Raw genomic sequence first — 57,671 nt, 5'->3', positions numbered from 1 at the left:
ACCGTTTTTGGCCTGGTTTCGCGGGAATCGAAGGTCGCGCGGATCTATAATGGGCTTCGAGGCTTTTGTAAAGAGGTTTATGTGGTAAGAATGCTAACATGAAATTAACGTTTTCCTTGTGGAAACCCGTATAAAAATGTTATATTACCTATATAACATTCGGGTTTAGCGGGGGGAGACATCGTGAAAAAGTTGAAACGGAGCGCGAGGCTGGTTGAGATGACGCAGTATTTGTTGTCCCGCCCCCATACGCTCATATCGCTTACTGCATTTGCCGACCGCTATCAGTCTGCCAAATCATCGATAAGCGAAGATCTAGCCATTATCAAGGAAGTGTTCGAAGAAGACGGTCTCGGTCAGCTGAGTACGCTTGCGGGCGCAGCGGGCGGGGTCAAATATATGCCGAAGATGAATAAGAGCGTCTCCCTGTCGATTATCAAAAACATCTGCCGAGAGCTGGAACAGCCGGAGCGTGTATTGCCAGGAGGCTATCTGTATATGACAGATATGCTGGGCCAGCCCAATCTGATGAACGAAGTCGGACGGATGTTCGCCACTGCCTTTGCACACCGGGAGTTGGATGTCATCATGACCGTTGAGACCAAAGGCATCCCGCTTGCTTACGCTACCGCTACCTTTCTCAACCTGCCGGTCGTTATTGTCCGCCGGGACAATAAGGTAACGGAAGGCTCCGCCGTCAGCATCAACTATGTCTCGGGATCCAACAAGCGCATCCAGACGATGTCGCTGGCCCGGCGGGCGCTTAAGGAACAATCCCGTGTGCTGATCATCGATGACTTCATGAAGGCTGGCGGGACGATCCAGGGAATGATGGATCTGCTCTACGAATTCAACGCTACCGTAGCCGGCGTAGGCGTCCTCGTCGAATCCGGCGAGATCGACCGCGATGAACGGCTGCTTGAAGATTATGTGTCCCTCGCCAAGCTTACTGCAGTCGATCTGAAGTCCAAGCAGACAAGCGTGGTGCCGGGCAATTACTTTACCAAATCCGAGGAGGCTTCATCATGACGAATAAAGCTGTGCCGACACCGATATCCACCAACCAGGCGCCGGCAGCGATCGGCCCGTACGCTCAGGCAGTGAAAGTGGGGAACCTGCTGTTTACCTCCGGCCAGATCCCGCTAGGACTGGACGGCGAGGTGGTAGCCGGCGGTGCAGAGGAGCAGACCCACCAGGTGTTCGCGAATCTCAAAGCGGTGCTGGCCGAAGCCGGCGCAGACTTCCAGGATGTCGTCAAGGCGACGGTGTTCATTAAGGACATGGGACAGTTTGCAGCGATCAATACGATCTATGCCAGCTATTTTGGCGATCACAAGCCTGCCCGCTCGACCGTAGAAGTCGCGCGTCTTCCTAAGGATGTGCTTGTCGAAATTGAGTTGATCGTATCGATTGGTGTCGAATAAGATCGAAAGTTCCTCAAATGGAAAAAACATTGTGATTTTGGCCATGTTTTTTCCAGATAAAAGAAGGATTTTGCACAGCTGTGTGGAATAATACACCAAGTCTTCTAACAGGCAAAGGTGGTGAACACAAGTGCAGATTACCGATGTCAGACTCCGCCGCGTTAATTCCGAAGGGAGAATGAAGGCCATCGCCTCGATTACCATTGACAATGAATTTGTTGTTCATGACATTCGCGTCATTGACGGCAACAATGGCATGTTCGTAGCGATGCCTAGCAAACGGACACCGGATGGTGAGTTCCGCGATATTGCCCATCCGATCTCTTCGACCACCCGGGAGAAGATCCAGGCAGCCGTCCTCGCTGAGTATGAGAGAGCGGCTACAGAAGAAGAAGTTGCGATTGAAGAAGGTGCATAATGGAACAGGGGTTGCGAACGGAGAGCCTGATATGGGCTCTCTTTTCTTTTGTTCCGGAATACGATATATTGATAGCAAGTGTGAGCCTGACATAATTTTTTCTGTATGGTAGATGTCCAAGACTTCATATATTCATGTGCATAATGGGAGGATAATCTGTTGAAAAAAATGGCGATCGTGCTTGCTGCAGGCCAGGGCAAGCGAATGAAATCGAAACTGTATAAAGTGCTTCATCCGGTATGCGGCAAGCCGATGGTAGGCCATGTGATGGACGTCGTAGAGGCGTCTGCGTGCGAGCGGACGGTAGTTATCGTGGGGCATGGCGCTGAAGCCGTGCAGAATTATCTGGGCGAGCGAGCGGAGTATGCGCTTCAGGAGCAGCAGCTAGGTACGGGCCATGCCGTGCTGCAAGCCGAGCCGCTGCTCGGCTCGGAGGAAGGGACGACGATCATCATCTGCGGAGACACGCCGCTCGTGACAGCTGCGACTGTGCAGGCCATGCTGACCGTACACGAGACGAGCGGAGCCGCGGCCACGGTACTAACGGCTGAGCTGGCAGATCCGACAGGCTACGGCAGGGTGATCCGGGGCAGCGACGAGAGGGTGCAGCGGATCGTTGAGCAGAAGGACTGCAGCCCCGAAGAGGGAGCGGTGAGGGAGATCAATACAGGCACCTACTGCTTCGATAATCAGAAGCTGTTCCATGCGCTTTCACAAGTGACCAACCAAAATGCCCAAGGCGAATATTATCTGACTGATGTCATTGGTATCCTGCAGCGCAGCGGCGAGCGTGTCCTGGCGCACTGCACAGGCGATGAAGCGGAAGCGATCGGCGTCAATGACCGGATCGCCCTCTCAGAGGCGGAACGGTACATGAAGGATCGGATCATCCGCAGCCACCTGATCGGCGGTGTCACGGTTATCGATCCGGCTGCGACCTATATCGAGGCCGGGGTAACGATCGGAGCCGATACGGTGATCTATCCGGGGACGATACTGCGAGGCAGTACGATCATCGGCGAGGATAATGTGATTGGACCACAGGCTGACTTGACGGATACCGTCACGGGACAGGGTGTCTGCATCAAGCATTCGGTCACCGACCGATCGGAGATCGGCGATGAGACAACGGTCGGTCCTTACGCCAACTTGCGGCCAGGGACCAAGCTGGGCCGCAAATGCAAGATCGGCGATTTCGTCGAGCTGAAGAATGCAGTGCTGGACGATGGCAGCAAAGTCTCGCATCTGAGCTATGTCGGCGATGCCCAGGTCGGCAAGGACGTCAATATCGGGTGCGGTGCGATCACAGTCAACTATGACGGTTATAACAAAGCTGTTACCGAGATCGGCGACGGCGCGTTCGTGGGCAGTAATGTCAATCTGATCGCGCCCGTAAGGATCGGCGACGGAGCTTACGTGGTAGCAGGCTCGACGATCACCCAGGACGTGCCGGAGAACGATCTGGCTATCGCTCGCGAGCGGCAGGTCAACAAGCCGGGCTACGCCGCCAAGATCCGCAGCCGCGCCAAGCTCAAAAAAGAAAAGAAGGATTCGTCAACCTAAAAGTTTAAAGCTTGCCCTTGGTGGGTAATCATAGTAGGAGATCAGGTGTGAACCAAGGAGGTTTCCTAGATGAGTGTATCCCTGAAAGTAGAGAAGAGAGAAGCGCAATCCAAGGGCAAACTGAATCAGCTGCGCCAGCAGGGCAAGGTCCCGGGCGTCGTATACGGCCAGAAGATCAAGCAGGCCTCGCCGATCGCCGTGGATGAAAAAGAGCTGCAGGCACTACTGAGATCCAATCCCAATGCAGTTGTGGAAATTGATGTACCAGCGGCTGGCAAACAGCCGGTTATGATAACGGATATCCAGCGGGACTCGCTGTCGAAGAAGCTGCTTCATATCGATATGTTCCAGATCGATATGAATAGTGAAGTCAAGACCTCCGTTCGCATCGAGGTTGTCGGGGAGGCACCGGGCGTCAAGGAAGGCGGCGTCTTGCAGGTGGTGCTGCACGAGCTGGAGATTACTTGTCTGCCCAACAGCATCCCGGAGTCGGTCATGATCGATGTATCGGAGCTGCAGATCGGTGAGAGTCTTGCGGCCAGCGAGCTCAAGCTTCCTGAAGGCGTGAACGCCTCTATCGATGAGGAGATGGTCATCGTCTCGGTTCTGGCGCCGCAGAAGGAAGAGCTGGACGAGGAAGCGGAAGAAACCGCCGAGCCGAGCAACGAAGAAGAACAGGCTGAGGAAGAGTCTGCTGCCGAGGAAGAACAAGGCTAAGCGGGTCCGCACAGCCAAAGAGGATTATCTCGATTGTAGATTCGTCTACCTTCGAGGTAATCCTCTTTTGTGTTGGATAGCGGACAAGGCGGCAATCTTTAATACCCGGGCCTGGATATGAAAGTAAACTGGGAGCGTCTGTAGAATACATTGTTAACCTTGACATAATCGGGGCAGTAGTGTTCAATGAAGCCAATGTCGCTGTGCTCGCGGTCCAGGTAGATTTGGACGGGTACGGCATGATGGATGTGGTCTTCAAAGTGTTGGTTGTCGTACAATTGTTGTCCATTGATGTAGACATTGTCTACAATCTTGTCGATCAGCGCATTACTCATAAAAGATCACCTCATACATGTAGACAATTAACGCGGTCAATTCGTTGCATCCTACAAAAATATTACTTAGTCGGGAGCACATATTCAGGAAACAACCAAATTTCTATCGTATTTACTTGAGGGGGAGCAAGCATGAAATGGATCGTCGGCCTGGGAAATCCTGGATCGAAATACGAATCCACCAGACATAATGTCGGTTTTATGGTGATTGACGAGCTGTCCCGCCGCTGGAGCATCCCTGTCAGCCAGAGCAAATGCCGGGCGTTGCTGGGCGACGGCCATGTCGCCGGTCAGAAGGTAGCTCTGCTCAAACCGATGACCTATATGAATCTGTCGGGCGAATCGGTGCGGGCATTCCTGGATTATTACAAAGCGGATCTGAGCGAAGCCATTATCGTCTACGACGATCTTGATACGCAGATCGGGCGCATCCGGCTGAGGTACCAAGGGAGCGCCGGGGGGCATAACGGCATTAAGTCCATCATCGCGCACACCGGGACACAGATCTTCAACCGGGTGCGGATGGGCATCTCCAGACCGGAGCCGGGGGGGGATATCGCCGATTACGTATTGTCGGGCTTTGCCAAGAGCGAACGGGAGCCGTTGTCGGAGATGATCGGATACGCCTGCGAGGCGATTGAGCATGCGCTGGGGCATCCCTGGGAGTCCACGATGGGCAAGTTCAACCGGTAGGTAGTTCAAAGCGTCCACTGTTGATCACGAAGCAACGTCAACCTTTTGAGCTTTGATGTTTCTTACGATAGGTTTTCTGTTAATTGGGCATACTGAAGACATAACGAATCTTCAGGAGGCATACAATGGCGGTACATTACATTTGTCGACACTGCAAGACATCGATTGGTTCTTTGGCAGGAGAGATGATCTCGGAAGCCCGACTTGGCTTTCATTTCTTGACCCCTGAGGAGCGCAACGATATAATAGCGTATAACCCTAATGGAGATGTCACAGTGAAGGTCGTCTGTGATTATTGCAGTGAAGCGATCGATGCGAATCCCGAACTGCTCCTGGTGACCAGTCCTTTGCAGTAGCGGGGGGTGCCGGAGGAATCGGGTGCGTAGCCTTAGCGCATAGCCGAGGCTTCTTTTTTGTTGTGTATACGTTTTTTTCATACCCAGACCGGCGACGGAGCCAGTTTGCTGCAACATCTGCGCTTAGAGTTTGGCAAAGCTAAACTGACTTCATAAGCATTCGCTTAATAGGCGTTAGCCGTTCCCTCTGTTTGTCTGCTAAGAAATGAGGTGTTGATTCAATGAGATCAATTATTGAGGCCTTTTCCAAGGATGAGGATTTTCAGACGGTGCTCTCAGGCATCACCAAGGGCATGCGGGAGCAGATGATCTCCGGGCTGGCAGGCTCCTCCCGGCAGATCTTGGCGGCTGCACTGATGCAGGAGCTGCAGCGGCCGATGCTGATCGTCACGCATAATATGTTCGCCGCTCAGAAGATCGCCGAGGATCTGCAGGAATGTCTCTCCCCGGAGCAAGTTCTGCTCTACCCGGCCAATGAGCTCGTCGCCGCCGAAGCCGCGATCTCCAGCCCCGAAACGCTCGCTCAGCGGATCGATGTGCTGGTCCGATTGTCCGCAGGCTTCCGGGGCATCGTTGTCGTGCCCTTTTCCGGAGTCCGGCGCTATCTGCCTACCAAGGAAGCGATCGCTGAGGCGAGGATTCCGCTCGCGGTGGGCACAACCTTGCCGCTTGACACCTTCCTCTCCCGGATGGTCGAGCTAGGTTACGAGAGAGTGGACCGCGTCGAGAACAAAGGCGAGATGAGTGTGCGCGGCGGGATCGTCGATTTTTTCCCGCTCACGGAGCCGCATGCCTACAGGATCGAGTGGTTCGATGATGAGATCGATTCGATCCGTACCTTTGACCCGGTCGACCAGCGTTCTATCGACAAGCTCCAGGAATATGTCGTGCCGCTCTGCAAAGAAGTGCTCGCCAGCAGCAAGCGCCAGACGGCAGCCGCTCAGCATGCCTACGATCTGATGGAGAAGCAATTGGAGAAGATGACGGACCGGACAGCCAAGGACCGCCTGCGCGGGGAGCTTGGTTCGGAGATTGAGAAGCTGCGCGAGCATGTGTATTTCACCGAAATCTATAAATATATCTCGCTGCTGTATCCGGAGCGTCAGACGATCATCGATTATATGCCGGAAGATACGCTGCTGCTGATGGATGAGCCGACCCGGCTCGTAGAGACGGCCAAGCAGTTGGAGCGGGACGAGGCGGAGTGGGCGACGCATCTGCTGCAGAACGGCAAATCGCTGCCCGGCTTTGTGTTGGCCAGAGACAGCGAAGAGATCTTGTATCATCGGCCTTTTCAGACGCTGTTCCTGTCGCTCTTCCTGCGTCAGATCCCGCACACGCAGCCGCAGAATATTCTTAACTTCGTCTGTCGCGCCATGCAGAACTTCCATGGGCAGATGAACGTGCTCAAGGCAGAGATGGACCGCTGGAAGAAAGCCGGTGCAAACGTTATCATGCTAGCTGGCAACGCCGAGCGCATGGAGCGGATGCGGCGGGTGCTGCAGGATTACAGTATCGAACCGCCGCAGATGGTCGAGGGCAACCTGCAGACCGGTTTCGAGCTGCCATCGGTTCATCTGGTCATCATCACCGAAGGCGAGATGTTCTCCCAGAAGCAGCGCAAGGTGCGGCGCCTCGACAAGAAGATCGACAACGCCGAGCGGATCAAAAGCTATACCGAGCTCAAGGTGGGCGATTATGTCGTACATCAGAATCATGGCATCGGCAAATACTTGGGTATCGGCACACTAGAGATCGGCGGGATTCATAAGGATTATCTGCACATCATGTACGCCGCCGGCGACAAGCTGTCGGTGCCGATCGACCAGATCGACCTCATCCAGAAGTACGTCGGCTCCGAGGACAAGGAGCCCAAGGTATACAAGCTGGGGGGCAGCGAGTGGACACGGGTCAAGAACAAGGTCAAGTCCTCCGTCAAGGACATCGCAGACGATCTGGTCAAGCTGTATGCCGACCGCCAGGCGGCTGAAGGCTTCGGATTCGGCGAAGATACGCCGTATCAGCAGGAATTCGAAGCCATGTTCCCGTATGATGAGACACGTGACCAGCTGCGGGCGATCGAGGAGATCAAGAAGGATATGCAGACGAAGCGGCCGATGGACCGGCTGCTCTGCGGTGATGTCGGCTACGGCAAGACGGAGGTAGCGATCCGCGCAGCTTTCAAGGCGGCCATCGAAGGCAAGCAGGTCGCTGTGCTCGTGCCGACGACGATTCTGGCCCAGCAGCATTATGAGACGTTCCGGGAGCGGTTCTCCGGCTACCCTTTCAACATCCAGGTACTCAGCCGGTTCCGCTCGCGCAAGGAGCAGAACGAGACGATGAAGGGACTCAAGGCCGGCACGGTCGACGTCGTCATCGGCACGCACCGGCTGCTGTCGCAGGATATCATCTTCAAGGACCTCGGCCTGCTGATCGTCGATGAGGAGCAGCGCTTTGGCGTCTCTCACAAAGAGAAGCTCAAGCGGCTCAAGACTAACGTAGATGTGCTTACGCTGACGGCGACGCCGATCCCGCGGACGCTGCATATGTCGATGCTCGGGGTGCGCGATCTGTCCGTCATCGAGACGCCGCCGGAGAACCGGTTCCCGGTGCAGACGTATGTAGTTGAGTACAATATGTCCCTGGTCCGCGAAGCGATCGAGCGGGAGCTGGCGCGCGGCGGCCAGATCTACTACCTGTACAACCGAGTGCAGGGGATCTATCAGATGGCGGAGCAGATCACGGCGCTCGTGCCCGATGCCCGGGTCGCGGTCGGCCATGGCCAGATGTCCGAGCAGGAGCTGGAGAAGACGATCCTGGACTTCCTGGACGGCGAGTCCGATGTGCTGGTCAGCACGAGCATCATCGAGACCGGCGTCGATATCCCCAACGTCAATACGCTGATCGTGCACGACGCGGACAAGATGGGGCTCTCCCAGCTGTACCAGCTGCGCGGCCGGGTCGGACGCTCCAATCGGATCGCCTATGCGTACTTCACCTATCAGCGGGACAAGGTGCTGACCGAGGTGGCGGAGAAGCGGCTGCAGTCGATCAAGGAGTTCACCGAGCTCGGCTCCGGTTTCAAGATTGCGATGCGCGACCTGTCGATCCGCGGAGCAGGCAATCTGCTTGGCGCGGAGCAGCACGGCTTCATTGCTTCGGTGGGCTTTGACCTCTACTCGCAGATGCTGGCCGACGAGATTGCCCAACGCAAGGCGGAGATGTACGGCGAGGATGTCAAGACGGAGAAAGAGGTCACGACACAGATCGATCTCAGCTTGGATGCTTACCTGCCGTCTGATTATATCTATGACAGCATCCAGAAGATCGAGATCTACAAGAAGGTTGCGACTGCCCGGTCGGTCGAGGAGACCGAGGACTTGCGCGACGAGCTGGTAGACCGGTTCGGCGACCTGCCGGATGCGGTACACAACCTGCTTGCGGTAGCGAGGCTGAAGGTCTATGGCGGCGAATACGGCATCGAGCTGATCAGCAGACGGGGCGAGGAGATCACGCTGCGCTTCGAGGAGCAGGCGAGTGCCGGCATCGACCGCAAGATCATCGATATGCTGTGCCTGCAGTTCGAAAACCGCTTCAAGCGGGTGACGCCGCAGGAGAGCCATCTGATCGTACAGCTGCGCGGCCAAGGATTGTCGGACGAGGAAAAATTAGCGCTCTTGGAACGTTTTCTGATACAATGTAAAGAGGCAGTTAAATCGAAAGGGGAATTACAGGATGTTGCACAGTAAACGCAATTCGGCATGGCGCCGTCCGCTGCTGCTCCTGCTCGCAGCGATGCTCGTCGTGACGATATTGGCGGCATGCGGCGCAAAGGATAGCAATAATGGCGGGAACGGCGGCACTGAGGGCGGGACGCCCGATAGCGGAGCTGCTGTCGCTACTTATAAAAACGGCACAGTAACGGAAGACGAATTTACCAAGTACAAGACGTTCTTTATCTTGATGAACCCGCAGGCGGAGATGTTCCTGAGCATCCCGCAGTATGAAGAGCAGTTCCTGCAGGAGTACATCGGCTACAAGATCTTGTTCGACCGGATGTCTGATGAGAGCAAAGCGGCGGCGGATGCCGACACCGAGCAGTTCCGCACCGAGTTCGAAACGGCAGTAAACGACCAGGAGGAGCTGAAGACCCGGCTTGATGAAGGCGGGTTGACTGTTGACGAGGCGGTCGATTTCTTCAACCTGATCATGGTCGTTATGAGAGACGCCGAATCCAAAGTGACGGACGAGGATGTACAAGCCATCTATGACGAGGATCCGGAAGCATTCCAGACGGCTAGCGTGCGGCATGTGCTCGTGTCTACCAATGACCCGCAGACCCAAGAAGAGATTCGTACGGAAGAAGAGGCGCTGGAGCGTGCCAATGAGGTCAAAGCCAAGCTTGATGAAGGCGGGGACTGGCAGGAACTTGCGGCTGAATATTCCGACGATCCGGGCTCCAAGGATAATGGAGGGCTGTATGAAGATTCTCTGGTTGGCCAATGGGTGGCTGAATTCAAGGAAGCTGCCCTCACCCAGGAGGTCGGCGTGATCGGCGAGCCGGTCAAGACTGACTTTGGCTACCATGTCATGCTGGTTGAGAAGCGCGATGAAATCACCTTCGAAACGCTGACTGACGAGCAGAAGGAATCGATGCGCCAGACCGCAGCCGGCAATGTGCTCAATGAGTTCATGATGAACGAGCTGCCGGAGCTGATCGAGAGCATCAATCTGCCGCAGCCGGAAGCGCCTGAACAGCCGGAGCTGCCAGCGACAGAAGGTACGGAGGATGGCAATGCAGAGACCGACGGTGCCATTGAAGGGGACACAGAGGCCGATGCACAGAACGAGGAAGCGCCAGCCACTGAGGAAGAAGCGCCGGCCGCACAATAATATATACCACGAGCTGTCTCTGCAGGAAGAACTGTAGAGGCAGCTTTTTTTTTGTTATCGAAGACCAGACGCTATTCATTCGTCTCCGCCATACATCGTCAGGTATCGCTCATACGCTTGTTCGCACCAAGTAGCCTTCAGACCGTTGTCGTACAACGGGAAACGCGTCGTCGGGATGATCAGCTCCGTCTCCCGCTCCAGCGCTTCCGCATGACTGCGGAGCCGCAGGAAGCTACGGCGCGCCAGGGCGAGACGTCCGGTGCGCGTAAACCGGTGGGTTCGCACCAGGCCATAGATCGTCAGGATCATATCCTCAAGGTAGCGGAACCGCCGCTCATCCTCCAATAGCCGCTCCATCATCACCTCATCTCGCGCCACGTCGATCGCTGCATCGAGCAGGGCGCGGCACGCATAGAGCTGCGCTACGGTCTCCGTCAGGCTGATCCCGCTATTGGGGCTGTTATCCTGGGTATCGTACTTCATATGAAGCAGCGGGAACAGCTCGTCCGCATCTTCCCGCAGATAGCCCGTCAGGGAATGGCGAATCCCCCGCGAATATTGATAATGCTTGAGATACTTGCTGTTCCGCATCGCTTCTTCCAGCTTCTCGTAGAACTGCCGAGCCTTCGAGGCCGACTCTCCATAGTACGCACGGTAATAATCGGCCAGCAGCTCCTCCGAATCCAGCTCGGGATGCCAGAGCATTCGGTACAATTGATAGTTGGTCAGGGTAAGCGGCCCCCAGCTCCGATCGGTCAAATGCATATAGTGAAGGTGACGGACGCCGGAGCGGTAGTAAAATGGGATATCCGCCGCCATCATCGTCATCAGCGGGACCGGGCAGGCTGCAAAGGAGCTGACGTTGTAATACTCGCCCACAAACAGGTCGCCGAGGTAATGGCGGTCGGGATCGGTCGTCCACGGGACGAAGGTAGCCATCAGCTCCTGATTGGACTCGGTGCAGCCCGGGTCAGCCAGCGTATGGACGTAGCAGCGTTCGATCGGGAAGTATGTCGGAAAGCAGCGGCTGTAGTCAAAATCGGCCGGCAGCGGCCGGTCCGGAGCGGGCAGCGTCTCATGATAGATTGGAAAAAGGATGCGGATGCGGCGTTTCAGCCGGCCTTCTGTCCGGGCCAGCTCCAGATAGCTGCTGAGCGCATGAACGAGCAGGATCATTTTGTAGGCATAGTTGCCGCTTTGCTCGCACCTTGGGCACTGGCACCAGGTGCCGTTGTCCAGCATCCAGAAATTCAGGTCATCCGCGTACCGCCACTGCCCGTCGATCAGATCTTCCGTGACCCGAAGACAGAGCTCGCGGACGGCATCGGGGTGAGTCGTGCAAAAGTTGTCGCCGAACCCCTCCCGGTTGCCCTCGCCGACATCGAAGCTGCGCTTGCCGTCCACCAGTCCGAACCACTCCGGATGAGCCTCCGCATACGTCAGCCTGCCGTCTTCGCGCGACGGGGCCGGTCGTTCCTCATCGCCCGGCTCGTAAGGATCCTCCGGATCGTCGCCCGCCGGAGAACCTGCTGGCCGGTAAGGGTATACGGCGTGAGGGTTGAGGAAGCGGTAGAGGATGTGATGGCCGCCCATACAGAGACGGATCCCCCGTTTCTGGAGAGCATGGGGATCGGCGACCCGGTCGAGCGAAGCAAAGTTGATCCGGTTGCGTCCGAGCCAGTCGATCAGCTCGGGATTGTCATCACCGATGTGCTCGCTGTACACGCCCCGGGTAAGGAACCGCGGGTAATCCATGAGCTCGAATGGTTCGTCCGTCAGGTTCGCATCCTGCGGAATATGCGCGCCGCGTTTACCCAGTCCGTACCACCGGAACCCCAGCTTCTCCAGCAGGGCGTACACGCCGTAGAGCGTGCCGCGCCGTTCTCGGCCAGTGATGATCCAGTGTGTACCATCTTCCATCAAGCGCGACACCACTACATAACCTTCGTCCGGCAGCAGCTCCCACTCGTCGGTACGCCCGGCCAACCAAGCGTGCCAAGCCACCTCTCCCGTCGTACCCGCAGCAGGAATTCCTACCCAAATGGTCAGATGCCCGCTTTCCTTCAACGGCACATCCTCTACTACTCCCTCATCCCTGCTGCCCATCCAGATCGGCGTCTCTCCGTATACCAGGCAGAGATGCTCCGCCAGCTCCACAGCACCGTAGCAGGTTGTACAGGCTGCCGCCTCCGCGCTTGCGGCCTCGTCCCACCAGTCGATTCGGCGTTCCGCTCCCGCCGCTTCGCGTATCGAGCCGAAGCTCCCGGTATCCGCCATGATTCGTATGCCTGTCCAGCCCATGTCCGTTTTCACGATTCACCGTCTCCTTTTACGCTCAGCCTGTTTTGAGCTTCTTGTAGTCTCCCGGCGTCGTGCCGGTTTGTTTCTTGAACACCCGGATAAATGTACTTACATTGACATAGCCGACCAATTGGGCTACCTCCTGGATTTTCAGATCGGTGCGGCTCAGGATTTCTTTGGCCTTATCCATCCGATATGTGGTGAGAAAGTCGACAAAATTGATCCCCGTCTTCTCCTTGAAGTAGCTGGACAGGTAGCCGCGGGTAATATGAAGCCGGTCAGCCAGCATGTCGAGCGAGATGTCCTCTGCATAATGCTGCTCAATATAGGTTGTGACGAAGCTCGTAATGGGATCATTGGCCGATTTCTTCTCCTGGACCAGCTCGCACACAGCGCTCAGCAGCGACTCGAGCCGATCCACATACTCTTGCTGGGTATGACAGGCCTTCATCTCTTCATAAGGGGACACCCTGCCGGGCAGTTTGCTTAGCTCGATGTGATGGGTGTACAGCGTCTTCATAACGCGATTGACGACTTCATTGGCCACCTCGTCATACTGGCACGCATATGCCTGCTTGCGCTCCAGCCGGCCCAACACACGCCTGACCAGCGGCAGCACGACCTCGCGATTGCCCCCGGTCAGGTTGGCGTAGAAGTCCTGCTCCTCCTGTCCGCTAAATGAAGGCAGTGAAGGCGGGGGTTCGAAGCGGGTCACCAATTGGGCTTCCCGGCCGAGCTTCCTCTGCTTGACCAAGGCCGATACATCGGCATAGGCCCGAGCAAAATCCTTGACGTGGCTGTACGACCCGCTGATGGCTACCGTCATCAGGCAAGCCTGGAGCTCGGGACCGAGCAGTTGCATCAGTGCGCTCGTCACCTCTTCCAGCTCAGGCTCCTCGCCTTCATCGAAATGCAGCACTGTCAGGATCTCGCAAGGCTCCAATTGAAGCGTGATGGCGTGCTCAACATGCGTCGCATACCAATCCCGGGCATGCTCGCGGACGAATGCCGTATCCTGCTGCAGCTGGCTGCTCTCCAGCAAGGCTGGCCTCTCTGGCGTCAAATGGAAGAGCAGCAGCCGAAACGGCTTATCCAGCGGCTGAAAGTGATCCGATAGCTGGCCGATCCGTTTCAGTTGATCGGCATAGCCATACAGATTGAGCATCGAATTCTTCTGATGGATGTCCTCGGCGATATGATTGATTCGGTCGCCGATCAGCCGGAATTCGCGGATATTGCTCTGCGGCCGGCCCGGCTGGAGCTGGCCGATCCATTCGACGAGATGACGCACCGGAGCGTTGAGCTTGCGGCTGATCCAAGCGGATACTGTGACGCTGATCAACACGGCCGCGGCCAGTAGGACGGCCAGGATGAACGTCAGACGGACGACTTGGGCATTGATATGCTTGAAAGGGATCACGCTGACATAAGTAAAGCCGGATTTGCCGCTATGCTGGTAGAAGTAGTAGTGATCGTCCGCCTTGACATACCCTGTGCCGCTGCCCGCTTGCAGAACGTCGTGCGGCAGGGCGGTTACCGACGAGGCAAAGAGCGTCCGGCCGCCGCTGTCCAGAATCGTGAAGGCGTCGCCCTGCTTGGGACGGAAGAAATCAAGATATGCCCGTCTGCTGTCCATAAAGGCGAGGACGGCAGACTGGTCATCGTATACCCGCTTGATTAAAATCGGAATATACTGTCCTTTGCTCACAGGCGTGCCCAGAGAATTCTCCCAATAAGGAGAGGAAGGATAGATCGCAAAGCTGACCGGCAGCTCCAATTGCTCATGCCAGAACTGCAAGGGATACTGCTCGCTGTAGAACAGCTTATTAAAAAACAGCTCCGCATCGGCGCTGCTGTCCTTCTCAATGACATATAAACTTCGCTTCATATAGATTAGCAGATTTTCCAGATACAGATAGGGACTTGCCACACTGGCGCGCAGCTGATCGCGGACGGCTGCCACGGTCTCGCTGGGGAGCCGCTGTTGCCGGGAGAGTATAGAGATCTGCTCGTCGAATTGAAGAGAGAGGCCGATGCTGCGGATCTGTTCGAAGTGCTCCTCATAATTGCGAACCGCGGTGTCCAGATTGAGGCTGCTGCTCTTGGTGATCTCTGCCCGAATCGTATTCAGGAAAACGGTGAATGCCACCCCGATGAAGACGCACAGAAGCAGGATGACGATCAGGAAGCTGCCGAACAGGCGATAGAACATCGAATCGGTGGCAAATCTCTTCATCATGCATCCCTCCGAAGATGAGATAAATAAGTCAGAAAACCTGACGCTTAAATGGGAAAGAGATGGATGAGGCTCGCTTTAACACGAGTAATTTTATCGTAAACCACTTCTTTCGCCAATACGCATTTTTTACACCAGTCCTGATTATTAACGATAGGGTCAATGTAACCGTAATCATAGGGATAAGTTAACATAATCTCTATTCTCAGACGATGGAGCCTGGTCTATAGTGAAGTGGCGGGAGGTTAGGTAATCTCACACACAACCCGCCGAATTAACCTGTAGGAAAGGTGATCCCATGGCTATGCAACAAACAGAGTTACAGGCTCGCGCCCCGGCAGTCCCTTATGGGCGGCTTAGGCGCCGGTGGTCCAGAGGCAAGCTGCTGCTGGCGATGTTTCTGCCCTGCCTCCTCTATTATTTATTGTTTAAGTACTACCCGATGTTCGGCATCGTCATTTCTTTCAAGAACTACAACCTGTACAAAGGCATCTGGGACAGCGACTGGGTCGGCTTCAGGTACTATACAATGTTTTTTCAGAATCCGGACTTCTGGCTGCTCTTCCGCAATACGTTTTTGCTGGGGCTGTACAAACTGGTCTTCGGCTTCCCGGCTCCGATCCTGCTGGCGCTCATGCTCCACGAGGTGCGCAACCGGCTGTTCAAACGGTTCGTCCAGACGGCGACTTATATGCCCCACTTTATCTCCAATGTCATCGTCGCCAGTATGGTCGTCATGTTCCTGTCGCCTACCGGTGGCTTGGTCAATCAGCTGATGAATTCGCTCGGACTGGAGACGATCCACTTCCTGACCCGCCCGGAGTGGTTCCGGACGATCTACGTGCTCTCGGAGATCTGGCAGCATCTTGGTTGGGAGACAATTATCTATCTGGCAGCCCTATCGGCTATCGATCCCTCGCTTTATGAAGCGGCGGAGATGGACGGTGCCGGGAGACTGCGTAAAGTGTGGAGCGTGACGCTGCCCGGCATTACGTCAGCGATTGTGATCCTGCTCTTGCTCAACGTCGGCAAAATCTTAGAGATCGGCTTCGAAAAGGTATATCTGCTGGCCAATCCGACGACCTACGAGACGGCAGATATCTTCAGCACCTACGTGTACCGGGTCGGCATGACCAACGGCAATTTCAGCTACGCAGCTGCCATCGATATGTTCACTGGCGTCGTCAGCCTGGTCTTCATCGTCATGGCCAACTATATCAGCCGCAGAGTCGGCGACAACAGTTTATGGTGAGGAGGCGTTCCGGAAATGAAAGCTAAGCGATGGTCGCTCCCGTCGGTTCTGATCACGACCCTGTTGGTCCTGCTCGTCGTCGTTATGGTCTACCCGTTCCTGTACATGATCTCGGTATCGCTCAGCGAGAGCATCTATGTTATGCGGGGCGAGGTCACCTGGTTTCCCAAAGGATTGGATTTCAGTACGTATCAGCTTGTCTTGAATGATCCGCGTATCTCCACTGCGTATATCAACACGCTCATCTACGTCAGCCTGGGGACGCTGATCTCACTGGTCATTACCGCATTTGGCGCCTACTCGCTGGCCCGCAAGGATATGCTCTTCCACCGGGGCTTCACGCTGCTGATTATTTTCACAATGTTCTTCCAGGGCGGCATGATCCCGACCTTCCTTGCGGTCAAGTCGATGGGCATCATGGACAGCGTATGGGCGATGGTGCTGCCAGGCGCGGTCAGCACGTGGAATCTGCTGGTCATGCGTACGTTTTTTGCGAATTTCCCGACTGAGCTGGAGGAGGCCGGACGGATGGACGGACTGAGCGACTTCGGCATTTTTACGCGCATCGTCGCCCCGTTATCGCAGGCCGTCTTCGCTACGATCGGTCTTTTCTACGCCGTAGCGATGTGGAACAATTTTATGTTCCCGCTCTTGTACCTGCGCGACCCGGAGCTGTTCCCGCTGCAGGTGGTGCTGCGCAACATCGTCCTGGCAGGGTCCAATGCCGGCGGCGAATCGATGGGTGTAGGCAGCGATGCGATGGTTGTGGAGGAGTCGCTCAAGTATGCCACGATCATGGTGTCGACCATTCCGATTCTGCTGCTGTATCCGATGCTGCAGAAGTATTTTGTAAAAGGCGTTATGATCGGCGCGGTGAAAGGATAGAGGGCAAGACCTAGAAGCTAGAAGGATTCATGGCAATAAAATATACAGTTACTTTAAGAGAGGGATGGTTATCATGAGGAACAAAATGATCTTGTGGCTCGTCCTGACGATGTTCGTCGCTGTGGTATCCGCTTGTTCCGGAGGAGGCAACAACACGCCTGAGGAGCCGGCAGCACCTGTAAAGGAGGGCGGCAACTCGCAGGAGCAGATGCCTCCGTCGCTGGAAGGCAGTACATTCACGATGCTCGTCGAGTCCAACCCAAGCTGGCCGTACGACAAGGAGTGGCCGATCTGGAAGTGGCTTAACGAAGCGACCGGTGCTTCGCTAAACGTCACCGTACCTTCGGGCAAGCTCGATGAGACCGTGCAGCTCAACGTGGCGGCCGGTTCGCTGACTGACATCACGATGCTGCTCAGTCTGAGCGACGCCAACAAGTTCGGCCAACAGGGCGCATTTGTCAATATCCTGGACTATGCCGACCAGATGCCCAACTTTACCAAATGGATGGAGCAGTATCCGGATATCGTACGCGCCAATCTGGCGCCGGATGGCAACCTGTATATGCTGCCCAATGAAGGCTTCGGGGAGACGAACCGGATGAGCTGGCTGTATCGCCAAGATGTTTTCGCTGCTCATAATCTGGAGGTGCCTGCAACCTACGATGAGCTGTATGAGGTGCTTAAGCAGCTGAAGGAGCTGTATCCCGATAGTTATCCGCTCAGCTTCCGGATGGGCAAGACGCTCAATTCCCAGCTTACCCGCATTATGGGTCCGAACTTCGGTACCAGCGATTTGTACTATTACGATGAAGGCAGCGGCGAAGTCGGCTACGGTCCGACCGAGGACGGCTACCGTACGATGGTGGAATATCTGCACAAATTTACGGGCGAAGGGCTGATCCCGCCCAACTGGCTCACCGTGGACACAAAGCAGTGGCAGGATCTGATCTCCGCCAACAAAGCGTTTGTGACCTTCGACTATATGGGCAGGATCGACTTCTTCAATATCCCGCTGCGTGCCGATAACCCGGACTTCAATCTGGCGTTCATGCCGCCGCCCGCAGGGCCGGGCGGGGAGCAGAAGAACCCGTTTACTGCCTTCCTGCAGTCCGGTATGGCGGTTTCTTCGCAATCGAACCAGATCGACAAAGTCGTCCGGTACCTCGACTATTTCTATACGGAGGAAGGACGCACGCTGGCAAGCTGGGGCAAGGAAGGCGAGACTTACGTCACAGAGAACGGGGAGAAGAAGATGACGGGTGCCTTCGCCGATCTGACAGAATTCCGCAAGTCGACGGGGCTGACCACCCATGGCACCTATACTTGGATCGACTATGACGCTCACCTAGCGCTTTCCTCGGAAGAGATGAAGGATGCTTACGAGCAGGCTGGCCAGTATGATGGACCGTTCCGTCCGATCCCGTCCTTCACCGAAGAGGAGCAGGATGTATTGTCTACGGTTGGCGATGCGGTCGACAAGCACCGGGAAGAGAGCATCTCCAAGTTTATCATGGGCAGCCGTCCGCTCTCGGAATGGGACAGCTATGTCGCGGAAGCGGGCGACTTGGGACTGGAGCAGGTCAAAGACATCTATAGAGCCGCTTATGAACGTATGGCCGGGGCGCAGTAGCACGGTAAGTCCCGGACCAGGTTGTGGTTTGTGGACGATTATACAGCACAAGGATAAGATCTGCCGTCTCGGTCTGTGACCGAACTCGCACCACGCTTCCCGCCTCACCGGTTTAACTATTAAGTTATATAAGGAGAGATGATGAATGCGATTGGATATGAGAAGTAAGGGACGCAAGCTGTGGACAGTTAGTCTGGTTGCGGCACTGTGCCTGGGACTTGCCTCGGGGGCAGCAGGATCTCCACCTGCGGTGTTGGCCGCATCCGCCTATGATGATGCCGTATTGGCCGACAATCCCGTCGGCTACTGGACGCTGGGGCCGGGGGGCGGCGGTGACCAGAGCGGCAGCGGCATGAACGGCAGCTTCACCGGCGGCCCGGGCGGGACGACCATGCCCAACGGTGATGCTGCCACCGTGTTTAACGGTTCCAGCCAATACTTCACGATCCCGGACCACAACCTGCTGGAGGTGACTAGGACCGGCATCCTGACGATCGAGGCGTGGATGCGGCCGGATACGCTGGAATTTGTCAATGACGAAGGCAGCGGATATGTCCATTGGATGGGTAAAGGGACTGCGGGCCAGCACTCCTGGGTGGCGAGGATGTACAACTACACCAACAGCGAGAACAGGCCGAACCGGATCAGCGGCTATGCGTTCAATCTGAGCGGAGGTCTCGGTGCTGGATCGTACTTTCAGGATGCAGTCACAGCCGGCGAGTGGATTCATTACACACTGGTCATCAATACTGTGAACACTAGCACCGCTTACCCGACAGGCTATACCAAGCTGTATAAAAACGGCGTGTTGCGGGACCAGGACAGTCTGCTCGGGTACAGCATTGTTCCCGGCAACGGCACGGCGCCGATGCGGGTAGGGACGAGGGATTTGAATTCGTTTTTCAAAGGCGCGATCGGCAAGGTTGCCGTCTACGATTATGAGCTGTCCGATGGCCAGTTAACCGTTCATTATGATGCGATGGGTGGGTAGCCGATACTAAGACGATAAATACTGAAAATTAATCCAAGCCTATTTCTTCCCTGTGAAGAAATGGGCTTTCTTACACTTTGCACTGCCAGAGACGGCTGCAGTCGTCTCGCCGGACCGGGGGATAAGAATGGAGAAGCGGAGCGGAAAAGAATCAATTAATGTTACCTACTATGTCATATAAAAGATAGGAATATGGGTATTTTGAATTTTACAACAAATAAAATGATCGAAAAAGTCATTATATAGATGTTTTCAAATCATAATATATTTTGGGAAAATATATATGTGAATTATATTGACATGATTCAAAGTGCGAACTATAATAAAAATCACGAACGATACATACAAAACAAAAGAGGTTCGTTCGGATATAGGCGAACAATTTAAAAAATTGGGGAGTGGGAGAATGAAGCGGAAAATCGTAAAGAATCTGGCGTTTTTGACGGTAGCTCTAAGTGTGGTCCTGGCAGGGTGCGGTGCGAATAACACCACAGGCGGGGATCCGGCGCCGGCGCCGGCTAACACGGGAACGAATACGACAACGGGATCGGGCGGTGGCACGGACGGGGATACGATCAAGGTAGGCATCCTACATTCCTTGAGCGGTACGATGTCGATCAGTGAGGTGTCTGTCAAGGATGCTGAGATGATGGCGATCGAAGAGATCAATGCGAGCGGCGGGGTGCTGGGCAAGCAGCTGGAGGCAGTGGTTGAGGACGGCGCTTCCGACTGGCCGACCTTCGCGGAGAAAGCGCGCAAGCTGATCTCCGAGGACCAAGTCGCCACCGTGTTCGGCGGCTGGACCTCCTCGAGCCGCAAAGCGATGCTGCCGGTCTTCGAAGAGCTGAACGGTCTGCTCTGGTACCCGGTGCAATACGAAGGTCTGGAATCATCCCCCAATATCTTTTATACCGGCGCAACGACGAACCAGCAGATCGTACCGGCGGTCAGCTGGCTGCTGGAGAACCGCGGCACGAAGTTCTTCCTGCTCGGCTCGGACTACGTCTTCCCGCAGACAGCGAACAAGATCATCAAGGAGCAGTTGAACGCTGAAGGCGGCGAACTGGTAGGCGAAGAGTATACGCCGCTCGGCCACACCGACTACAGCACGCTGATCGCCAAGATCCAGCAAGCGAAGCCGGAAGTCATCTTCAATACCTTGAACGGCGACAGCAACGTAGCATTCTTCAAGCAGCTCAAAGACGCGGGTATCAGCGCGGACGATATTACCGTCCTGTCCGTATCGGTAGCCGAAGAAGAGATCCGCGGCATCGGCGTGGACGTTCTCGAAGGTCATCTGGCTGCATGGAACTACTATCAGACGACAGATACGCCTGCCAACCAAGCGTTCGTAGAGAATTACAAAGCGGCTTATGGCGCTGACCGCGTGACGGCTGACCCGATCGAAGCCGGATATGACGCCGTGTACCTGTGGGCTGCTGCTGTAGAAAAAGCAGGCAGCACGGATGTCGACGCGGTAAAAGAAGCAGCAAAAGGCCTTGAGTGGGATGCGCCGGGCGGCAAAATCACCATCGATGGCGACAACCAGCATATCTATAAAACGGTGCGAATCGGCGAAGTGCAGTCGGATGGCCAGTTCAAGGAACTGTGGAATTCCGGCGAGCCAGTCAAGCCAGACCCTTATCTCGAGACCTATGAATGGGCATCCAGCCTGAGCTCCTCCAAATAACATAGACCACGCAAACGATACAGATCAGTTCATGGGGAAGTATTCGGCGACTACTATCGAATGCTTCCCTTCTTGTTACCTGAATGCATCGCAAGTGACGGCGTGAGAGGTGAAATGATGGAAATCACGATTATTCAATTGTTTAACGGACTCAGCATGGGCTCGATCCTGCTGTTGATCGCGTTGGGCTTGGCGGTTACCTTCGGACTGATGAATGTCATCAATATGGCGCATGGCGAGCTGATTATGATCGGCGCTTATGCCACCTACATTACGCAGAACCTGTTCAACGACTATTTGCCGGCATCGCTATTCAACTGGTATTTCGTTCTCTCGATTCCAGTGAGCTTCATGGTCGCCTTCGTGATGGGATGGCTGCTCGAGGTCAGTCTGATCCGGTTTCTGTATGGACGTCCTCTCGACAGCCTGCTGGCCACCTGGGGCATTGCGCTCATGCTGCAGCAGCTGGCAAGGACGATCTTCGGCGCTCCGAATGTCGCGGTCAAAAGCCCGGCCTGGCTGGACGGAGGTTTCCGTCTGATGGACGGTGTCGTACTCCCATACAAGCGGCTGTTCATTATCGCGTTGGTGATCGTAACCCTGGTAGCAATGTTCCTGTATATCTATCGCAGCCATGCAGGGCGCCGGATGCGCGCCGTCATGCAGAACCGGGATATGGCCGCTTGTCTGGGCATCTCGACCCGCCGCGTGGACTCGATGACCTTCGCTATCCAGGCGTAGCAGGCATCGCCGGCTGTGCGCTGACGTTGATGGGGCCGATCGGTCCATCGCTAGGCACCTATTATATTGTAGATGCGTTTATGGTCGTCGTGCTGGGCGGTGTCGGCAAGCTGGTCGGCACGATCGTCGGAGCCGTCGGCATCGGCGTCACGAATACGATGTTCGAGTATTGGACCAATGCTTCACTTGGCAAAGTGCTCGTCTTCCTGTGCATCGTCGCATTCCTGCAGTGGAAGCCGAGAGGCCTCGTCGCCATGAAGACAAGATCGCTGGATTAATCCCGCTACTTAGGAGGTGAATCATCATGCAACTGCGTACACTCACGCCCCAAAAAATATATATCCTGATCGGCTACGCCGTCGCCGCTACTGCGCTCTTCTGCGCCCCGATGGTGCTCAGCGATTTCCGTCTCAACCTGCTGGCCAAATTTCTAGCCTTCGCGATCGTCGCGCTCGGTCTCGACCTGATCTGGGGCTACACCGGCATCCTCAGTCTCGGTCACGGCGTCTTCTTTGGTCTTGGCGCTTATGCGATGGGCATGTACCTGAAGCTGGAGGCCAGCGGCGGCAGGCTGCCGGACTTCATGGACTGGAGCGGCCTGTCTGCCCTGCCTTGGTTCTGGAAGCCGTTCGAGAGCTTTCCCTTTGCCGTGGCCATGGGGATTCTTATCCCCGCGCTGTTGGCACTGATCCTGGGTTTCTTCACCTTCCGCAATCGGATCAAAGGTGTGTACTTTACGATTCTGACGCAAGCTTTGGTCATTATTACCGTCACGCTGTTCATCGGCCAACAGAAGTTCACCGGAGGGACCAACGGCTTGACGGGCTTCACGACCGTGCTCGGTCACTCAATTGGTTCGCCCGATACGAAGCGGATGCTTTATTGGGTGACGGCGATTGTCCTGATCGCAGCGTTCGTCCTCTGCCGCTTTCTCGTCAAGAGCCGCTTCGGCAAGGTGCTGCGGGCGATCCGCGACGGCGAGAACCGTGCCCGCTTCATCGGGTATAACCCGGCCGTCTACCAGATGATCGCCTTTGCCATCTCTGCAGGTTTGGCAGGTGTGGCGGGGATGCTGTTCGTCCTGCATGTCGGGATCATCTCACCCTCCACGATGGCGATCGTACCTTCGATTGAGATGGTATTGTGGGTCGCTATCGGCGGCCGCGGCACGCTGATCGGCGCCGCGTTGGGGGCTGTCTTGCTCAACTACGCCAAAAGTGCCTTCAGTGAAAGCTATCCCGATGCCTGGCTATTCTTCCTGGGCGCGTTGTTTGTTATCGTCGTCGTGTTCTTGCCGAAAGGTGCAGTAGGTCTGTTCCGTAAATGGAAAATACCAAAGAGGAGGCGAACCGAACATGAGCAGCAAGTCGGTCATTCTACAGTGTGAGGCTGTGACGGTGGAGTTTGATGGGTTCAAGGCGGTGCAGGGCATGCATCTGGCGCTTGAGAAGGGAGAACTGCGTTTCTTGATCGGCCCCAACGGGGCGGGCAAGACGACGATCCTGGACGTCATCTGCGGCAAAGTAAAGCCCTCTTCGGGCAAAGTGCTGTTCTCCGGGGATATCGATATCACGCGCAAGAAAGAGCATCAGATCGCCGAGCTCGGGATTGGACGCAAGTTCCAGACGCCGTCCATCTTCCCGACCTTGACGGTGTCCGAAAACCTGGAAATCGCGATGAAGCAGAACCGCGGCGTGTTCGCCACGCTTTGGGCCAAGATGCAGAGCGAGGACGAGGATCGCATCCACAACCAGTTGGTTATGATCGGACTTGAGGAGAAAGCGCAGTGGCGGGCTGGCGGCCTGTCCCACGGCGAGAAGCAATGGCTGGAGATCGGCATGATGCTGCTCCAGGAGCCGGAGATCTTGCTGCTCGATGAACCGGTGGCGGGCATGACCGACAAGGAGACGGATAAGACCGGCGAGCTGCTCCATGAGATTGCCCGGCAGCAGTCGATCGTCGTCGTCGAGCATGACATGGAATTCGTCCGCAACTTCGCCAGCAAAGTCACGGTCATGCATGAGGGGAAGCTGCTTAAGGAAGGCACGATGGATGAAGTGCAGGGCGACGACCGGGTCGCGGAAGTCTATCTGGGGAAGAAGAGGCGGGATGTCGATGTTAGCCGTTCAACAGCTTGAGGCAGGTTATGGCGAGAGTGTCATCCTGCGGGATGTATCACTGCGGGTCAAGAAGGGGCAGGTCGTCTGTCTGTTGGGCCGTAACGGGGTTGGCAAGACGACGCTGATGAAGAGTATCATGGGGCTGCTGAAGGCCCGCAGGGGCGTCGTCTCTTACAATGACGCCAATCTGACCAAGGCAGCGCCTGGCGTGCGGGCCAAAAGCGGGATCGGCTACGTGCCGCAGGGAAGAGAGATCTTCGCGCAGCTGACTGTGTACGAGAACGTCCTGCTCGGGCTGGAGGCCAGCAAGGAGAAGACGCGGGAGATCCCGGCCTCGGCGATCGAGAAGTTTCCGGTGCTACAGGCGATGTACGAGCGGCGCGGCGGCGACCTGAGCGGGGGGCAGCAGCAGCAGCTCGCCTTTGCCCGGGCACTGGCGTCCAAGCCGGAGGTGCTGCTGCTCGACGAGCCGTGCGAGGGCATCCAGCCTTCCATCGTCGAGGACATCCGCGACGTTATCCGCTCGATCAAGGCAGAGGGTGCGACGGGCGTCCTGTTGGTGGAGCAAAGTCTGGAGTTCGTGCAGAGTGTGGGCGATTATTTCTACATTTTGGAGAAAGGGGCGGTCGCCTGGGAGGGCGAGCTGGATCAGCTCACTGATGAGATTATCCGTACGTATCTGACGGTGTAACGATAAGTAGATAGGGTAAGATTGTAACGGCCGGGGCTATGGAGCTCCGGCTTCTTTGTAGTTTAAAGGCGCAAGAAACGCTGTGCATCGGGGATGTATAAGATATTGGGAAGGGATGAATACTATGGTCAGATTCGTAACAGCTATCGATGCGAAACGAAATCGAGCCCAAGCCGAGCTGCCCGAACTCGTTTCCCCCTATGTGAATCTAATTGCAGTATCCCGCATACAGAATGGCCAAACGAACTAGCCGTACGACATCGTCGAAGGCTCTAATCTGTCACAGAAAGTGGGGCAACATGAATCATGAAAGCAACCGGAATTGTCCGCCGTATCGATGATCTGGGCCGGGTGGTGATCCCCAAGGAAATCCGCCGCACGCTCCGGATCCGCGAAGGCGACCCGCTGGAAATTTTCGTTGACCGCGATGGCGAAGTGATCCTTAAAAAGTACTCACCGATCGGAGAGCTTGGCGACTTCGCCAAGGAGTATGCCGACTCCCTGTATGAGAGCACGAATCATATCACGATGATTACCGACCGAGATACGATCATTGCTCTGGCCGGCGCGTCCAAGAAAGAGTACCTGGACAAGCAGGTTGGACAGTTGCTTGAAGACTGTATGGACAACCGCAAAACCATCACCGAGCCGGATGGCGGCAATTACGAGCTGATCAAGGACGTAAGCGAACAGTACAGCTCCGTGGTTGTAGCGCCTATCATCTCCAGTGGCGACCCGATAGGTACCGTAGTATTGGTCAGCAAGGATGAGCAGATCAAGATGGGCACGCTGGAGACCAAGATGACGGAGACAGCAGCCGGATTCCTGGCCAAACAGATGGAGCAATAATACGCTGCCCTAGCATCGTCACAAGCAAACCCTCAGCCACCTTCGAGTGCACGCTGAGGGTTTTTTGATGCACATGGATGCACATGAATGAATGGTATCGCTAGGCATCCCTTAGTGATATTAAGTAATACTAAGTTATACTTAATAATGCTTAGTTGATTGATTATGTGAAATGTAGTACAACGAATAGAGAATGTTGGATTGTGCAGGGAGGGGAGCAGAACCGGGTATGACGAAGAAAGAAGGCAAGCGGACCGGCACCCCGGACGTTCCTGCAGATCATGAAGCCGGCGGGCGTTCCGGCAGCTGGCTGCGCGGCGCGGCTTGGCTGGGTGCAGCGGCGCTGGTCAGCAAAGTGCTGGGCACGCTGCAGAAGATCCCGTTGCAGAATCTCGCCGGCGACCGGGTGTTCGGTATCTACAATGCCGTCTACCCATTCTATCAGCTGCTGCTGTTCCTGGCGACGGCCGGGATTCCTGTCGCGGTGTCGCTGCTGGTCGCCGAGCGGCGCCAGGCAGGGGACGCGGAAGGGATGCGCCGTGTGCTGCGTGCCGGGACAGTGCTGCTGGGGCTCTGCGGAGTGGTCGGGTTCGCTCTTATGTGGGCGGGAGCGGGAGCGGTCGCCCGCTGGATCGGCGACAGCGAGGCGGCGGCAGCCATCCGGATCGCTTCGCTGGCCCTGTGGTTCGTCCCTGCCATGGCGGCGCTGCGAGGCTACTTCCAGGGGATGGAGCAGATGCGGCCCTCAGCAGTCTCCCAGGTCGTGGAGCAGTCCGTCCGGGTAGCGGTGATGCTGCTTCTGCTATATGCCGGGCTTACCTGGGGGTGGTCGGACAAGGGGCTTGCTTCTGGAGCTCTGGCCGGGTCTGCGGCGGGCGGAGCGGCTGGTCTGCTGACGATGCTGCTGTTCTGGTGGCGGGCGGCGCGGCGCGGCAAGCCAGCGCTTCCTGCAGCCGACTTGGAGCGATCATCAGTGGGGGAAGCTGTGAACGCAGGATCTGGCGATGAGTGCAAGGGTGGGCCTGCAGCGACTGATCATGGGGGAGGGCTGATCCGGCGGATGCTGGCGCTTGCGGTGCCTGTAGCGCTCGGTTCTGTCGCCATCCCGATCTTCGGCATCGTCGACAGCTTCACAATCCCTCGTCTGCTGCAAGGCAGCGGTCTGGGAGCGCCGCAAGCGATGGAGCAGTTCGGCCAATACAGCCGCGTGCAGCCGCTGGTGCAGCTGGTCGTGATGGTGGCCGCCGCCGCCGCGGCAGCGCTCGTGCCGGCACTCGCCGCCGCCAGGGCACGCGGCGATCTCACAGCAGTGGCGCGCCAGACAAGCCTGGCGCTCCGGCTGGCATGGTATATCGGTACAGCTGCTGCTGCAGGTCTGGTGCTGCTGGCGGAGCCAATTAATGTTATGCTGTATGCAGACAACGCCCAGACGCGCGTCTTCGCGCTGGTTGGCAGCACAGCCGCCGCGGGCACGCTAGGCGCGGTGACGGCTGCCGTCCTGCAGGGCCTCGGCTCCGTGCGGGCGCCGGCCGTCTTGATGCTGGCGGCAGCCTTGCTCAAGGCGGCGCTCAACGCCGTGCTCGTGCCGCAGCACGGCCTCGCCGGCGCCGCCTGGGCCGGCATCGCTGCGCTCGCGCTGCCTGCCCTGCTGGGCCTGGCCGCTGTGCGCCGCGCCAGCTCCAGCCCAGGCCACGGCCGGGCCACGGCGGCCATACGGCCCGCGGCGGCCGGAGTACTCGCGCTCGCGTGCATGGCCGCGGCGCTGGTGCTGATCGGGCGCGGCGCTGCGGCGCTGCCCGGCTGGACCTTGCCGCTGCCTACTCGCGGGGCAGCGGCGGCGCTTGCGCTGACGGGCGTCGCCGTCGGCGCAGCGGTGTACGGGGCGGCGCTGCTGCGCGCCGGCGCATTTGGCGCGGGCGAGCTGCGCGCCCTGCCGGGCGGGGCGAAGCTCGCCGCGCGGCTGCGGCGGTGGCGTCTGCTCCCGGCCGAGGCGGAGACGCCCGGGCAGGACCGAAGACATTGATTACCCATTCATGAGGAGGGACAGGCGATGCAACCTGCCATTACGATCGTCGGACTGGGCTCCGGCGATCCCGACCAACTGACGCTGGGCATCTGGCGTACGCTCCAAGAGGCGGAGGTCATCCGGGTACGGACGGACCGGCATCCGATGATGCGTCTGTTCACAGAGCATGGATTGGCATACCGTTCGTTCGATGAGCTGTATGAGGCGTCGGATTCGTTTCCCGAGGTGTATGAAGCGATCGCGGACCGGCTGATTGCCGAAGCCCGCGAGTCGCAGCAGCCGCTCGTCTATGCGGTGCCCGGCCATCCGATGGTGGCGGAGCGGACCGTGCAGTTGCTGCGAGAGCGCTGCCCCCAGGAGGGCGTGGAGTTGAGTGTCAAGGGCGGGGAGAGCTTCCTCGACCAGGCGTTCGTACGGCTTGGCTTCGACCCGATCGAGGGCTTCCAGCTGCTCGATGGCGCCGATCTGAGGGCAGACCTGCTGCGGCCGCAGCTGCACACCGTGATCGGACAGGTCTATGACACCTATACCGCATCCGACGTCAAGCTGACCTTGATGGAGCGGTATCCCGACGAGCATCCGGTCGTTATCGGCCATGCGCTGGGCGTCGCGGGCGAGGAACAGATCCTTACCGTACCGCTCTACGAGCTGGACCGGACGCCGGGCTTCGGCAACCTGTCGCTCGTCTGGATCCCGCGAACCGAGGATGAGCGGCTGCGGAACCGTTCGTTCGAGCGGCTCCATGAGATCGTAGCCATCCTGCGCAGCCCTGAAGGCTGCCCGTGGGACCGCGAGCAGACCCATCAGTCGATCCGCAAGAACTTCATCGAGGAGACATACGAAGCGATCGAGGCGCTGGACAATGACGACCCCGTCCATATGCGGGAGGAATTCGGCGATGTCCTGCTGCAGATTATGCTGCACAGCCAGATGGAGGAGGAGACAGGCACATTCGACGTCTACGATGTCATCGAGACGCTCAATGAAAAGCTGCTGTTCCGCCACCCGCATGTATTCGGCGAGATCGATGCCGAGGATGCCGAGCAGGCGCTCGCGAGCTGGGAGCAGATGAAGGCCGAGGAGAAGCGCCGCAAAGGCATCGACCCTGAGAAGCAGTCGGTGCTGGATGGCATCCCGCCTGACCTGCCGGCCTTGATGAAGGCCTACAAGCTCCAGAAGAAAGCGGCCAAGGTCGGCTTCGACTGGGATGCGCTGCCGCCGGTGCTGGACAAGATCGAGGAGGAGCTTGCCGAGCTGCGGGAAGCCATCGCGGCAGGAACGGCGGATGAACAAGCGGCCGAGCTTGGCGATCTGCTGTTCGCCACAGTCAACGCTTCCCGGTTTATCGACGCCGATCCGGAAGAATCGCTCGCCCGAACCAACCGCAAATTCCTGCAGCGATTCCGCTATATCGAGGAGAAGCTGCGTATAGCCGGCCGAACTTTTGACCAGACTGATTTAACAGAAATGGATGTCTGGTGGGAAGAAGCCAAGCAGCATTCGTAACCGTTATACGACCGACATCCTGTCCAGCGGTCATCCATTTCGCCAGGAAAGACGCTTCGCCATAACGGGCGGAATTAAAAATTTTGGCGGAGCAGCAGGATTTAACGGCACCCGGGCAGAATAGTATTCTTCGTGGTACGTCTAACCAGGTACACGCAACCGCCGGCAGCAGATTCCGGCAAATCCAGTTCAGAAGCAGGAGGATGCAATAATGAACAAAACAGACCTGATCAACAACATCGCCGCCAAAAGCGGACTTACTAAACGTGACGTTGAATCCGTACTCAATGGTTTTCTGCGAAGTAACCGACGCTCTGGCCAGCGGAGACAGAGTGCAGCTTATCGGCTTCGGCACGTTTGAGACTCGCAAGCGCTCCGGCCGCGTAGGCCGCAACCCGCAAACCGGCAAGGAAATCTCGATCCCCGAGTCCCAGGTTCCAGCGTTCAAGGCCGGCAACAAACTGAAAGAAGCTGTGAAGTAGTCCATGCGACTGGACAAATTTCTCAAGGTATCGCGGTTGATCAAGCGGCGTACGGTAGCCAAGGACGTATCCGATCAGGGACGCGTCTGGATCAACGGCAGGGACGCCAAGCCGAGCAGCACGGTCAAGCCCGGGGACGAGCTCAAGATTCAGTTTGGGCAGAAGACGGTGACCGTGCGCGTCGAGCGGATCGCCGACTCGACCCGCAAGGACGAGGCCAGCGAGCTGTATACCTTGCTGAAAGAAGAATCCCACGCCAGCAGCAATAGCGACTGGCAATCATAGCGATTGTACAGGCAGCCCCGGCCGGGAGCTGCCTGTACGCGGGGTCAGCCATTATTATGGTTGGCTCTTTTTATAATGCGAAGAGGCCCTGTTTCAATCGTCGCACAATCGGTTAAAGACTAACGTAGCTTAAAGATCTCTCCTCCTGCACGGGTATGGCGCCCTTGTTCTAATTCTTGTCCCCCTCTCATAAGCTATGGATGTGAAGGGAGGGGCCAAGCTATGGCAGAGCCGGGGAAAACCAAACGTCAGGAAGTCAAGATGTTAAACCGCAAGGTCCTCGAGATCTCGGGGGTAAGCAATGTGGAGAGCTTCGACAGTGAGGAGTTCCTGCTGGAGACCGATTGCGGATTTTTGACGATCAAAGGGCAGGATTTGCATATCAAGCACCTCAGTCTGGAGCAAGGACTGGTGGCGATCGAAGGACTCGTCCATTCACTCGCCTATCTGGACGGGCAAGCCGCGACCAAAACCAAAGGACTGCTAGGGAAGCTATTCAAGTGAGTCTGAACATCCAATTCTTGACGCTGGCCATGATGCTGCTGTCGGGACTCGGGATGGGAGCGGCTTTCGACGGCTATCGAGTCGTGTCGAACCGGCTGCGGCTCGGCCGTCTATGGATTCCCGTGCTCGATCTCCTGTACTGGCTGGCGGCGACTCTGATCGTCTTTCGCGTTCTTGCGGCGAGCAATGAAGGCGAATTGCGCATGTATGTGTTCGTAGGCCTACTACTAGGTATCGGGTGCTATTTTTGGCTGTTCAGTTCAGCCGTGATCGCATTTGTGGTATGGTTATTGGACACACTCCAAAGAATTTGGAGGCTGCTTCTCGCGTGCCTGGATTGGGCAGTGCTGAAGCCGCTCAAGCTTTTGCTGAAGTTTCTCCGAGTGGTGGCGGGGCTTGTGTTGGCCTTCGCTATTCTGCTCTTTCGAATTGTGATACAATTGGTGAAACCGCTCTGGTTGATCGTAGCATGGATCTTCGGGCCCCTCTGGCGCCCGGTTGCCCGCTTCGTCAGCCCGATGGCAGGCAAGCTTGGACTTGCCGCGCGGTGGAGGGGCATAACCGCAGGTTTAGGATTGCGCTTGAAGAAATGGTCTGGGAGGTCCGGTAACGATGGCGGCAACGGGTAACAAGCAAACAGCATACGCAGGCACGAAGCGCAGGCTCAAGCTATGGTTTATAGCCGTCAGTCTCTTCATGGGCTGGGCTGTCTACACGATGGTGGGACAATCCGGCAGCCAGGCCGAGACGCAGTCCAAGCTGATGGCGATCGAGCAGCAGCTGGAAGCAAGTGAGCAGAAGAGTGCCGAGCTTCAGCAGAAGATGGAACGGCTGAACGACGCTGAATATATTCAAGAGATTGCACGCAAGCAGTACGGGCTGATCAAGCCCGGCGAGAGGCCGATTCAGGTGACGGTTCCGGAGGAGTGAAGAACGGGTGAACGTCTGTTGACCTTGCTTCCGGGCATCGGGTATAATCACGGTAAAGGCTTAGCAAACTGTGCATCTTTGATGAATCAGGCCTCGCTTTCGAAGCAGGCATTGCTTCGCAAAAATTTTAGGGAGGAACATTTTATTCTATGGCAATTGAAGTGGGAGCCAAACTAGAGGGCAAAGTGACAGGCATTACGCATTTCGGGGCATTCGTCGATTTGTCGGGAGGTGTCACGGGGCTAGTTCACATTTCGGAAATTGCCGATAATTACGTCAAGGACGTGAAAGATCATCTGAAGATTGACGATGTTGTCAAGGTGAAAGTGATCAACGTGGACAAAGACGGAAAGATCGGACTTTCCATTAAACAGGCGATCGATCGCCCAGAAGGCCAAGCGCCCCCGCAGCGTGAACGCTTCGGAAGCGGAGACCGTGGACCACGTCCGGGAGGAGGCGGAGACCGTTTCCCTCGCACAGGAGGAGGAGGAGGCGGCGGAGGCCGTCCGTACAAATCCAATTCCGGCAAACCGCCATATGGCAAACCGTCTTTTGGCAAACCTACTTTCGAGGATAAAGTATCTCGCTTCCTAAAAGACAGCGAAGAGCGTATCTCGTCCCTGAAGAAGAACACCGAAGGCAAACGCGGAGGCCGCGGCGCCAAGCGAGTGTAATGGCACATTTACAAGCAGAGCCTATACGGTTCTGCTTTTTTTGCGTCCGCTCCCGGGTACTCCTTGCACTCCGACAGACAAGGAGGTTCCGAATCTCATTTTTCTCTGCGGGTACCGGAACTCCGACAGACAAGGAGGTTCCGAATCTCATTTTTCTCTGCGGGTACCGGAACTCCGACAGACAAGGAGGTTCCGAATCCCGCTATTTTACTTGCGGGATACCGGAACTCCGACAGGTTAGGACGGACATTTACAGATAGGGACCGGCAGACGCGGACAGTTTTTGTAGAATCAGGCTCCTTATGCATCCCGCCTATTCGGCTGCCGGACGCGCCCAGCAAGGGATCCCAGGGACGCGGTAACACGCGGCGGCCGAATTGTTTTTGTCGGAAAAAACTTTGTGCGGCGGGGCGGGTTCTGACAAACTTCATACGGACAAGCTCCTATAATAAGAGGCACTACAAATTCGGAAATGGTGGTGCCTTAATGATGGACAAGCATAACCTGGTAATGTTTCCCGGAACCGTAAAACGGACAGGCCGTATCAAGATGATGCTGGGGCGGACGAAAGAGTGGGCGGGCGGCAAGCGGCTGTTCCAGATCATTGCCGCCAAGAAGTGGACGTTCCTGCTGATGGCTGTCGGCTTCCTGCTCGGCCGGGCGATGATCCTGGAGACGCTGACGCCATTTGCCGTTGCCTACTTCGCCGTCATCTACTTCATGCGCCGGGATATGTACCGCGCGGTCGCCGTGTCGCTCGTCGCCGGCAGCTTCTTCTCCATTACTCCTGCACCGGTGTGGATTGCCCTGGAGCTCGTCGTCTTCTTCCTGCTCGTCAAAGGGCTGGAAGCGTATGAGAAGGCAGAGCTGTCCTATGCGCCGCTGCTCGTCTTCATCTCCACTCTGCTGGTACGGCTGTTCGGCACCATCATGACAGAGACGCTGGGCTGGTATCAGCTGACGATGGTAGGCGTAGAGGCGGGTCTCGGCTTCGTGCTGACACTGGTGTTCGTCCAGGCGATTCCTGTATTCACGATGACCAAGAAGACCGCTTCGCTCAAGCATGAAGAGATCATCTGTCTGATGATCATGCTCGCAGCCATTATGACCGGACTGGTCGGCTGGGCGGTGAACGGCATGTCGATCGAACAGGTGATGTCCCGTTACTTGCTGCTGCTCTTCGCCTTGGCTGGCGGCGCGCCGCTCGGGGCGTCGGTTGGCGTCGTCGTTGGACTCATCCTGTCGCTGGCATCTCTGCAATCGGTGGCCCAGATGAGCATCCTCGCGTTTGCCGGTCTGCTCGCCGGTCTGCTGCGCGAAGGCGGCAAGCCGGCTGTCGCCTTCGGCATGCTGCTCGGAACGTCGATCCTCTCTATCTATATAGGAACTCAATCCGATGTGATGGCCTCCACGTGGGCGTCGGTGACCGCTGCCGTCCTGTTCTTAATGACGCCGTCCAGCATTACGCGTACGATCGCCCGCTATGTACCGGGGACGCAGGAGCATGCCAAGTCCCAGCATGAGTATGCCAAGCGCGTCAGGGAAGTTACTGCACAAAGGGTGACCCAGTTCTCGGATGTGTTCCGGCAGCTCGCACGCAGCTTTGGTCAGTTTGGGCCGCGGGAAGAGACGGTGGAGACCAAGCGCGAGGAGAAGGTGGGGCATTTCATGAATGCCGTGGCTGAGAAGACCTGTGCCAGCTGCCACCGCAAGGGAATGTGCTGGGACAGCAAGTTCTATCAGACATATAAGGTGATGACGGAGATGATGCAGACGATCGAGGAGAACCGGCGACCGGGGAACAAAGATATCCCGCGGGAATGGACGGTGCACTGCGTGCGTCCCCAACAGATCCTGAACGTGATGACCCAGCAGTATGAGCTGTATCAGCATGATCAGTACTACAAACAGCAGATCCAGGAGTCCCGCCAGCTGGTGGCGGAGCAGCTCTCCGGCGTCTCCCAGGTGATGGAGGACCTTGCCAGGGAGATCCGGCGCGAAGGGCAGGAGCTGCACTTGCAGGAGGAGCAGATCCGCGAAGCGCTCGAGGGGCTCGGATTGTCGATCCACAGCGTCGATATCATCAGTCTCGAGGAGGGCAATGTCGAGATCGAGATCGGCCATACCTTTGGCAAAGGGTACGACGAGTGCCGCAAGATTATCGCGCCGCTGCTCAGCGACATCCTCGGCGAGCACATCGCCGTGAAGGCGGAGATCCCGCCGGAGCAGACCGGCAAGCCGGTGTCCGTGCTGTTCGGCTCGGCCAAGGAATTCGAGATCGAGACCGGCGTTGCTGGCGCTGCCAAGGGCGGCGATCTGCTCTCGGGCGACAGCTTCAGCACGGTGGAGCTGGGCAACGGCAAGTTTGCCGTAGCGATCAGCGACGGCATGGGCAACGGCGAGCGGGCGCGCATGGAGAGCAGCACCGCGCTGACGATCCTGCAGCAGCTGCTGCAGTCGGGGATGGATGAGAAGCTGGCGATCAAATCGGTCAACTCGGTGCTCCTGCTGCGTTCATCCGACGAAGTATTCGCGACGGTCGACGTGGCGCTGATCGACATGTACACCGCGCGAACGACGTTCATGAAGATCGGCTCGACGCCGAGCTTCATCAAGCGCGGCCAGGAGGTGATCGTCGTGTCGGCCAACAATCTGCCAGTCGGCATCCTCCAGGATATCGAGGTCGATCTGATCCGCATTCAGCTGCAGCCGGGCGACACGCTGATCATGATGACGGACGGCATCTTCGATGCCCCCGGGCATGCCGTCAACAAGGAGATGTGGATGAAGCGGGTCATCCAGGAGATCAAGGCGGAGGAGCCGCAGGAGATCGCAGACAGCCTGCTGGAGACCGTCGTCCGCTATCACGAGGGCGACATCATCGACGACATGACGGTCGTCGTCGCCCGGGTAGCTAAGCATCAGCCGGAATGGGCGACCTTCCGCTGGCCGGGCATCTCGCGGGTCGAGCGGCCGCGCACGGTGAGTTGACCCGTCTGTGAGGTGGGGATCGTTGTTCCCTAATCTCTCGACTTGATCATATCAGAGACTGCCTCCGCCGCTTTTGGCATGGAGAGCAGTCTCTTCTTGTGTGTCTACTGCGGTCAGGCTCCGTAATGTCGCATAGATTAAACCCTCCCAATTCCGGGCATGCTGATAGATAGAATATAATAAGAATCGGAGGCGGAAGTATGAGACAAATCCTGTTGATCACGGATGGCTGCTCCAATGTCGGGGTCAGTCCGGTAGTGGCTGCAGCGCATGCCCAGTCAGAGGGAATCACGGTCAATGTAGTGGGGGTGCTCGACCACGACGAGGAGACGGATTACGGAGCGCCGGAGATCCACGAGATCGCCCGGGCGGGCGGCGGGCTCAGCCGGATGGTGACGATGAAGGAGCTGGCCCGGACGGTGCAGATGATGACCCGCAAGACGGTGATGCACACGATCCAGAGCGCAGTCCACAAGGAACTGCAGCAGGTGTTTGGCTCCACCTCGATCGAAGAGCTGCCCCCCGAGAAGCGCGGCGAGGTGGTGCGGGTGATCGACGAGCTGGGGGAGACCTCCAGCCTTCAGGTCGCATTGCTGATCGACACGAGCGCCAGTATGAAGTCCAAGATGAAGGCGGTCGAAGAGGCGATTCATGATCTGATGCTCAGTCTGCAGGCCAGAGCCGGCAAGAGCGAGATCAGCGTCTTCCGTTTCCCCGGCTCCCGGTACGGGTCGGAGTGCGCGCAGGTGCTGGATTGGACCGATAGCGCAGCGGGATTGCCCTCGCTGTTTGCCAAGATTACGATGCAGGGGACGACGCCGACCGGACCGGCGATCATGCATATGATTGATTTTTATCGCCAGGACAAGTATGGTAGAGACAATAGAGAGGAAACGGATGGGATGAGGAGTGGCAACGTCGGTTGAGCCGAAGCTGGCCCGGGATACGGTCATCACAGGCAAATGGAAGCAAAACCGCTACCGCATCGAGCGTCTGCTCGGCGAAGGCGCCAACGGCCGCGTCTACCTGGTAGAACGCGGAGGGGCCTGGTATGCCTTTAAAGTAGGTTCCGACGCCGTCGATCTGCAGTCGGAGGTCAATGTGCTCAAGTCGCTGGCGCAGCATCAGCGGGGCGAGGAGGTCTTCCTCGTCGATGTCGACGACTATAGGGGTAAGGACGGCAAGGAGCATCCCTTTTATGTAATGCGGTATGTCCGGGGGCTGTCGTTGCTCGATTATCTGAATCGGGAAGGAACAGAATGGTTCCCGCTGGTCGGCTTTCATCTGTTGAATAAGCTTGCAGGGCTGCACGCATCGGGCTGGGTGTTCGGCGATCTCAAGCTGGAGAATGTATTGGTGGGGGACTACGGCCGGGCTCAGCTTGTTGACTATGGCGGGGTGAGCGCGATCGGCAAAAGCGTGCGCCAGTTCACTGAGATCTACGACCGCGGTTATTGGTCGGCCGGTTCGCGTACCGCTGACCCGCAGTACGATCTGTTCTCATATGCTGTGCTGTGTATCCAGTTGTTCGAGAGCAAACGGCTTGCGGAGCTGACCCGGACGCTGCTGCCGCAGAACCGTGTGCCCGAGGAGCTGATGAAGCTGACCCAGGACCAGCCGGCGTTGAAGCCATTCGCCGGCTGGCTGCGCAAGGCGCTGCACGGAGGGTATGCGGACACCCGTGAGGCTGCCGCTGCCTGGCAGCGGCTTGCCCACCGACCGGGAAGCAGGCGGCGCAGCGCAGCGCCCCGCTGGATGCGGCGCCTGCTGCTGGTCTCGGCGCTCCTCTTTGCCGCGTCGATGATTTGGCTGATTCGGACCGGCTTGTAATCGGGTAGTAATACGAAGCAGCTGTGGAGGATATGCATATGGACCAACTATTGAGACAGATCTCCGCAGGCGCGGTCCGGGAAGGGCTGTGGCAGCCGGGCGAGCATATCCTGGTTGCCGTCTCCGGCGGCGTCGATTCGACCGCCCTGCTGCACATCCTGCACCGGCTGGCCGAGCAGGAAGGCTTCCTGCTGACGGCGGCGCATGTCCATCACGGCTTGCGGCAGGCATCCGATCTGGAGGCGGCAGCCGTCCGGCAGTTCTGCGGCTCGCTGGGGATCCCCTGCGAGTATGGCCAGCTGGATGTGAGAGCGCACAAGCGGCAGACCTCGCGTAACACGCAGCTGGCCGCCCGGGAGCTCCGGTACCGGTTCCTCCATGAGACGGCAGCGCGGATCGGAGCTGTGCGGATCGCGCTCGGCCACCACGCTGACGATCAGGCGGAGACCGTGCTGATGCGCGTGCTGCGTGGCACGGGTCCTGCCGGGTTGGCCGGCATGCGGATGCGCCGGACGGAACACGAGGTGGATCTGATCCGGCCGTTGCTGGAGGTGCCCAAGTCGGAGCTTGCGAATTACTGCGTGCGGCAGGGGCTGTCCTGGGTGGAGGATGAGAGCAACCAGACCCGCGATTATGTGCGCAATGCGCTGCGGCTGGATGTGATGCCGGTACTCGCCGACTACAACCCCGAGCTGCGCGAAGCGCTGTGCCGGCTGGCCGAGGTCGCGGCACAGGAGGATGACCTGCTCGGCAGTCAGACAGAGCAGCACTTCGAGCGGCTTGTCCGATCGGAGAAGGAGGGTCTGTCCATGGACAGAGCAGGCTTGCTGAGCCTGCATGTCGCTTTACAAAGGAGATTGATTAAACTAATATTATACTATCTATCCCCTGAGCGGGACTCCGCGACTTATGAGCGGGTAGAAGCGATGCGGACGGCGGCGCTGGACGATACCCAGACGACCTGGCGGACCGATGCCGGGGAGGGCATCGTCTTTCTGCGCGAGTACGACCGGCTGCGCTGGCTGCGAAGCAACATACATATTGCAAGTGAAGGATTGGAGTATGCATATGAGGTGTCTGCGGTGACGAGCGAGCTGGTCATCCGCGAGACCGATCCGCAGACGATCTTCTCGTTCGATTGGACGGATGCGGGCGGCGTCAAGCCGGGCAGCCGTTATGAGGCGGTGTTCGACGCGCAGGCGCTGCGTTTTCCTCTGGTCATCCGCACCAGGCGTCCGGGAGACCGGATGGCGGTGCTGGGATTAGAAGGGACCAAAAAAGTGCAAGATATGTTCGTTGATGAAAAAATCCCGCCGTCTCAGCGCGGGAAGCTGCCGATCGTCTGCGATGCGGACGGGAAGCTGTTATGGATCCCGGGCATCCGGCGGTCCTCGCATGCCCTGACCGGGCTCCCTGGAGGGGCCGAGCTGCGCATCCGGGTGCAGTTCGCTTGATTGCGCATGGGAGCACTTATATAATCATAAGTATAGCTAACAAGTGGGAGGTCCCGTTTTGCTTAATGACATTCATGAAATATTGTTTGATGCCGACCAGATCCAGCAGCGCGTCAAGGAACTGGCGGAGGAGGTAGGCCGGGATTTCGAAGGGCGCAACCCCCTCGTCATCTGCGTACTGAAAGGCGCGTTCATCTTTATGGCGGACCTGGTGAAGAACATCCATATTCCGCTTGAGCTGGATTTCATGGCGGTATCCAGCTACGGCCAGTCCACCAAGTCGTCGGGCGTGGTCAAGATTATCAAGGATCTGGACGTGCCGGTCGAAGGCCGCGACGTCCTGATCGTCGAGGACATCATCGACAGCGGACTGACGCTCAGCTACCTGATCGATGTGCTGGAGCGCCGCAACGCCAAGTCTGTCCATGTCGTCACGCTTTTCGACAAGCCGGCCCGCCGTACGGTAGGACTGGAAGCGGACTACACGGGCTTCAAGCTGCCGGACGAATTTATCGTCGGCTACGGGCTGGATTACGCCGAGAAGTATCGCAATCTTCCTTTTATCGGTGTGCTTCGTTCCGAGATCTATACCAAGGACTGATAGGCCCGATTCGGGTTGTCCCCATACCTGATCTTCCCCCAACCTGCGGTTCTATTGTGGTGGAAAGACCTGCTATGGTAAAATATTTAAAGCGTCTTGAGAGGAGGTAGGGGATGAATCGGATCATCCGTAACACGGGATTTTATTTACTCATCTTTTTGGTCACAGTGGGGATCGTTCAGGTACTGAGCAACTCCGGCGATTCGGCGGTCGAGCTTCGTTACGACCAGCTTCGCACGGAGCTGCAGACCGACAATGTCGATAACCTGACCATGAAGTTCGATGATTACACGTATTACATCACGGGGGAATTCAAGAACCAGGCCGAAGATGCCGAATCCAATAAGTTCTATTCGCGCATCAACGTGGAAGAGTACGCGGTCAAAGAATTAACCGACGCAGCCGAAGCCAATGGGCTGAGAATTAATTTTGAGCCAATGGATACGCCAAGCTTCTGGCTGACGTTCCTTACCTCAATCATACCTTTTGTGATCATTTTCATCCTGTTCTTCTTCCTGATCAATCAGGCACAGGGCGGCGGCGGCAAAGTGATGAACTTCGGCAAGAGCCGCGCCAAGCTGTATAATGAAGAGAAGAAGCGCGTCACCTTTGAAGATGTGGCGGGGGCCGATGAAGAGAAGCAAGAGCTTGTGGAGGTCGTGGAATTCCTCAAGGATCCACGCAAATTCGCCGCTGTAGGCGCACGTATCCCTAAAGGGGTCCTGCTCGTAGGTCCTCCGGGTACAGGTAAGACTTTGCTTGCTCGCGCCGTTGCCGGCGAAGCGGGCGTACCGTTCTTTACTATCTCGGGTTCGGACTTCGTGGAGATGTTCGTCGGGGTCGGCGCCTCGCGCGTCAGAGACTTGTTCGAGAACGCCAAGAAGAACGCGCCATGTATCATATTCATCGATGAGATCGATGCCGTCGGTCGCCAGCGCGGAGCCGGTCTGGGCGGCGGGCATGACGAGCGCGAACAGACGCTCAACCAGTTGCTCGTCGAGATGGATGGCTTCGGCGCCAACGAAGGCATCATCATGATCGCTGCTACCAACCGCGCCGATATTCTTGACCCGGCGCTGCTCCGTCCGGGCCGGTTCGACCGTCAGATCACGGTCGACCGTCCGGATGTCAAAGGCCGCGAAGCGGTGCTCAAGGTCCACGCGCGCAACAAACCGATCAGCAAGGAAGCGCGGATGGACGTAGTAGCCAAGCGGACGACCGGATTCTCTGGCGCAGACCTGGAGAACCTCCTCAACGAGGCTGCTCTCCTCGCTGCGCGCCGCAACAAGAAAGAGATCGGCATGCACGAGATCGACGACGCGATCGACCGCGTCATCGTCGGTACCGAGAAGAAGAGCCGGGTCATCAGCGACCGTGAGAAGCGGATCGTCGCTTATCACGAAGCCGGGCATACGATTCTCGGATACTTCCTGGAGCATGCCGACACGGTCCATAAGGTCACGATCATCCCCCGGGGCAAGGCTGGCGGATATGTCATCATGCTGCCGAAGGAAGATCGGATGCTGGTCACGAAGAACGAGCTGCTCGATAAAGTGACGGGCTTGCTCGGCGGGCGTGTCGCCGAGGAGCTGTTCATCGGCGAGATCGGTACCGGTGCCTACAGCGACTTCAAGCATGCGACGGGGATCGTCCGCAGCATGATTATGGAGTATGGCATGAGCGAGAAGCTGGGACCGATGCAGTTCGGCAGCTCGCAGCAGGGGCAGGTGTTCCTGGGCCGCGATATCGGTCACGAGCAGAACTACTCGGACGCCATCGCCTATGAGATCGATCAGGAGATGCAGCAATTCATCAGCGCATGTTACGAACGCGCCAAGCAGGTGTTGACCGAGAAGAGCAAAGAGATGCATCTGATCGCGCAGACGCTGTTGGAGGTGGAGACGCTGGAGATGGATCAGATCAAGCGTCTGATCGAGACCGGCACGCTTGAATTGCCTCCTGGCGAGGAGCCGCCTCCTGCCGATTCAGGTGAAGAAACGAAGGGTGAGCCTACCGTTGATACGCTTGGCAATGTCAAGGTGCGTATCCAGAAGCGCGAACCTGGCGAGGATATCCCGACGCCGGCGGATGACACGCAAGGCGGCAATGACGACCCTGATAAGAAATAACTGTTATGCAACGACGCTGCCCGCGAGGGCAGCGTTTTTAGTTTTGAAATATAAGAAAGTATATGTTTTACACACCTACTTGGCTTATATTTCTCCGGAATGAAACTAGCGACGCCGTCAGAGGACGGCGATAGCCGTGCGCTTAGGACGACGAAGTCGTTTTTGCTTGTCTCATCGGATAAGACGAGGATTCGTATTATCCGATATCAGGTCGCCTTCATGACATAAGCTGGTCCATGCTTGCTGCTGCTTCCCGGCACGGCAGGATGAATGTCCGCCCGTTTATTGACAGTCCCTCCAGGGTTGTGTACATTAAGGGATAACTAATGAATCGTCCGGCTTAAGCCAACACTATAAGAGTGCAGCCGTGCAGCCGCACGCTTGGTTTCACGCCGATCGACATACACGAGGAGAGGATTCGAGATGGAGGCTTTGGCTCTCGAGCGTAAGCAGCAGCAGAACAAGGAACTTCGTGAGCGTCTGGAGCAACTGAAGAAGGAACGCAACGCGATTATTTTGGCGCATTACTATCAGCGCGATGAGATCCAGGAGGTGGCCGACTTCCGCGGCGACTCCTTCCTGCTCGCCCAGAAAGCGGCCGAGACCGATGCGGATACGATCGTATTCTGCGGGGTTCACTTTATGGGGGAGAGTGCCAAGATACTGGCTCCTAATAAAACCGTCATTATCCCAGACGAGCGCGCAGGCTGTCCGATGGCCGATATGGTGGGTGTGGATGGGCTACGCAAGCTGAAGGCGCAGCACCCCAATGCAAAAGTGGTAACCTACATCAATTCGTCTGCTGACGTGAAGGCAGAGACGGATATTTGCTGTACCTCGGCCAATGCGGTCAAGGTGGTCAATTCGGTCGATTCCGATGAGATTATCTGGGTTCCCGACAAAAATCTGGGCCACTATGTCCAGCAGAAAACCGATAAAAAAATGATCATCTGGGAAGGTTACTGCAACACGCACGACATGTTGACCGTTAAGGATGTCGAGGAGATGCGCGCCAAGCATCCAAATGCCCAGTTCGTCGTTCATCCGGAGTGCCGTCCGGAGGTCGTGGCGATGGGTGATTTTGTCGGCAGTACCACAGCGATTATCAAATATTGCCGCGAGTCGGATCATAAGGAATTTATCGTCGGTACGGAGGACGGAACCGGCTATCAGCTGCGTATGGACAGCCCGGAGAAGTCGTTTCATTTTGCGACCAAATACCTCGTCTGCCCGAACATGAAGGTCAACAACCTCAAGAAGCTGGTCAAATGCTTGGAGACGATGCAGCCGCAGATCTATGTCCCGCCGCATATTGCGGATCAAGCCCGGTTGTCCCTGGAGCGCATGCTGCAAGTCAAGTAGCATGCGCTACTCTCTTGTGTGGAGGATACACGATGATGATTCCTAGATACCTCGTTGATTTTACATTGGATGAACTACCTGTCGTAGAGAAGGATGTTATCGTCATCGGGGCCGGCATAGCCGGTCTTTTTACCGCCATCAAGGCGAGCGAGAACGACAAGGTATTGATGCTCACCAAGAAATCGCTGCTCGACAGCAATACCCGTTACGCGCAAGGGGGCATCGCTGCCGTCATCTCGGAGGATGACTCTCCAGCATACCACCGGCAGGATACGCTGCTCGCCGGGGCAGGACTGTGCAAGCCGGAAGCGGTAGATATCCTCGTCCATGAAGGCACGAAAGGCGTGGAGGATCTGGTTAAGATGGGGACGCGCTTCGATCAGGAGAACGGCGAGTTCGCTCTGACCAAGGAAGGTGCTCACAGCCAGCGCCGGATCTTGCATGCCAACGGCGATGCGACGGGCTTCGAGATCGTGCGCGCGCTGTCGGAGAAGACCAAGGACTACCCCAATATTGAAGTGTGGGATGACTGCTTCGTCATCGATCTGATCACCCAGGGCGATGAATGCCTGGGCGCACTTGTGCAGCGTCCGGACGGCAGTCGGCTCATCGTCAAGGGCAAGGCCACGGTGCTGTGCAGCGGCGGTGCCGGTCAGTTGTACCGTTATACGACCAACCCGGATGTCGCTACCGGAGACGGCATCGCGATGGCTTACCGGGCGGGTGCCAACATCCAGGATGTCGAGTTCATCCAGTTCCACCCGACGTCCCTCTGCTATCCAGGAGCGCCGCGCTTCCTCATCTCGGAGGCGCTGCGCGGCGAAGGCGCCGTCCTGCGCAATATCCGGGGCGAGCGTTTCATGGAGCGATATCACGAGCAGCTGGAGTTGGCTCCCCGCGATGTGGTGGCGCGGGCGATCGTCAGCGAGATGGAGGCGACCAAGTCGACCTTCGTCTTTATCGATATTACCCACGAATCCGTGGAGTTGGTCAAGCACCGGTTCCCGAACATCTACCAGTTCTGCCTCACGTACGGTCTTGATCTGACGACAGACTGGATTCCCGTCGCACCGGCAGCGCATTATATGATGGGGGGCGTCAAGACGGATCATCATGGCGAGACCAACGTCAAGCGCCTCTTCGCGTGCGGGGAGTGTTCGTCTACAGGCGTCCATGGCGCCAACCGGCTGGCCAGCAATTCATTGTCCGAGGCGATCGTCTTCGGCCGCCGGATCGTCGAGCGGATCCGCGAGCTGGAGACGCCGACGCTGGAGCCCGAGCAGTACGTAGCGGAGCTGCGCAGCATCCAGCCGATCCAGGCGGTCGTCGAGAAGCGGCTCAAGCTTCAGAAGATTATGGTGCGGTACGCGGGCCTCAAACGGGATGCGCAAGGATTGCTGAAGGGCCTCGAGGAGCTGAAGCGGCAGCTGCCGATCTTTCAGACGGTACTGACCAAGCGGGAAGAGTTCGAATTTGCGAATCTGCTAACCTGTGCCATGCTGACTACCCAGGCCGCGCTGGCCCGGGAGGAGAGCCGGGGCGCGCATTCCCGAGAAGACTTTCCCGAGAGAGATGACCTTTTATGGCGCAAGCATACGGTGCAACACCGAGAACATGGACTGACGGAGGAGCGTATTGGCGATGAGTGAGTGGAGTACATATAACGAGGCGCTGATCGTGCAGATCCAGGGCTGGCTCGCCGAGGACGTCGGCTCCGGCGACATCAGCACCATGACGACGATACCGGCCGGGAGCACTAGCCGGGCGGTTATCCATGCCAAGCAGGATGGCATCATCGCCGGCCTGCCGGTCGCAGAGCAGGTCTTCCGGGTCGTGGACAAGGCGCTGCTCTTCAAGCCGCTGGTCCAGGAAGGGGACTTCATCACGAGCGGGACCGTGATCGCCGAGGTTGAGGGCAGTACACACAGTCTGCTCACCGGCGAACGGCTCGCGCTGAACCTGATGCAGCGGCTCTCTGGGATCGCTACGAAGACCCGCAGCTTCGTAGACCAGGTAAGCGATCTGCCGGTGCGTCTGGTCGATACACGCAAGACGACGCCTGGCCACCGCATGCTGGAGAAGTATGCGGTCCGGGTCGGCGGCGGCGCCAATCACCGGTTCGGCCTCTATGATGCCGTCATGATCAAGGACAATCATATCAAAGGCGCCGGAGGCATCCGGGAGGCGGTCGAGGCTGCACGCCGGCGCATCCCCCATACGATGAAGATCGAGGTGGAGACCGAATCCTTTGCTCAGATCGAGGAGGCTCTCGCCTCCGGAGCGGATATCATCATGCTTGACAACATGGGGCTTGATGCCATGGCAAATGCTGTCAGTCATATTCGGCAGCAAGCGCCGCATGTTATAATCGAGGCGTCAGGCGGCGTATCGTTGGGTTCTGTAAGAGGCATTGCCGAGACGGGCGTCGATGTCATCTCGGTAGGCGCACTGACGTATTCCTTCGATGCGCTGGACATCAGCCTTGACCTCGGAAGCAAGAAAGGAGCGGCCGAGTAAGTGATACTGGTTATGGATGTAGGCAATACGAACATCGTCCTTGGCATTTATCGGGGCAAAGAGCTGCTGCATCATTGGCGGCTCAGCACGAACCGCTCGGCAACCGTCGATGAGTACGGGATGTCGATCTACAACTTGTTCCAATATGCGCAGATCCGGCTCCAGCAGGTCGAGGGCGTCATCATCTCCTCGGTCGTGCCGCCGCTCATGCGCACACTGGAACAGCTGTGCCTAGAGTATATCGGCAAGACGCCGCTCGTGGTGGGGCCGGGCATCAAGACTGGACTGAATATCCGTTACGAGAACCCGCGCGAAGTAGGCGCGGACCGGATCGTCAATGCCGTGGCTGCGATCGAGCGTTACGGCTCACCGCTCATTGTCGTCGATTTTGGCACGGCGACAACATTCGATTATATTGATGAAGCCGGCAATTACCTCGGGGGCGCGATCGTGCCGGGCATCGGCATCTCGACGGAGGCGCTATACCAGCGTGCTGCCAAGCTGCCGCGCATCGAGCTGGTGAAGCCGCGTAGCGTGATCGGACGCAATCCGGTCACCTCGATGCAGGCCGGCATCATCTTCGGCTATGCCGGTCAGGTCGACGGCATCGTCAAGCGGATCCGGGGCGAATTTGGCGTAGATCCGCGGGTGATCGCGACCGGCGGGCTGGCCGATCTGATCGCTGCAGAGTCCGAAGCGATCCATGAGGTAGATCCGTTGCTGACCCTAGAAGGGCTTCGTCTGGTCTACGACCGCAACCGCGAATCGTAATCATGACGACTACCCGAGAACAGATAAAAATCAACAACCAGGAGGAGGGACAATGATGAGCCCGTTGGAAGATATAATACTTAGAGGAACGGCTTGGGGCGGCAAGCTGCGGGTGTTCGCTACCCGCACGACTGCACTGGTCGACGAGCTGCGGCGGCGTCACAATACGCTGCCGACCGCGACGGCGGCTCTCGGACGGACGGCGACTGCCGGAGCGATGATGGGCGCCATGCTCAAAGGAGAAGAAAAGCTGACGATCCAGGTCAAGGGTGTAGGCCCGATCGGCCAAATCGTCGTGGACGCCAATGCCGCAGGCAAGGTGAGAGGGTATGTGGATCATCCGGACGTCCATCTGGCGAGCAATGACAAAGGCAAGCTGGATGTCGCCGGAGCGGTAGGCCGCAGCGGATATATCCATGTGATCAAGGATCTGGGCCTCAAAGAGCCGTATCGGGGCAGTATCCCGATCGTCTCCGGCGAGCTCGGAGAAGACTTCACCTATTACTTCGCCACCAGCGAGCAGACACCATCCGCAGTTGGACTCGGTGTACTGGTTGATACGGACGGATCCGTGCTGCATGCCGGAGGATTCATCATCCAGGTGCTGCCGGGTCTGTCGGATAATGAACTGGACAGGCTGGAGCGGGCGATCGGGACGATGCCGCCGGTTACCGCGCTGCTCGACCAGGGCGAATCGCTTGAGGAGATCCTGAAGTTCGCTGTAGGCGACGAACTGCAGATTCATGAGCGCCTGCCGGTCGAATTCTCTTGCAACTGCTCCAAGGAGCGGGTAGAGCGGACGTTGATCAGCATGGGCGAGGCCGAGCTGCAGCAAGTGATCGATGAAGACGGCAAGTGTGAAGTGCTCTGTCATTTTTGCAACGAAACGTATACGTTTGACCGCACGCACCTGGAAGCGCTGCTTGAGCAAGCAAGGCCCAAGCCGCTGCAGTAAAGCGAGGGACCAGCGATGACTAACCCAAAAGTGGTAAGAGGTCTCGTCGCGCTTCAGGCCATTTGCATGATTGTGCTGACGGTCGTCATTGTCGTCCAGGTCGTGCCCCTGAACGGCAGAGTCGATCCCGGCACCGACCCGGGCAAAGCGGAGGGCGGCGAGAAGAGCGACCCGGAGCAGGCGGGAGGCGAGCTGCCCCCCGGCACGGTCATCGCCACGATCGGCGGCGAGTCGATTACGCTGGGGGAGCTGCAGAAGCAATTAACGATGCAATATGGCCATGATGTTTTGCGGACGCTGATGGTGCGTCACGCGATTCGGATGGAAGCAGAGGAGCAAGGCATTACCGTCACCGATGCCGAGCTGGAGCAGGAGCTGCAGCAGCTGTCGGAGGGCTATGAGGACAAGGAGAGCTTTTACAGGGCGATGGAGGATCAGCTCGGACTGAGCAAGGAAGATGTCCACCGGGATCTCCGATATAGGCTCAAGCTGGAGAAAATTGCGATCGCTGATATTCCCGTTTCTGACCGTGCGGTCGATGAGCATCTGCGTGACAATAAGGAACAATTTGCGCCTCGTGTCCAGGTCCGGCTCTCCTGGATTGTGACCGAGACGCGGCGGCTGGCGGAGCAAGCGATGAGCGACGCCGCAGGCGGAGCTGACTTTGCACGACTCGCCGCCAATTATTCGATCGATGAATTCACTTCGGGTCTGGGCGGCGATATGGGGATGATCGAGATGGACGACCCGTTCATCGATCCACAAGTGCTGGAAGCGGTGCAGCCGCTGGATCCCGGCGATATTACAGGGCCGCTGCAGGTGGATGAGGGGTATGCTGTCATCCGCCTGACGGAGCGGCGTGTGAGCACCCCGCCGGATGAGCAGACGATCCGCGAGATGGTCCGCAAGCAGCTGGCGCTCTCTGCAGCCCCGCCTCTGCCGAGTGTGGAAGACCAGCTGCTGGAGAAGTATGAAGCCTCATTTATGCCGGTACAGCCTTAAGTCGGCAGGGAGAGCTCGCGGCCGGGCGCGCGCCGGTTCAAGTTCCTATTGACAACTGCTGGGTGCCATTGTTAATATGAAGACAGGCAAAAACCAACTGAAATAGTCGGAAATAGGGAGGCTTCTTATTATCATGGCGAGAATTGTACAGAACGTAACTGATCTGATCGGCGACACACCGCTCGTGCGCTTGAACCGTCTTGTTCCTGAAGGCAGTGCAGAGATCTACGTGAAGCTGGAGTACCAGAATCCCGGCGCCAGCGTCAAAGACCGCATCGCCATCAGCATGATTGAAGTGGCCGAGCAGGAAGGGCTTATCAAGCCAGGCGATACGATTGTCGAGCCGACAAGCGGCAACACCGGAATCGGTCTGGCACTCGTAGCGGCAGCCAAAGGGTACAAGGCGATCCTGGTTATGCCGGAGACGATGAGTATCGAGCGTCGCAATCTGCTGCGCGCCTACGGTGCGGAGATCGTCCTGACCCCGGGCTCCGAGGGTATGAACGGTGCCGTCAAGAAAGCGGAAGAGATCCAGCAGGAGAAGGGTTACTTCATGCCGCAGCAGTTCAAGAACCAGGCCAACGTCAAAGTTCACCGCGAGACTACAGGTCCGGAGATTGTCGAAGCGATCAACTCGCTCGACGGCAAGCTGGACGCATTTATCGCTGGTATCGGAACCGGCGGTACGATCAGCGGCGCTGGCGAAGTGCTGAAGCAGAACTTCTCGGACATCAAGATCTACGCTGTTGAGCCGGCGGCATCGCCGATCCTCTCCGGCGGCAAGCCCGGACCTCACAAGATTCAGGGCATCGGCGCGAACTTCGTCCCGGACATCCTGAACCGCGAGATCTATGACGGCGTGATTACCGTCGATAACGAGGAAGCGTTCGAATATGCGCGTCGTGCAGCCAAAGAAGAAGGCATCCTGTGTGGCATCTCTTCCGGCGCAGCCATCTTTGCAGCGCTCAAGGTAGCCAAGGAGCTCGGCGCAGGCAAGCGTGTCGTTGCTGTCGTGCCTAGTAATGGAGAGCGCTACCTCAGCACACCACTCTTCAACTTCGAAAACTAAAGCGGTCAAAAAGTCCGCTTTTGATCACGATGCTCTCGGTGCTGAAAACCGAACTTTTGGAATCTCTATTTTAAGTAATACTGCAGTACACTAAGCGTCCTTCCGGGTATGACCCGGGAGGGCTTTTCTTTTTGGGGAATATAAGCTACTATAGGTGTCAACAAAACGCCTGTACCGCTCCCGGCTGCGAGGACGGCGGGCAGCGGACAGAAGGGCTGGAGGACTTGCGGATGAACATCACGCCTTATCCATCGTGGGAGAGCTGGCATGCGAGCGGACGGTATACGATGCTGCCTTATATAAACAAGCGCCCGCTAGGCTCCGGAGGCGCAAGGGTGGATTCGTGGGCTCGGGCCTGGCAGGCTGCGGCCGACTATGCGATCGTCCTGGAGAGCGGCAAAGACGGCCGCTATACGTACTTGGGCTTGCAGCCCGCTTCCGTGATCAGGGGAAAGGGCCGGACTGTCCGGGTACAGGATGCCGGCCAGCCCGAGCAGGAGATGCCTGACGAAGAGCCGCTCGCTGCGGTGCGTCGCTGGATGGCGGCCCATGTCTCTCCGGGCATCGACGACGCGCCGCCGTTCACCGGCGGCTGCGCCGGCTTGTGGTCCTACGACATCGTGCGTTCGATCGAGATGCTGCCCGAGCAGACCACTGACGATCTGGCGCTGCCGGATTATCTGCTGCTGCGGCTGGACGAGCTATGGATCATCGATCATGAGGAGGAGCAGCTTTACTGTGCCGTCCACTGCCAGATCGAACGGTCCGCTTCGGAGGACGAGCTGAGAGAACGCTATGCGGCAGCAGAACGGCAAGCCGCGCGGATGGCGAGGCTCTGGGAAGAGATCAGCGCGGTAGAAGCGGGAGATATCGAGCTCCGCGAGCGCCGGGAGTCGCTGATTGCCAGCGATCCGCTCCCGGTGGATGTCGAAGCTATGGAAGGCATCCACACGCCCTTCTCACGGGAGCAATACGAGTCGGCTGTGCGCCGGGTCCAGGAGTATATCGCAGCCGGCGATGTCTTCCAGGTCAATCTGTCGGTCCGGCAGAGCCGGGCGGTGCACGCTTCGCCGGAAGAACTGTACGAATGGCTGCGCTTGTTCAACCCATCCCCCTATATGGGGATGCTCCGTTGTCCGGACTTCCAACTGGTCAGCGCTTCGCCGGAGCTCCTGGTCAAAGCCCGGGGAGGCCGGCTGGCTGCCCGTCCGATTGCCGGCACGCGCCGCCGCGGACGCGATGAGGCGGAGGATCTGCGGATGGCGGAGGAGCTGCTGACCAGCGAGAAGGAACGGGCGGAGCATATCATGCTGGTCGATCTGGAGCGCAATGATCTCGGCCGGATCTCGGAGTACGGCTCGGTACGGGTGGGCGAGCTGCTGGTGATCGAGCGATACTCCCATGTCATGCACCTGGTCTCCCAGGTCGAAGGCAGGCTCGCTCCGGGGAAGGACGCCTATGATGTGGTTGCCGCGACCTTCCCCGGAGGGACGATTACAGGCGCGCCCAAGATACGGACGATGGAGATCATCGAGGAGCTGGAGCCGGTGCGGCGGGGACCGTATACAGGCTCGCTTGGTTATATTAACTACAATGGCGATATGGAATTCAATATTATCATACGGACGATGGTCGTGCAGGACGGGCAGGTGCATATCCAGGCAGGCGCCGGGATCGTCATCGATTCCGATCCGGAGCGGGAATACCGGGAGTCGCTGAACAAAGCCAAAGCGCTGTGGAAGGCGATCCAATACAGCGAGCGGCTGGTCCGCGAGCAGACGGGTGCAAGCACGTAAGCGAAGCAGTCGAGCGTATGAATATTACGGTTATAAGGGGTGGAGACGATGATCCTGGTCATCGACAATTACGATTCTTTCACGTACAATCTGGTGCAGTATTTGGGCGAGCTCGGCGGCGACATTGTCGTCAAGCGCAATGATGAGATCGACCTGGCGGGCATCCGCGAGCTGGCGCCGGATCATATCCTGATCTCGCCGGGGCCTTGCACGCCCAATGAAGCGGGGATCAGCCTGTCTTTGATTGAGCACTTCAAGGGTGAGATTCCGATCTTCGGTGTCTGCCTGGGGCATCAGTCGATCGGACAAGCGTTTGGCGGCGATGTCGTGCGTGCCGAGCAGCTGATGCATGGCAAGACCTCCGAGATAATCCATGACGGCCGGTCGATCTTCGAAGGACTCCCGTCGCCCTTCACGGCGACACGGTACCATTCGTTGATCGTCAAGCGGGAGACGCTGCCGGACTGTCTGGAGATTACTGCGGAGACGGCGCAGGGCGAGATCATGGGTCTGCGTCACAAGACGTACAAGATCGAAGGCGTCCAGTTCCATCCGGAGTCGATTATTACCCAGCATGGTCTGGTTATGCTTCGCAATTTCCTGTCGCAGCGGGCGGAAGCCGCCCGATGAAGGTTGGCCGCGATGGCGCAGTAGTCGATGCGAGTGAGGCCGTGATCTCGGTGTTTGATCACGGTTTTTTGTACGGGATGGGTCTCTTCGAGACATTCCGCACTTATGGGGGCCGGCCATATCTGCTGAGTCGCCATCTGGAGCGGCTGGCTGCGGGATGCCGGGAGCTCGGGATCCGCTTCGACTGGACGGAAGCGGGTGTTGCGCAGTGGCTGCAGGAGGTGCTGGCTGCCAACGGCCTGGCGGACGGCTATGTACGGCTTACGGTCACGGCTGGCGAAGAGGGGCTCGGACTGCCTGCCGGCGACTACGACCAGCCGCATGCGCTGCTGCTGGTCAAGCCGCTGCCGGAGCTGCCTGACTCGCTGTATGTGGAAGGGAAGCAGTTGTGGCGTCTGGCGCTCCCCCGCAACACGCCCGAAGGGGCGGGGAGGCACAAGTCGCTCCACTACATGAACAATATTCTTGCCAAGCGGGAGCTCATGGCCAGCGCAGCTGCGGCTGGTGCCGAAGGCTTGATGCTGACAAGGGAAGGCTGGCTGGCGGAAGGGATCGTCAGCAACCTGTTCTTCCGCCGTGGCGAGCGCCTCCTCACGCCGGCGCTGGATACCGGTATCCTGCCGGGGATCACGCGGGAACGAGTGATCGCGCTGGCGAGGGAGCTGGGCATGCCTGTGGAAGAGGGCAAATATACATGGTCAGAGCTGCTGAGCGCCGATGAAGTGTGGCTGACGAATTCGATTCAGGAGCTGGTGCCGGTCACTGTCCTGGCAAGCCAGGACGGCGGGGCCGAGGTGAGCGGCGGGCGCATCGGGAATTGGACGCAGCAGCTGCTGTCTTCCTATCGGGAAGAGACGGGAGGCGTAATCGGATGAAGACGAACATGGCACACCGGAACTACCGCTGGCCGGATGGCGTAACTCTGGAGCTGGGAGAACGCACGCTTATTATGGGTATTCTGAATATTACGCCGGATTCCTTCTCCGATGGCGGCCGGTATACGGCCGTGGAGGAAGCCGTCGAGCAGGCCCGCCGGATGGCAGCTGCCGGCGCCGATCTGATCGATATCGGCGGTGAGTCGACGCGTCCGGGCAGCACGGCGGTGCCGCTGGAGGAAGAGCTGCGGCGTATCCTGCCGGTAGTCACGGCACTGCGGGAGGCGCTGCCGGAGCTGCCGTTGTCCATCGATACGTACAAAGCCGAGACGGCCAGAGCGGCATTGGCTGCCGGAGCCCATATCATCAATGACGTATGGGGGCTGAAGTATGATGGGGAGATGGCCGCAGTGGCTGCGGAGTACGGCTGTCCTGTCATCCTCAGCCATAATCGTCAGGCCCGGGATTATCAATCGCTCGTCCCCGATGTTATCGCTGATCTGAGAGAGAGCATCGCATTGGCGGAAGCGGCAGGTGTGTCAGAGGAAAAGATCTGGCTTGACCCCGGGATCGGCTTCGCCAAGAATTATGAAGATAATCTCGAGCTGCTGGGGGCGCTAACCGAGCTGACGACGCTGGGCTATCCCGTGCTGCTGGGCACCTCCCGCAAGCGGTTCATCCAGCAGACCCTTGGCTTGCCCGCAAGCGAAGTCGTGATGGGGACAGCTGCCACAGTCGTGATGGGGATCATGCAGGGCTGCCAGCTGGTCCGGGTCCATGATGTGGAGGCGATATTCCAGACGGCGCGTATGACGGACCGCGTGGTGTACCGGCAAAGCTGAATATTTTGAATCACCTCGTGATCAAAGGCGGATTTTTTGAACAACCTCTTGAGGGAAAGGTGATGAATGATGGATCGTATGACCTTGAAGGGCATGGAATTTTTTGGTTATCATGGTGTATTTGCAGAGGAGAACAAGCTGGGGCAGCGATTCCGCGTCGAGCTGGAGCTGCGGCTCGATCTGAGGGAAGCAGCGGAACGGGACGACATCGAGGCGAGTGTCAACTATGCGGATTTGCATGCCCTCACGAAGGCGACCGTGGAAGGCCCGCCTTTCAAGCTGATTGAAGCGTTGGCAGGTCATATTGCATCTCGCGTTCTGGACACTTATACTATGATAAATGAAGTAACAGTTCGCCTGACGAAACCGCATCCGCCGTTTGACATCCATTTCGACGGCGTCGTCGTCGAGCTGTCGAGAAAGCGTGATGCTGATGGACGTATCATCGCTTCATGGAGTTGATGACAGATGAAGCAGAACCAACCAACCCGAGTGGCATATATCGCCCTCGGTTCCAATCTGAGCGACCGGGAACGTCTGTTGCGGCAGGCGCTTGGCGCCCTTGACGCACATGCGGACATCCGGGTTCTCCGGGTGTCGGCGATCTATGAGACCGAGCCGGTGGGATATACGGATCAACCGGCTTTTCTGAATATGGCGGCGGCACTTGCTACATCGCTGGCGCCAACTGAGCTGCTGGAGACGATGCTGGAGACGGAGCGGCAGCTTGGGCGGATCCGCGAAGAGCGCTGGGGTCCCCGCACGATTGACCTTGATCTGCTCTATTACGAGGGGATAGCGATGCATACCGAGACACTTATCCTGCCGCATCCGCGGATGATGGAGCGTGCCTTCGTGCTGGTCCCGTTGGCCGAGGTGCTGGCGTCTGATCCAGCTGCAGCGCCGTTGCGGGAGCCGGTATCGGAGGCGCTCAGCCAGCAAGGAAAGGAAGGCATGACGCGATGGAATACGATCAACTGGCCGGGCGGCTCCGCGCCTTCCGCAAATTAAAGGGTTACACGCAGCATGAGCTGGCCGAGAAGCTGGAGGTATCCGTAGCGGTGCTGGGTTCTTTGGAGCGGGGGACGCGCGTGCCTCAGACCAAACTGCTGGAGCAGATTGCGGCCGCACTGGATGTGGATTATGACGAATTGATCGGCGATACGTACCCGGCCGGCAAGCAGCGGCGGGAATAGAGCGTGGTGATCAAAGCGATAGAAAGGAGGTAAAATCATGCTAAAGATCGGCAACATTGAAATGAAAAACAAGGTTGTGCTGGCGCCGATGGCTGGCGTATGCAATCCGGCATTTCGGCTGATCGCCAAAGAATTCGGCACGGGTCTCGTATGTGCGGAGATGGTCAGCGATAAAGCGATCCTGCACGGCAACAAACGGACGATGGAGATGCTGTATGTGGACGAGCGGGAAAAGCCGCTAAGCCTGCAGATTTTTGGCGGCGACCGGACTTCCCTCGTCGAAGCGGCCAAAGTGGTCGACAAGCAGACCAACGCCGACATTATCGATATCAACATGGGCTGCCCTGTACCGAAGGTAACAAAGTGCGATGCCGGCGCCCGCTGGCTGCTCGATCCCAACAAGATCTACGAGATGGTGTCGGCGGTCGTGGATAAGGTGGACAAGCCGGTAACGGTAAAGATGCGGATCGGCTGGGACAGCGAGCATATCTATGCTGTCGAGAACGCTCAAGCCATCGAGCGTGCCGGAGGGAAGGCGGTCAGTGTCCATGGACGTACGCGAGAGCAACTGTATACCGGACACGCAGACTGGAATATGATAAAGGAAGTTAAGGAAGCGGTATCGATCCCGGTCATCGGCAATGGAGATGTCTTCTCGCCCGAGGACGCCAAGCGGATCCTGGAGCATACCGGCTGCGACGGCGTCATGATCGGCCGCGGGGCGCTGGGCAATCCGTGGATGCTCTACCGTACCGTGCAATATCTGACCACAGGCGAGCTGCTGCCGGATCCTACCCCCAGCGACAAGATGAATATTGCGATCCTGCACATGGACCGTCTGATTGCGCTGCGCGGCGAATCGGTAGCCGTCCGCGAGATGCGCAAGCATCTGGCGTGGTATCTCAAAGGGCTGCCCGGTGCCGCACGCATCAAGGATCAGATCATGGAGGAGACCAGCCGCGACGGATTGGTGACGATTATGGGCGATTACATCGATTCCCTGGAGGAGATGGCTGATACTCCTGTTGCTGTCAGTGCCCCGCAGCACGAGAAGGTCGCCTATTAGCGTTAGTTTCAATATGCGCGATCAGGACCTTTCCCCGGCGCGGCTGGCTTTGATTGACATTTGGTGCCCAGTTGAAATATAATCATCCAATAGTATTCTGCCCCCAGCGCCGACGGCCTGGAGCGGGAGAATGGATCGACAGCAAGGTTTCGAGTCATTACGGGTTCTGAATGTAATATATTAAATATCAGTGAATTCATACACGGTATGAAAATATGTCACACGACAGGAGAATCAGTAAGATGAACGACAAAGAAATCATCCTTACTCAAGACGGACTTAAGAAATTGGAAGAAGAGCTGGAAACGCTGAAGTCAGTCAAACGTCGTGAAGTCGCTGAGCGGATCAAGGTAGCTATCGGCTATGGTGATATTAGCGAGAACTCCGAATACGAGGATGCCAAAAACGAGCAAGCCTTTATCGAAGGCCGGATCATCACGCTGGAAAAAATGCTGCGCAACGCGCGCATTATCAATAACGATGAAGTCGACATCGATACCGTTAGCATCGGCTCCACTGTACTGGTAGAGGACCTGGAATTTAAGGATCAAATGGAGTATACCATCGTGGGAACGGCAGAGGCAGATCCGCTGCAGAACAAAATTTCCAATGAAAGTCCCGTAGGCCGGGCCATCCTCGGTAAAGATAAAGGCACCATCGTCGATGTGAACGTGCCGGCCGGCGTGATCAAATATAAAATTCTGGATATTAAAAAGTAAGTTTTGCGCGTATGTTCTGGAAAGCTTCCTTGAAGGAGGCTTTTTTTTGCAAAAATAGGGCAGAGTATTGGCAGCGGAGCGGCTGTCAATGAACAAGGAGATGAAAAAAGTGGTACAAGACAATCAGGAGCAGACAGCAACGCAGGAACAGGAACTAAGCGAGCTGCTGCAGATCCGCCGGGACAAATTGGACGAGCTGCGCAAGCTTGGCGTGGATCCGTTCGGCAAAAAGTTCGTACGGACGCACCAAGCACGCGAAATTCTGGAAGCATATGGCGAGATCAGCAAGGAGGATCTGGAAGCGCAGGCTCATCAGGTCAGTCTGGCTGGCCGGATCATGCAGAAACGCGGGATGGGCAAAGCAAGCTTCGCCCATATCCAGGATCTGAGCGGCAAGATCCAGCTGTATGTTCGTCAGGATGCCTTGCCGGAGAACCTGTACCAGGCTTTTGACCTGCTGGATATCGGGGATATGGTCGGGGTGCGCGGTGTGGTGTTCAAGACCAAGACCGGCGAGACCTCGGTAAAGGTGCAGGAGCTGGAGGTGCTCACCAAGTCGCTGCTGCCGCTGCCGGAGAAGTATCATGGCCTGAAGGATGTGGAATTGCGCTACCGTCAGCGTTATGTCGATCTGATCACGAACCCTGAGGTGCAGCAGACGTTCATCACCCGTTCGCGCATCATCCAGTCCATGCGCCGTTATCTGGATGCCCGCGGTTATCTGGAGGTGGAGACGCCGACGCTCCACACGATCGCTGGGGGGGCCGCCGCAAGGCCATTCATCACGCATCACAACGCGCTGGATATGCAGCTGTATATGCGGATCGCCATCGAGCTTCATCTGAAGCGGCTGATTGTCGGCGGCATGGAGAAGGTCTACGAGATCGGACGCGTCTACCGCAATGAAGGCATCTCAACCCGTCACAATCCGGAGTTCACGATGATCGAGCTGTATGAGGCATACGCCGACTATCAGGACATCATGGAGCTGACGGAGCAGATGGTCGTTCATATTGCCCGGGAGGTGCTGGGCACCACGACGATTGACTATCAGGGACAGCAAGTGGAGCTGGGCAAGCCGTGGCGCCGGGTCTCGATGGTGGAGCTGGTCAAGGAAGCGACCGGCGTCGACTTCAGCGCACAGATGACTGATCAAGAGGCGCATGAGCTGGCCAAGGCGCATAAGGTCGCAGTGGAGCCGCATATGTCGCAAGGCCATATTCTCAACAACTTCTTCGAAACGTTCGTAGAGCACACGCTTATTCAGCCAACCTTTGTTACAGGGCATCCAGTGGCGATCTCGCCGCTCGCCAAGAAAAGCGAGAGCGACCCGCGCTTTACGGATCGTTTCGAGCTGTTCATCGTCGCCCGGGAGCATGCCAATGCATTCACCGAGCTCAATGATCCGATCGACCAGCGCCAGCGTTTCGAGGCGCAGCTGGTAGAGAAGGAGCATGGCAATGATGAGGCGCACGAGATGGATGAGGATTTCATCCGCGCCCTGGAGTACGGCATGCCGCCGACCGGCGGCCTGGGTATCGGCATCGACCGGCTGGTGATGCTGCTGACAGACGCGCCGTCGATTCGCGATGTATTGCTGTTCCCGCATATGCGGGAGCGGACGCAAGAATAGGCTGCTTATTGGAATGCCAAGCTGTCCGGAAGATTTCCGGG

At 57.5% G+C, this 57,671-nt stretch carries 52 protein-coding genes and 2 pseudogenes (1 of these 54 cut by a window edge); 51 read left to right on the top strand and 3 right to left on the bottom strand.

The features are described from left to right. From ispE to ABC336_RS14730, 6 genes are all read left to right on the top strand, one after another. On the top strand, positions 1-102 hold the 3' end of the coding sequence (gene ispE, locus ABC336_RS14755) for a 4-(cytidine 5'-diphospho)-2-C-methyl-D-erythritol kinase (protein ID WP_413239356.1). The gene continues 753 nt to the left of window position 1, outside the view; 102 of the gene's 855 nt are visible here — the last part of the coding sequence; its start codon lies beyond the left edge, outside the window; its stop codon occupies positions 100-102. Between the two features lie 81 nt (positions 103-183). Further along, on the top strand, positions 184-1,029 hold the full coding sequence (gene purR / locus ABC336_RS14750; protein WP_413239355.1) for a pur operon repressor: 846 nt from the start codon (positions 184-186) through the stop codon (positions 1,027-1,029). After that, the gene (locus ABC336_RS14745; protein WP_413239354.1) at positions 1,026-1,424 is read left to right on the top strand and encodes a RidA family protein; all 399 of its coding nucleotides are present in this window, start codon (positions 1,026-1,028) and stop codon (positions 1,422-1,424) included. Before purR ends, ABC336_RS14745 begins: the two co-directional genes overlap by 4 nt. A 130-nt stretch (positions 1,425-1,554) precedes the next feature. Beyond that, a complete protein-coding gene (gene spoVG, locus ABC336_RS14740) occupies positions 1,555-1,842 on the top strand; it encodes a septation regulator SpoVG (protein WP_020620824.1) in 288 nt (95 codons plus the stop codon). A gap of 159 nt (positions 1,843-2,001) precedes the next feature. Beyond that, a complete protein-coding gene (gene glmU, locus ABC336_RS14735; protein WP_413239353.1) occupies positions 2,002-3,405 on the top strand; it encodes a bifunctional UDP-N-acetylglucosamine diphosphorylase/glucosamine-1-phosphate N-acetyltransferase GlmU in 1,404 nt (467 codons plus the stop codon). A gap of 69 nt (positions 3,406-3,474) precedes the next feature. Further along, the gene (locus ABC336_RS14730; protein ID WP_413239352.1) at positions 3,475-4,122 is read left to right on the top strand and encodes a 50S ribosomal protein L25/general stress protein Ctc; all 648 of its coding nucleotides are present in this window, start codon (positions 3,475-3,477) and stop codon (positions 4,120-4,122) included. Positions 4,123-4,220: 98 nt separating this feature from the next. On the opposite strand, the gene ABC336_RS14725 is transcribed toward ABC336_RS14730, so the two are convergent. Further along, positions 4,221-4,457: a hypothetical protein gene (locus ABC336_RS14725; protein WP_413239351.1), complete on the bottom strand. Its 237-nt coding sequence runs from the start codon at positions 4,455-4,457 to the stop codon at positions 4,221-4,223. Positions 4,458-4,589: 132 nt separating this feature from the next. Between ABC336_RS14725 and pth the strand changes: the two genes are divergently transcribed. From pth to ABC336_RS14705, 4 genes are all read left to right on the top strand, one after another. Next, a complete protein-coding gene (pth, locus tag ABC336_RS14720) occupies positions 4,590-5,150 on the top strand; it encodes an aminoacyl-tRNA hydrolase (RefSeq protein ID WP_413239350.1) in 561 nt (186 codons plus the stop codon). Between the two features lie 125 nt (positions 5,151-5,275). Beyond that, positions 5,276-5,506 carry an anti-sigma-F factor Fin gene (gene fin / locus ABC336_RS14715; protein ID WP_413239349.1) on the top strand — a complete coding sequence of 77 codons (231 nt, stop codon included), beginning with the start codon at positions 5,276-5,278 and terminating at the stop codon, positions 5,504-5,506. A gap of 221 nt (positions 5,507-5,727) precedes the next feature. After that, positions 5,728-9,255, top strand: a complete 3,528-nt coding sequence (gene mfd, locus ABC336_RS14710; RefSeq protein WP_413239348.1) for a transcription-repair coupling factor — start codon at positions 5,728-5,730, stop codon at positions 9,253-9,255. Then, on the top strand, positions 9,242-10,399 hold the full coding sequence (locus ABC336_RS14705; RefSeq protein ID WP_413239347.1) for a peptidylprolyl isomerase: 1,158 nt from the start codon (positions 9,242-9,244) through the stop codon (positions 10,397-10,399). The genes mfd and ABC336_RS14705 overlap by 14 nt, the downstream gene beginning before the upstream one ends. A gap of 75 nt (positions 10,400-10,474) precedes the next feature. Here ABC336_RS14705 and ABC336_RS14700 read toward each other — a convergent pair whose 3' ends face one another. Continuing rightward, positions 10,475-12,712 (bottom strand): DUF4838 domain-containing protein, encoded by a 2,238-nt coding sequence (locus ABC336_RS14700; RefSeq protein WP_413239346.1) that lies wholly within the window; start codon positions 12,710-12,712, stop codon positions 10,475-10,477. Positions 12,713-12,734: 22 nt separating this feature from the next. Beyond that, the gene (locus ABC336_RS14695; RefSeq protein WP_413239345.1) at positions 12,735-14,939 is read right to left on the bottom strand and encodes a helix-turn-helix domain-containing protein; all 2,205 of its coding nucleotides are present in this window, start codon (positions 14,937-14,939) and stop codon (positions 12,735-12,737) included. 301 nt (positions 14,940-15,240) lie between these two features. Here ABC336_RS14695 and ABC336_RS14690 point away from each other — a divergent pair, with 301 nt between their 5' ends. From ABC336_RS14690 to lysS, 41 genes and pseudogenes are all read left to right on the top strand, one after another. Then, on the top strand, positions 15,241-16,188 hold the full coding sequence (locus tag ABC336_RS14690) for an ABC transporter permease (protein WP_413242524.1): 948 nt from the start codon (positions 15,241-15,243) through the stop codon (positions 16,186-16,188). Between the two features lie 15 nt (positions 16,189-16,203). Next, positions 16,204-17,073, top strand: a complete 870-nt coding sequence (locus tag ABC336_RS14685; protein ID WP_413239344.1) for a carbohydrate ABC transporter permease — start codon at positions 16,204-16,206, stop codon at positions 17,071-17,073. Positions 17,074-17,146: 73 nt separating this feature from the next. After that, a complete protein-coding gene (locus tag ABC336_RS14680; protein WP_413239343.1) occupies positions 17,147-18,703 on the top strand; it encodes an extracellular solute-binding protein in 1,557 nt (518 codons plus the stop codon). Positions 18,704-18,848: 145 nt separating this feature from the next. Beyond that, the gene (locus ABC336_RS14675) at positions 18,849-19,694 is read left to right on the top strand and encodes a LamG-like jellyroll fold domain-containing protein (protein WP_413239342.1); all 846 of its coding nucleotides are present in this window, start codon (positions 18,849-18,851) and stop codon (positions 19,692-19,694) included. Positions 19,695-20,100: 406 nt separating this feature from the next. Then, entirely contained in the window at positions 20,101-21,384 is a 1,284-nt protein-coding gene (gene urtA, locus ABC336_RS14670; protein ID WP_413239341.1) for an urea ABC transporter substrate-binding protein, read from the top strand. Between the two features lie 117 nt (positions 21,385-21,501). After that, positions 21,502-22,403: pseudogene (gene urtB / locus ABC336_RS14665) on the top strand (urea ABC transporter permease subunit UrtB). A gap of 26 nt (positions 22,404-22,429) precedes the next feature. Continuing rightward, on the top strand, positions 22,430-23,512 hold the full coding sequence (gene urtC / locus ABC336_RS14660; RefSeq protein WP_413239340.1) for an urea ABC transporter permease subunit UrtC: 1,083 nt from the start codon (positions 22,430-22,432) through the stop codon (positions 23,510-23,512). After that, positions 23,481-24,263 (top strand): urea ABC transporter ATP-binding protein UrtD, encoded by a 783-nt coding sequence (urtD, locus tag ABC336_RS14655; RefSeq protein WP_413239339.1) that lies wholly within the window; start codon positions 23,481-23,483, stop codon positions 24,261-24,263. The genes urtC and urtD overlap by 32 nt, the downstream gene beginning before the upstream one ends. Next, positions 24,241-24,936 (top strand): urea ABC transporter ATP-binding subunit UrtE, encoded by a 696-nt coding sequence (urtE, locus tag ABC336_RS14650; RefSeq protein WP_413239338.1) that lies wholly within the window; start codon positions 24,241-24,243, stop codon positions 24,934-24,936. Before urtD ends, urtE begins: the two co-directional genes overlap by 23 nt. A gap of 306 nt (positions 24,937-25,242) precedes the next feature. Beyond that, entirely contained in the window at positions 25,243-25,785 is a 543-nt protein-coding gene (gene spoVT / locus ABC336_RS14645) for a stage V sporulation protein T (protein ID WP_413239337.1), read from the top strand. A 229-nt stretch (positions 25,786-26,014) separates the two neighbouring features. After that, entirely contained in the window at positions 26,015-27,808 is a 1,794-nt protein-coding gene (locus ABC336_RS14640) for a polysaccharide biosynthesis protein (RefSeq protein ID WP_413239336.1), read from the top strand. Between the two features lie 27 nt (positions 27,809-27,835). Further along, a complete protein-coding gene (gene yabN / locus ABC336_RS14635) occupies positions 27,836-29,317 on the top strand; it encodes a bifunctional methyltransferase/pyrophosphohydrolase YabN (protein WP_413239335.1) in 1,482 nt (493 codons plus the stop codon). 211 nt (positions 29,318-29,528) lie between these two features. Then, positions 29,529-29,799 (top strand): annotated as a pseudogene (locus ABC336_RS14630) (HU family DNA-binding protein). 3 nt (positions 29,800-29,802) lie between these two features. Beyond that, entirely contained in the window at positions 29,803-30,084 is a 282-nt protein-coding gene (locus ABC336_RS14625) for an RNA-binding S4 domain-containing protein (RefSeq protein ID WP_413239334.1), read from the top strand. A gap of 222 nt (positions 30,085-30,306) precedes the next feature. Beyond that, positions 30,307-30,588, top strand: coding sequence for a sporulation protein YabP (yabP, locus tag ABC336_RS14620; protein WP_413239333.1), 282 nt, complete (start codon positions 30,307-30,309; stop codon positions 30,586-30,588). Further along, the gene (gene yabQ, locus ABC336_RS14615; RefSeq protein ID WP_413239332.1) at positions 30,585-31,217 is read left to right on the top strand and encodes a spore cortex biosynthesis protein YabQ; all 633 of its coding nucleotides are present in this window, start codon (positions 30,585-30,587) and stop codon (positions 31,215-31,217) included. The genes yabP and yabQ overlap by 4 nt, the downstream gene beginning before the upstream one ends. Continuing rightward, complete coding sequence (locus ABC336_RS14610) at positions 31,201-31,518, top strand: FtsB family cell division protein (RefSeq protein WP_413239331.1); 318 nt, start codon at positions 31,201-31,203, stop codon at positions 31,516-31,518. The genes yabQ and ABC336_RS14610 overlap by 17 nt, the downstream gene beginning before the upstream one ends. A gap of 149 nt (positions 31,519-31,667) precedes the next feature. Beyond that, positions 31,668-32,192 carry a S1 domain-containing RNA-binding protein gene (locus tag ABC336_RS14605; protein ID WP_413239330.1) on the top strand — a complete coding sequence of 175 codons (525 nt, stop codon included), beginning with the start codon at positions 31,668-31,670 and terminating at the stop codon, positions 32,190-32,192. A gap of 486 nt (positions 32,193-32,678) precedes the next feature. Further along, entirely contained in the window at positions 32,679-35,183 is a 2,505-nt protein-coding gene (spoIIE, locus tag ABC336_RS14600; protein ID WP_413239329.1) for a stage II sporulation protein E, read from the top strand. 200 nt (positions 35,184-35,383) lie between these two features. Then, a complete protein-coding gene (locus ABC336_RS14595; protein ID WP_413239328.1) occupies positions 35,384-36,109 on the top strand; it encodes a vWA domain-containing protein in 726 nt (241 codons plus the stop codon). Then, on the top strand, positions 36,093-37,013 hold the full coding sequence (locus tag ABC336_RS14590; protein ID WP_413239327.1) for a serine/threonine protein kinase: 921 nt from the start codon (positions 36,093-36,095) through the stop codon (positions 37,011-37,013). The genes ABC336_RS14595 and ABC336_RS14590 overlap by 17 nt, the downstream gene beginning before the upstream one ends. Before the next feature lie 38 nt (positions 37,014-37,051). Further along, positions 37,052-38,467, top strand: a complete 1,416-nt coding sequence (tilS, locus tag ABC336_RS14585; protein WP_413239326.1) for a tRNA lysidine(34) synthetase TilS — start codon at positions 37,052-37,054, stop codon at positions 38,465-38,467. 58 nt (positions 38,468-38,525) lie between these two features. Further along, positions 38,526-39,068, top strand: coding sequence for a hypoxanthine phosphoribosyltransferase (gene hpt / locus ABC336_RS14580; protein WP_413239325.1), 543 nt, complete (start codon positions 38,526-38,528; stop codon positions 39,066-39,068). Positions 39,069-39,181: 113 nt separating this feature from the next. Beyond that, the gene (gene ftsH / locus ABC336_RS14575; RefSeq protein WP_413239324.1) at positions 39,182-41,197 is read left to right on the top strand and encodes an ATP-dependent zinc metalloprotease FtsH; all 2,016 of its coding nucleotides are present in this window, start codon (positions 39,182-39,184) and stop codon (positions 41,195-41,197) included. Positions 41,198-41,620: 423 nt separating this feature from the next. After that, positions 41,621-42,559, top strand: a complete 939-nt coding sequence (nadA, locus tag ABC336_RS14570) for a quinolinate synthase NadA (RefSeq protein ID WP_413239323.1) — start codon at positions 41,621-41,623, stop codon at positions 42,557-42,559. A gap of 35 nt (positions 42,560-42,594) precedes the next feature. Continuing rightward, positions 42,595-44,208, top strand: coding sequence for an L-aspartate oxidase (nadB, locus tag ABC336_RS14565; RefSeq protein ID WP_413242523.1), 1,614 nt, complete (start codon positions 42,595-42,597; stop codon positions 44,206-44,208). Continuing rightward, positions 44,201-45,076 (top strand): carboxylating nicotinate-nucleotide diphosphorylase, encoded by an 876-nt coding sequence (gene nadC / locus ABC336_RS14560; RefSeq protein ID WP_413239322.1) that lies wholly within the window; start codon positions 44,201-44,203, stop codon positions 45,074-45,076. The genes nadB and nadC overlap by 8 nt, the downstream gene beginning before the upstream one ends. Then, positions 45,077-45,847, top strand: coding sequence for a type III pantothenate kinase (locus ABC336_RS14555; RefSeq protein ID WP_413239321.1), 771 nt, complete (start codon positions 45,077-45,079; stop codon positions 45,845-45,847). 55 nt (positions 45,848-45,902) lie between these two features. Further along, positions 45,903-46,802, top strand: a complete 900-nt coding sequence (gene hslO, locus ABC336_RS14550; RefSeq protein ID WP_413242522.1) for an Hsp33 family molecular chaperone HslO — start codon at positions 45,903-45,905, stop codon at positions 46,800-46,802. A gap of 15 nt (positions 46,803-46,817) precedes the next feature. After that, entirely contained in the window at positions 46,818-47,804 is a 987-nt protein-coding gene (locus tag ABC336_RS14545; protein ID WP_413239320.1) for a peptidyl-prolyl cis-trans isomerase, read from the top strand. Between the two features lie 133 nt (positions 47,805-47,937). Continuing rightward, positions 47,938-48,873: a cysteine synthase A gene (gene cysK, locus ABC336_RS14540; RefSeq protein WP_413239319.1), complete on the top strand. Its 936-nt coding sequence runs from the start codon at positions 47,938-47,940 to the stop codon at positions 48,871-48,873. Between the two features lie 230 nt (positions 48,874-49,103). Then, positions 49,104-50,669 (top strand): anthranilate synthase component I family protein, encoded by a 1,566-nt coding sequence (locus tag ABC336_RS14535; protein WP_413242521.1) that lies wholly within the window; start codon positions 49,104-49,106, stop codon positions 50,667-50,669. Between the two features lie 48 nt (positions 50,670-50,717). After that, on the top strand, positions 50,718-51,299 hold the full coding sequence (gene pabA / locus ABC336_RS14530; protein ID WP_413239318.1) for an aminodeoxychorismate/anthranilate synthase component II: 582 nt from the start codon (positions 50,718-50,720) through the stop codon (positions 51,297-51,299). Then, positions 51,296-52,174: an aminotransferase class IV gene (locus tag ABC336_RS14525; protein ID WP_413239317.1), complete on the top strand. Its 879-nt coding sequence runs from the start codon at positions 51,296-51,298 to the stop codon at positions 52,172-52,174. The genes pabA and ABC336_RS14525 overlap by 4 nt, the downstream gene beginning before the upstream one ends. Next, a complete protein-coding gene (gene folP / locus ABC336_RS14520; protein ID WP_413239316.1) occupies positions 52,171-53,016 on the top strand; it encodes a dihydropteroate synthase in 846 nt (281 codons plus the stop codon). The genes ABC336_RS14525 and folP overlap by 4 nt, the downstream gene beginning before the upstream one ends. Before the next feature lie 69 nt (positions 53,017-53,085). Then, positions 53,086-53,478 (top strand): dihydroneopterin aldolase, encoded by a 393-nt coding sequence (gene folB, locus ABC336_RS14515; RefSeq protein ID WP_413242520.1) that lies wholly within the window; start codon positions 53,086-53,088, stop codon positions 53,476-53,478. A 6-nt stretch (positions 53,479-53,484) separates the two neighbouring features. Next, positions 53,485-54,027 carry a 2-amino-4-hydroxy-6-hydroxymethyldihydropteridine diphosphokinase gene (folK, locus tag ABC336_RS14510; protein ID WP_413239315.1) on the top strand — a complete coding sequence of 181 codons (543 nt, stop codon included), beginning with the start codon at positions 53,485-53,487 and terminating at the stop codon, positions 54,025-54,027. Next, positions 53,979-54,212 carry a helix-turn-helix domain-containing protein gene (locus tag ABC336_RS14505; protein ID WP_413239314.1) on the top strand — a complete coding sequence of 78 codons (234 nt, stop codon included), beginning with the start codon at positions 53,979-53,981 and terminating at the stop codon, positions 54,210-54,212. The genes folK and ABC336_RS14505 overlap by 49 nt, the downstream gene beginning before the upstream one ends. 37 nt (positions 54,213-54,249) lie before the next feature. Beyond that, positions 54,250-55,278: a tRNA dihydrouridine synthase DusB gene (gene dusB, locus ABC336_RS14500; protein WP_413239313.1), complete on the top strand. Its 1,029-nt coding sequence runs from the start codon at positions 54,250-54,252 to the stop codon at positions 55,276-55,278. A 242-nt stretch (positions 55,279-55,520) separates the two neighbouring features. Next, positions 55,521-55,997 (top strand): transcription elongation factor GreA, encoded by a 477-nt coding sequence (gene greA / locus ABC336_RS14495; RefSeq protein WP_413239312.1) that lies wholly within the window; start codon positions 55,521-55,523, stop codon positions 55,995-55,997. A gap of 100 nt (positions 55,998-56,097) precedes the next feature. Next, entirely contained in the window at positions 56,098-57,630 is a 1,533-nt protein-coding gene (lysS, locus tag ABC336_RS14490; protein ID WP_413242519.1) for a lysine--tRNA ligase, read from the top strand. Positions 57,631-57,671 lie beyond the last annotated feature (41 nt).

It is taken from the genome of Paenibacillus jepli (assembly GCF_047238105.1).
Lineage (GTDB): Bacteria > Bacillota > Bacilli > Paenibacillales > Paenibacillaceae > Paenibacillus_D.
This window is presented reverse-complemented; position numbering and strand designations above follow the sequence as displayed.

Excerpts from the sequence above, each read along its gene's own strand:
- folK (WP_413239315.1), top strand. The coding sequence starts at position 53,485 with ATGAAGCAGAACCAACCAACCCGAGTGGCATATATCGCCCTCGGTTCC.
- folP (WP_413239316.1), top strand. The coding sequence starts at position 52,171 with ATGAAGACGAACATGGCACACCGGAACTACCGCTGGCCGGATGGCGTA.
- ABC336_RS14595 (WP_413239328.1), top strand. The coding sequence starts at position 35,384 with ATGAGACAAATCCTGTTGATCACGGATGGCTGCTCCAATGTCGGGGTC.
- folB (WP_413242520.1), top strand. The coding sequence starts at position 53,086 with ATGGATCGTATGACCTTGAAGGGCATGGAATTTTTTGGTTATCATGGT.
- fin (WP_413239349.1), top strand. The coding sequence starts at position 5,276 with ATGGCGGTACATTACATTTGTCGACACTGCAAGACATCGATTGGTTCT.
- ABC336_RS14535 (WP_413242521.1), top strand. The coding sequence starts at position 49,104 with ATGAACATCACGCCTTATCCATCGTGGGAGAGCTGGCATGCGAGCGGA.
- ABC336_RS14505 (WP_413239314.1), top strand. The coding sequence starts at position 53,979 with ATGGAATACGATCAACTGGCCGGGCGGCTCCGCGCCTTCCGCAAATTA.
- nadB (WP_413242523.1), top strand. The coding sequence starts at position 42,595 with ATGATTCCTAGATACCTCGTTGATTTTACATTGGATGAACTACCTGTC.
- nadA (WP_413239323.1), top strand. The coding sequence starts at position 41,621 with ATGGAGGCTTTGGCTCTCGAGCGTAAGCAGCAGCAGAACAAGGAACTT.
- ABC336_RS14610 (WP_413239331.1), top strand. The coding sequence starts at position 31,201 with ATGGCGGCAACGGGTAACAAGCAAACAGCATACGCAGGCACGAAGCGC.
- yabP (WP_413239333.1), top strand. The coding sequence starts at position 30,307 with ATGGCAGAGCCGGGGAAAACCAAACGTCAGGAAGTCAAGATGTTAAAC.
- dusB (WP_413239313.1), top strand. The coding sequence starts at position 54,250 with ATGCTAAAGATCGGCAACATTGAAATGAAAAACAAGGTTGTGCTGGCG.
- yabN (WP_413239335.1), top strand. The coding sequence starts at position 27,836 with ATGCAACCTGCCATTACGATCGTCGGACTGGGCTCCGGCGATCCCGAC.
- ABC336_RS14745 (WP_413239354.1), top strand. The coding sequence starts at position 1,026 with ATGACGAATAAAGCTGTGCCGACACCGATATCCACCAACCAGGCGCCG.
- hslO (WP_413242522.1), top strand. The coding sequence starts at position 45,903 with ATGAGCCCGTTGGAAGATATAATACTTAGAGGAACGGCTTGGGGCGGC.
- cysK (WP_413239319.1), top strand. The coding sequence starts at position 47,938 with ATGGCGAGAATTGTACAGAACGTAACTGATCTGATCGGCGACACACCG.
- spoVT (WP_413239337.1), top strand. The coding sequence starts at position 25,243 with ATGAAAGCAACCGGAATTGTCCGCCGTATCGATGATCTGGGCCGGGTG.
- tilS (WP_413239326.1), top strand. The coding sequence starts at position 37,052 with ATGGACCAACTATTGAGACAGATCTCCGCAGGCGCGGTCCGGGAAGGG.
- ABC336_RS14640 (WP_413239336.1), top strand. The coding sequence starts at position 26,015 with ATGACGAAGAAAGAAGGCAAGCGGACCGGCACCCCGGACGTTCCTGCA.
- lysS (WP_413242519.1), top strand. The coding sequence starts at position 56,098 with ATGAAAAAAGTGGTACAAGACAATCAGGAGCAGACAGCAACGCAGGAA.
- ABC336_RS14705 (WP_413239347.1), top strand. The coding sequence starts at position 9,242 with ATGTTGCACAGTAAACGCAATTCGGCATGGCGCCGTCCGCTGCTGCTC.
- greA (WP_413239312.1), top strand. The coding sequence starts at position 55,521 with ATGAACGACAAAGAAATCATCCTTACTCAAGACGGACTTAAGAAATTG.
- ABC336_RS14605 (WP_413239330.1), top strand. The coding sequence starts at position 31,668 with ATGGCAATTGAAGTGGGAGCCAAACTAGAGGGCAAAGTGACAGGCATT.
- ABC336_RS14625 (WP_413239334.1), top strand. The coding sequence starts at position 29,803 with ATGCGACTGGACAAATTTCTCAAGGTATCGCGGTTGATCAAGCGGCGT.
- pth (WP_413239350.1), top strand. The coding sequence starts at position 4,590 with ATGAAATGGATCGTCGGCCTGGGAAATCCTGGATCGAAATACGAATCC.
- urtA (WP_413239341.1), top strand. The coding sequence starts at position 20,101 with ATGAAGCGGAAAATCGTAAAGAATCTGGCGTTTTTGACGGTAGCTCTA.
- ABC336_RS14695 (WP_413239345.1), bottom strand. The coding sequence starts at position 14,939 with ATGATGAAGAGATTTGCCACCGATTCGATGTTCTATCGCCTGTTCGGC.
- ABC336_RS14525 (WP_413239317.1), top strand. The coding sequence starts at position 51,296 with ATGAAGGTTGGCCGCGATGGCGCAGTAGTCGATGCGAGTGAGGCCGTG.
- urtE (WP_413239338.1), top strand. The coding sequence starts at position 24,241 with ATGTTAGCCGTTCAACAGCTTGAGGCAGGTTATGGCGAGAGTGTCATC.
- ABC336_RS14725 (WP_413239351.1), bottom strand. The coding sequence starts at position 4,457 with ATGAGTAATGCGCTGATCGACAAGATTGTAGACAATGTCTACATCAAT.
- ABC336_RS14690 (WP_413242524.1), top strand. The coding sequence starts at position 15,241 with ATGCAACAAACAGAGTTACAGGCTCGCGCCCCGGCAGTCCCTTATGGG.
- urtC (WP_413239340.1), top strand. The coding sequence starts at position 22,430 with ATGCAACTGCGTACACTCACGCCCCAAAAAATATATATCCTGATCGGC.
- ABC336_RS14730 (WP_413239352.1), top strand. The coding sequence starts at position 3,475 with ATGAGTGTATCCCTGAAAGTAGAGAAGAGAGAAGCGCAATCCAAGGGC.
- ABC336_RS14680 (WP_413239343.1), top strand. The coding sequence starts at position 17,147 with ATGAGGAACAAAATGATCTTGTGGCTCGTCCTGACGATGTTCGTCGCT.
- nadC (WP_413239322.1), top strand. The coding sequence starts at position 44,201 with ATGAGTGAGTGGAGTACATATAACGAGGCGCTGATCGTGCAGATCCAG.
- ABC336_RS14685 (WP_413239344.1), top strand. The coding sequence starts at position 16,204 with ATGAAAGCTAAGCGATGGTCGCTCCCGTCGGTTCTGATCACGACCCTG.
- ABC336_RS14675 (WP_413239342.1), top strand. The coding sequence starts at position 18,849 with ATGCGATTGGATATGAGAAGTAAGGGACGCAAGCTGTGGACAGTTAGT.
- pabA (WP_413239318.1), top strand. The coding sequence starts at position 50,718 with ATGATCCTGGTCATCGACAATTACGATTCTTTCACGTACAATCTGGTG.
- spoIIE (WP_413239329.1), top strand. The coding sequence starts at position 32,679 with ATGATGGACAAGCATAACCTGGTAATGTTTCCCGGAACCGTAAAACGG.
- mfd (WP_413239348.1), top strand. The coding sequence starts at position 5,728 with ATGAGATCAATTATTGAGGCCTTTTCCAAGGATGAGGATTTTCAGACG.
- urtD (WP_413239339.1), top strand. The coding sequence starts at position 23,481 with ATGAGCAGCAAGTCGGTCATTCTACAGTGTGAGGCTGTGACGGTGGAG.
- ftsH (WP_413239324.1), top strand. The coding sequence starts at position 39,182 with ATGAATCGGATCATCCGTAACACGGGATTTTATTTACTCATCTTTTTG.
- ABC336_RS14545 (WP_413239320.1), top strand. The coding sequence starts at position 46,818 with ATGACTAACCCAAAAGTGGTAAGAGGTCTCGTCGCGCTTCAGGCCATT.